This window comes from uncultured Helicobacter sp. (assembly GCF_949282165.1).
Lineage (GTDB): Bacteria > Campylobacterota > Campylobacteria > Campylobacterales > Helicobacteraceae > Helicobacter_F.
On record NZ_CASDOV010000001.1, the window covers coordinates 225,229 to 282,899 of the forward strand.

Consider the following 57,671-nt stretch of genomic DNA (forward strand, 5'->3'; position numbering starts at 1 on the left):
CGCGATATGGAATCGTCGCTATTAAGCCCTACGATGAGCATATCGCCAAGCGCGCGTGCCTGCTTAAGATACTGCGCGTGCCCTCTGTGCAGGATATCAAAACACCCATTTGTGAAAACTATGCGCGCCTTTGGATTGCTTTGGCGCAGAGATTGCACCATAGAGCGCATTTGCTCCTTATCTAAAACCTTGCCATTGTCTAGATTCTGTCTGTGTGCGTGGAGATAATGCTCTATCTCGATATGCGTAGCACTCGCGCTCCCCACCTTTGCCACGACTACTGCCGCCGCGCTATTGGCAAACTCACTTGCCCTATAAATATCTAACCCCGCACTTAGCGCAAAGCCTAGAGCTGCGATGACGGTATCCCCCGCGCCCGTTACATCATAGACTTCCTGCGCAAATGTGGGGATTTTCTTGCACACGCCATCATCGATAATCCCTATGCCATCTTCACTTAGCGTGATGAGTGAGATCTCTAGCGCGCACATCTCTTTTAGCCTCTCGCCAGCTTGGAGCAGGCTTGCCTCATTGTGAATCTCAATGCCTGTGGCGAGCGTGGCTTCTTTTTTATTAGGCGTGAGCAAAGTCGCGCCCTTATACTTGCTATAATCACTCCCCTTAGGATCGCATAGCACAAATTTACGCTCGCTACGCGCTAGGGCGATAATCTCCTGAGTAAAATCATAGCCCAAAAAGCCCTTATTGTAATCTGAAAGAATCACGCAATCCACCTGCGCTATGAGCGCGCTTAGATTCTCGCGCACATTTTGCAGCAGTAGAGAATCCACACTCGCCCTACTCTCTCTATCCACGCGCAGCACTTGCTGATTGGCAATCACCACACGACTTTTTTTGGTGCTAGGGCGCGCAGAATCCACAAAGATATGGCTAATATCCGCACCCAAATCCTGCAGCGCACCCACGAGCCACCTACCATCAGCATCATCGCCCACCACGCCACACACATACACTTGCGCGCCAAGGGCTAGCAGATTGTTTGCGACATTGCACGCGCCCCCTAGCCTATTGCTTTCATTTTTCACTTCCACGACTTGCACGGGGGCTTCGGGGGAGATTCTGTTACAATCCCCCCAAATGTAGTGATCGATCATCAAATCCCCAATAACAAGGACTTTGGGGGATTTTTGCTCCAAGCCAAACATCACTTACCTCGCACGCACTTGCGTCTCAAAAATCCGCACAATCTCTGGTATGTAGGATTCTATCCCCTGCTCTAGGCTAAAGCGCGGCGTGTAGGAGAGGAACTCCTCACTTAGGCTAATATCCGCTTGCGTGTGGTTTTGGTAGAACACATAAGGATTGTCAATATACTCCACTTCAAAATCCCCAAGGTGTTTTTTGAGTATCTCCACAATATCATTAAAGCTCCGCGCCACGCCCGCACCGACATTATACACGCCACTTGCACGCGCCTCTATGGCTTTGACATTTGCCTGAATCACATCTTTGATATACACAAAATCCCGCAGCTGCTCGCCGTGTTTGAACAATCGCACTTTTTTGTGCTCCAACGCCTGCAAGCCTAGCTGCAAAATCATTGAGGCGGTTTTGCCTTTATAAAACTCCCGCTCGCCATAGACATTAAAATACCGCAAGCCAATGAGGGGAGTTTGAGAATCTCGCTCTAGGATTTTGCGCGCAAAAACATCCATTTGGAGCTTAGAATACCCATAGATATTCTCTGGCACCTCGCCCACGCCTAGGCTATTGGGAGCTGGGGAATTGCCATAAGTCCCTGCCGATGAGGCATAAATGAGCATAGCACCCCTTTGCCTAGCTATCTCATAGAGATTCACAAATGCCTCGAAGTTTGTCTCTAACATAAGCTTTTGGTCCATCGCAGTGGTATCTGAGATAGCCGCCTGATGAAAGATATAGTCAAAATCTCGGTTTTTAATCTTATCAAGATCTTTTATGAGATCCCCCACGATCACTTCCCCGTGAAACTCAAGGAGATTCTTAAAATGCCCAAGGCTTGTGGGGTTGCCACTAGGGAAGTAGGTGTCATCGCGGAATTTATCAAACACGCAGACATTAGCCTGTGGGTGATGCTTTTGAAAATACAAGGCGAGATTGCTCCCGATAAATCCCGCTCCGCCTGTGATGAGGATATTTTTGTCCGCCAAATCGTCATAAATGTATTTCATACCTAAGCCCCCTTTTATTTAATGCAAATTTTGCGTGAGCAAAATTTGTGTATCGGGGCTTGAGGCAGAGCCCCCAGCCCCTCCGCTGCGCGAGCATACAGCAGATTTTTCAGAATCTAAAACCTTGTTTGGTGTCAGCGCGTCAGGAACGCCGCTTGGGCTCACACCTTTTGTATAAACCGAGCTAGAATCTATCATTTTATTGGAAGTTTCACTTTGTGAAACTTGTGTATCAGTAATGGGAGTAGAGCCCCCAGTCGCTGCACTGCGTGTTATACTCTGCTCTAACACACTCTGAATCTGCGCGAGGCTTTGCACCCTGCACACATTAGATATCGCCAAATCCTGTGGCAGCACCTCATCGCATTGGAGCAAAAATTTGCCCGCCACGCCAGCATTGTGCGCGCACTGCATATCAGTGATTTTATCGCCTATAAGCAGAGATTGTGCCAAATCTAGGGCAAAATCCTCGCAAGCTCGTGCGATCATACCGCTTTTTGGCTTGCGGCACGCGCACTGCTCTTGTGGTGCGTGCGGACAGAAGTAGATTCTATCAAAGCCAAATCCAAGCTGCTCCACTAGCCGCGCCTGCATAAAGCTATGTAAGGCTTGCATATCCCGCTGCGTGTAGTATCCGCGCGCAATCCCGGATTGATTGGTAACCACGATGAGCAAGAAATTATGGGATTTTAAAAACTCCAAAAGTGTGAAGATCCCATCATTAAAGACAAAATCCTCCTGCCTATACACATAGCCATAGTCGCGGTTTATCACGCCATCTCTATCAAAAAACGCGCATTTTCTAGGGCTTAGCATCAGCACTATCCTGCGGGATTTTGGTAATTTTTAGCTTTTTTATACGCGCATTATCCATTTGCAAGACTTCAAACTCGCATTTAGATTGTGAATCTGTGTAGGTATCCCCCACCTCGGGCAGCCTCCCCAAAAGCCCAAACACATACCCGCCGATAGTTACGTGATCGTTTGTCTCCTCAATGGCGATCCCTAGCATATCCTCAATCGTTTCAATATCGATTTTGCCATTGACTTCATAGACATTTTCGCTAATTTGCTGATAATCCACGATTTTTAAATCGTGCTCATCGGCTATATCGCCCATCACTTCTTCGATGATATCCTCCATCGTGAGCAGCCCCGCCGTCCCGCCGTATTCATCGACAACGAGCGCGGTATGCACTTGCTGCTTTTTCATCGTGATGAGGATCTCTGATATATGCGCGCTCTCTGGCACGATGATCATCTTTCGCACGAGCTTTAGCATATCCCTTTGGCTATTGCCCACTGCGTTTTTGAGCAAATCGCGGATATGCACCATACCGATGATATTGTCTTTAGAATCCTGATAATACGGATAGCGCGTGTGGTTAGTCTCTAGCACGATTTTCATATTCTCTTCATAGCTATCCTCGGCACACAGACATACCATATCTTTGCGCGGAGTCATTATCTCCTTTGCCACGATATCCGAGAAATCCACCGCATTTTTGATGATCTCGCCTTCTATAGAATCTATATAGCCCTCTTTGAGGCTCTCGCCCACGATGATTTTTAGCTCCTCATCAGAATGCGCTAGCTCGCTCTCCTTTGCCGGAGTGATCTTAATAAGCTTTAGGAAAAATGCCGCGAGTAAATCAAAAAGATGGATAAAGGGATAAAAGGTAAGCCAAAAATAATGCAGGGGCTTAGCCACTGCTAGCACCATAGTTTCGGTTTTAGCGATGGCTACTGACTTTGGCACCAGTTCGCCTAGCACCACGTGCAGGAGCGTTACCACGATAAAGGCGATTGTTACAGAGATGATGGAGATGAGTGCGTGCTGGTTGCCAAAAAGAGATTCAAAAGCAAACAAAATCAAGCTGCCCACGCCGTCTTTAGACACCCAACCAAGCGCGAGAGAAGCGAGTGTGATCCCAAGCTGTGTGGCACTCAAATATGTATCAAGGGATTGTGTGATTTTGAGTGCTAAATCCGCATTTTTCACACCATTTTTTGACAATTCTTCAAGTTTTGACCTTCTCACTTTGACAATCGCAAACTCACTCACTACAAAAAAGGCGTTTAAAAACACCAAAACTAACGCCAAAAGAAAAAGAAAACCCGAATGATAAGGATCCAAAAATGCTCCTTTTAGATTGTAAAATTAAGCTAATTGTAGCAGGGGTTGTTTAAAAACTCCTAAAGCTCAAAGCCTATCCACATAATCACAAAATACGATAATGCCCCAAGCAGCGCGGAGATAGGCACGGTAACAATCCACGAAGCCACGATGCGGTTTATCGCACTGCGTTTGACAAGCTCGCTCTTATAGGCTTTTTTGAGGCTTTTCTTTTCTTTCTTGCTAAAGTTGAGCGTGTTTTTGAGCTCATTGCGCTTGAGAGATTCTAAAATCTGTCCTTTGCGCTTCACGCTTGCTTTATGAAACTCACTAAGAAACCTCTCCACCTCGATAGAATCTTTGCCCCTATGGGCTTGGATAATCGTCTGCTGCATCTCATAATACCGCTTTTTGAGATACTCACGCAAAAACCCAACCCCAAAAATCGCACCTATGGTGACATGCGTCGAGCTCACAGGAAGCCCGAGCTGCGAAGCCACAAGCACGGTGATAGCCGCACTCATCGCCACACAAAACGCGCGGATTTTGTCCAAATCCGTGATTTCATTGCCCACGGTGCGGATAAGCCTAGGACCATACAGAGCCAAGCCTATGGAGATCCCAAGCCCGCCGATGAGCAAAATCCAAAACGGCACGCCAGCTTTATTGCTAAGCACCTCATCGCTCATACTCTCAAGCGTCTGATTGATAGCAGCGAGCGGACCTACGGCGTTTGAGACATCGTTTGCCCCGTGCGCAAAGCTTAGCATCGCCGCGGCAAAGATAAGCGGTATCGTAAAAAGCGTGCCTATATCCTCTTTGGTATTAGAGAGATTGTGTGCCTTGCGCACGATAAGCGGACGCGTCCCCAAAAATATCGCTAATGCAACGACAAGCGAGAGCACGCACGCTAGCCCAAAGTGCATAGGGAGCACGCGGCTTAAGCCCTTGATGATGAGATAGAGCCCAAACGCCCACGACATAAAAAACACCAAAAACGGCACGACTACCTTAGCCGCCTCGTTTTTGTTTTCTTTGTAAGTGATGGTGCGCTTGATAAGCACGAGGAATAGCACGGCAAAAATCCCACCCATCACGGGCGAGATTACCCAACTTGAGGCGATTTTAGCAAGCTCTGTCCATTTGACGACTTCCATACCACCTGCGATGATCCCAGCTCCCAGCACGCCGCCCACGAGGGAATGCGTCGTCGAGACAGGCGCACCCAAAAAGGTAGCCAAATGCAGCCATATCGCTGAAGAGAGCAACGCCCCGAGCATTACCGCCACAAAAACCTTAGAATCTCGCACACTCGCGGGATCGATAATGCCCGATTTTATCGTATCCACCACATCGGCTCCAGCGACAATCGCCCCAAATGCCTCAAAAAACGCCGCGATTCCAATCGCGCCCAAAAGCGTGATAGCCCTAGAACCCACGGCAGGACCGACATTATTTGCCACATCATTAGCTCCTATATTCATCGCCATATATGCCCCAATCACCGTGGCAAAGGCTAATAGCATAATATTGTGCGTCGCCCCAAAAACACTTGCGATAATGCACACGATGATAAAAAACACAAGCACGATAGCGATTTTTATGCTATCCCCGATATTGCCTTGCGCAGCCTTTTCTATGCGTTTTATGGTTCTTATATCCATAATGCTCCCTCGTATTAGTGTCTTTAGCTTGCAATCTGCACATTTTACAAAGTTTTTACATAAACTTTACTCATCCTCGCGCAGGATCATCAAAAGTAAAGCTAGAAGTAACTTTTTGTAATGTTATTTTTATTTCTCAAGTATTTTTATGCAAAAATTTAAAAAAGATTGCTATATAATTTGCCCACAAAGCTTAAGGTTTTGGCTTAAGGCTTTTGCAACAACAAATCACACCCCTCACAAAAGGATTGTCAATGAAAGCACAAATCGTCAGCGATGAATTGCTCCAAAAGGCACAGGCACGGCTTGAATATTTAGAATCCCTCCCCGCTCACAATGCAGAGAGAAACCTAGCCCAAGAATTAGAATCTAAGGGCTTTTCAAGGCGAGATTTTATGAAATGGGCAGGGAGTATGACTGCGGCACTCTCGCTCCCTGCGAGCTTCACACCCCTAGCAGCAAAGGCTGCAGAAGTGGCAAACAGAATCCCCGTCGTGTGGCTCCATATGGCAGAATGCACGGGCTGCAGTGAGAGCCTCCTAAGGAGCGATGCGCCGACCATAGATTCACTCATCTTCGATTACATCAGCCTTGATTACCACGAGACGGTAATGGCAGCAGCGGGCTATCAGGCGAGTAAATCGCTGCATGATGCCGTGCATAAAGGTGGCTATATCCTCATGGTAGAGGGCGGCATACCAGAGGGCAAGAGCGAGTTTTACCTTACTATCGGTGCGCATGGCACCACAGGCGCGCAAGAAGCTAGAGAAGCAGCCAAAAACGCGGCGGCGATTTTTGCCATCGGGACTTGCTCGAGCTTTGGTGGTGTGCAAGCTGCATATCCTAACCCCACAAACGCCCAACCACTCTCAAAAATCACTAATAAACCCGTGATAAATGTCCCGGGCTGCCCACCTAGCGAGAAAAACATCGTGGGCAATGTATTGCACTTCATCCTCTTTGGCACGCTCCCAAGCCTCGATGCGTATAATCGCCCCACTTGGGCTTATGGGCTCAGAATCCACGATTTGTGCGAGAGGCGCGGACGCTTTGATGCGGGACAATTTGTAGAATCCTTTGGCGATGAGGGCGCGCAAAAAGGCTACTGCCTTTATAAAATGGGCTGCAAAGGTCCCTATACTTTCAACAACTGCTCCAAACTTCGCTTTAACCAACACACAAGCTGGCCTATCCAAGCAGGGCACGGCTGCATAGGCTGCAGTGAGCCAAACTTTTGGGATACGATGCGCCCATTTGAAGAGCCAATTGGCAACAAACTCTATGCCACAAGCTTTGATGGTTTGGGAGCTGACAAAACCGCAAACAATGTCGGCAGCGTGATACTCGGCGCAGCAGCTGTGGGCATAGCCGCCCACGCAGTAATCAGTGCTATCAAAAAGAAACAAGACTAAATTTTAGGAGGGAATGATGACAAAGCGAATCGTAGTCGATCCAATCACAAGAATCGAAGGGCACCTAAGGATAGAAGTAATCGTTGATGAAAATAATGTGATAAAAGACGCATTTTCTAGCTCCACACTTTGGCGCGGGCTAGAAACCATCGTGCGCAACCGCGATCCACGCGATGCGGGCTTTTTGATGCAAAGAATCTGCGGGGTTTGCACCTTTTCACACTACAAAGCCGGGATTGTCGCAGTGGAGAAGGCTCTGGGTATCACTCCGCCTCTTAATGCAATCCTTACGCGAACACTGATGAATATCGCGCTCTTTTTGCACGATCACGCGGTGCATTTTTATACCCTGCACGGACTTGATTGGTGCGACATCACTTCAGCCCTCAATGCAAACGAAAAAAAAGCTTCCGAGCTTGCCTTTAAATACACAAAAAACCCGATCTACACGGGCGAGGATGAACTAAAAGCCGTCAAGGAGCGTGTGAGCAAATTTGTGCAGCAAGGCAGCCTAGGGCCATTTGCTAACGCCTATTGGGGGCACAAGACTTATCGATTCACCCCCGAGCAAAATCTCATCGTGCTTTCACACTATTTGCGACTCCTAGAATCTCAGCGCATAATGGCACAGATGATGGCCATTTTTGGTGCCAAAAACCCACACCCACAGAGCCTCACAGTTGGCGGGGTAACTTGCATTATGGATCTAAATGATCCTAGTAGGCTTGGCGAGTGGCTCACAAAGTATAAAGAAGTTGCAGATTTTGTCAATCGTGCGTATTGGGCGGATATCATTATGGCAGCAGAGATGTATAAAACCGAAGATTCTGTGCTCAAAGGCTGCGGACTCACGAATTTCCTTAGCTTCCAAGAGATTCAAGTGGGACCTGATGAGTGGCTACTAAGCAGCGGTATCGTCAAAAACGGCGATCTTAGCAAGGTTTATGAAGTCGATACCGACAAGATTACCGAGGACGCCACACACTCGTGGTATAAAGACAATGGGCCTCTACACCCATACGATGGCGAGACAAATCCCAACTATACGGGCTTTGTCGATGGTATATCTATCGGGATAGATGGCAAGGAAACCAAAACACCGCTCATCAACGAAAAGGGCAAATACTCATGGATCAAATCCCCTCGTTATGAAGATGAGCCTATGGAAGTAGGGCCTTTAGCAAGCGTGGTGGTGGGCTATGCAAAGAAAAATCCCTATATCACAGCCGTAGTCGATGAGTTTTTGACAAAGACAGGGCTCACTCCCGCGCACCTCTTTAGCACGCTAGGGCGCACCGCTGCAAGGGCGATTGAGTGCAAAGTCATCGCGGATTATGGTATCAAGGCCTTTAACGCTTTAGTTGAGAATCTAAAGACTGATAAGAATACCTGTGCACCCTATGTCATCGATAAAAACAAGAACTACAAAGGATATTTCATCGGTAATGTACCACGCGGTATGCTAAGCCACTGGGTGAGAATCGAAAATGGCGTGATTAAAAACTACCAAGCCGTTGTGCCAAGCACATGGAATGCTGGACCAATGGATAGGAATGGCAAAAAGGGGCCTTATGAGATGAGTCTCATCGGCACCAAAGTCCAAGATATCACGCAGCCGCTAGAGATTATACGCCATATCCATTCCTTTGATCCATGTATCGCGTGTTCTGTGCATGTGATGGACACTCGTGGCAATGAGCTTAGTAAGTATAAGGTGCAGCCCTCTGCTTCAGGATTGCGCTAGAAAGGAGAGAGTATGGCAAACACAATTCCTTTTGAAAAAAAAGAATTCCATGTCCATAAGGAATTTTCCGGATTGACAAGGATTTTTCATTGGATTCGGGCATTTAGTATATTTTTGCTCATCGCCACGGGATTTTATATCGCCTATCCGTTTTTGCACGCGCTAGGCTCGTATGAGGTGGTTACTATCGGCGATCCGCAGATAGCCTCACACGATGTGGGGGCGTTTGTGGGTTATCTCAATGCCTATATGCGCAGCTTTCATATCATTTTAGGATTCTGTCTCATTGCTGTTTCGTTTTTTCGGGTGTATTTGTTCTTTTTTGACAAAGATTCTAAGCCCGAGCGCGTGTCTTTCAAGCAAGCCATATCGCCAAAATGCTGGATAGAGCAGCTCAAAGTCTATCTTTTCATCGGCAAGCACCCCCATATCGATGGTGCTTACAATCCCTTGCAGTTTTTCACATATTTTTCACTCGCCATTCTCGTGTTGCTCATATCGCTTAGCGGGGTTGTGCTCTTTTACAACTCCTATGATGATGGCTTGGGCGCGGTGTGTAAGGTGCTCTTTACTTGGTTTGAAGTGATGTGCGGGGGCTTGGCAAATGTGCGCGATCTCCATCATATCCTTACTTGGGCATTTATGATTTTTATCCCTGTGCATATTTATATGGCAGTGTGGAATTCACTCAAATACCCAAATGGCGGTGTCGATGCGATCGTGAGCGGTATGCGCTACACTGATGAAGTCAAAGTGTGAGCCAACAATCCTAGATGAAAATCCTCATACTTGGCATTGGCAATATTTTGTTTGGAGATGAGGGCATTGGCGTGCATCTCTCCAACTATCTCAAGGTGAATTATTCTTTTGCCCCTAGCGATCCTGCTAATCCCGTAGAGGTGGAGATCGTCGATGGCGGGACGCTAGCGCAGATGCTTATCCCACTCATCACTTCTTATGACAGGGTGCTAATCCTTGATTGCGTGAGCGTCGATGACGCGCAGATTGGCGATGTGTATGCCTTTGACTTTGACAATATCCCTCATATCATCACTTGGGCGGGGAGTGCGCACGAGGTGGAAATGCTCCAAACACTACGCCTAGTGGAGATAAATGGCGACTTACCCCCCGTGCATATCATCGGCATCGTGCCTGAAGTCCTCGGCGAGGATACTGCCTTTAGCCTCAGTGAAAATGTCAAACAAGGCGCGAAACTTATGGAATCTCAAGCCATCGCCTACCTCGCGCAAAATGGCATAACCGCCACCAAAATCGCCAATCGCGATCTTCAAGAAATCGCCAACCTCTCTTTTCGCGGATTTTAGATTCTACCCTATAAGGCTCACACTATGGGACAATATTATGATTTTTCCTTTTCCTTGCAGCCCCCTGTGCTCTCCCCTGCCCAGCGATTTTTTGCCCAGATTCTATGCACACAAGCAGAGTCTATCGCCCACAATCTCACGCATACCACAGATTCTGTGCCCCACACCTCTTTAGATTCTCCATTAGATTCTCCACAAGTCCCTATAATCTTTGAATCTAACTTCTACACAAGCACAGATTTTGCGCGAGATTCTAAGCCCACTCTGCACTTTATCATACACACCAATCACGCGCCAGCCGTGCTAGAGTTTGCCGACTCTCTCTCCCAAATCCTGCCGCTTTCACTCAATTTTTGCTTCCTCACACTTAGTTTGCTCGATAGCCTAGAATCTCTCCAACCCCTCACACTCCCTGCCTACACGCCACACACGCACTTTTGCACCGCCACACAGACGAGGGACTTCCTCTCTAGTGAGCATTTTGGGGATTTTGGTCTTTTTAGTTTTGCCAAGCCCCTTGCGCACACAGAGGGGATTATCGCTTATCTTACCTCCATACTCCAATCCCTCAAATCCCAGCAGCACGCACTCATCGACACCGCTAGAGGATTTAAAGAATGCTCCCTCACGCCCCCCAAAGATTCTGATAGCACCTCGTCTCTGTGCGTAATGTGCGACATCTCTAGTCTCAAAACCTTTTTTAGGATTCACAACGCACAGATTGATATTCTCGCCTCGTTTGAAAAACCCTCCGTGCGCCTCGCTCCCAAGGAGGTTTTTGCCGATAGGTTTTGGCGAGATTCACACGGGCTTGTGCTCACTTGCCTCCCCTATGATCCCATTCTCCAGCTCCTTAGCGCGCTGCTTTTGCGCGAGGAAATTACGCATTTTTTCTTACGCCCTACCCACCACACGCCACAGAGGATTTTTGAGCACACGCCCACGCATTCACACACATTATGCGTGAGTGAGAGCGGATTGTTCCTTGATACCGCACGGGCACATTGCGATTTTAGGACGCTTTTGCATACCAATCTCGCTCATCACACAAGCGCGCAAAGCACGCAAAAAAGCCAATCTAGCGTGATTTTCTACCTGAGCTCCAAGCACCCTAGCGCGATTTTGCTCCAAAAGGGAGGGGAGTTTGGGCAAATCCTAGATACGAGCTTTGAGGCAAACCCAAAGCGACTTATAGAATCTATCCGCACCAACTACACAAGCGGTGCCGAGCTAGTGGGCAACTTCGCACGCAAGCAAGATATCACACTTTTTGAAAATCTCGCAGACACCCCCATACGCACGGATAATCTCACCCATATCTTTGGTATCGCCGCGCTGCTCCTAGGTATGCACCCAAGCACTAATTTGCGCGAGGACACACTCCTAGACACCCTGCCCCAAGCCTACGATTCGCTCCTTGCGTGTGCCAATGAGTTTTTGCGCCCCAAGGGACCTCGGATTGACTACATTCTCCTGCGCGATGAGCATAGCTCCCTCACGCTTGATTATCCTCGCATTTTTCGCTCCTCTATGAGCTTTAAATGCGCGGATATGGACAATGTGATTTTAGCCTATGGCTTTATCGATAGTTTTTGTGAGTTTCTCGCCACGCTCGTGCGCGATATACAGACTAACCACGCGTTTGGGGATAGCCTAGAAGTCCTGCTATGTGGCGATGTGTTTGGGCAGCATATCTTTTTGGAACGACTCCTAGGCTTTTTGCCCAAAAATATCACGCTCACCCTCCCAAAAGATGGGTTTTTGGATTACCACTAAGGTTTTAGTATCCCTTCCCACAGGGGAATGATGGCTTGCTTGCTAAAGCACTCCACCACACGCTCCTTAGCCTGCCTGCCTAGATTCTCTCTCAGAGCTTTATCGCTCATCAGCTCCACGAGCTTGCCCGCATACGCCTCCAAGTCCTCATCTGCCACCAAATAGCCCGTGTGTGAATCTAGGATAATATCACTCGGTCCCGTGTCAAAGGCGATAGCGGGCAGCCCATAGGAGGCGGATTCTATGAGCACCATTGGCAGGCCTTCAGAATGACTTGCCATAGCATAGACACTCGCACCCAAATACTCTTGCGCAATATTGGCAGTAAAGGGCTTTAGGAGTATAGAATCTTGCAAGCCTTTAGATTCTATTCTAGCTTGGATCTCCTCTCTCATCGCGCCATCGCCCACGATATGGAGCTGCCAACCAAAAACACCATCTCGCAACGACAAATCAAAAGATTTAGAGGAATTTTCCACGCCAATCGCGGCTGTGGATTCTCTACCTTTAGAATCTTGTGTGTTTTCTAATAAGGGGGGGGGGCAATAGGACAGAGCAAGGGCTCTCATCTCTTTGGCGTGCAGATTTTCACTCTCATCACACTCACCCAAACGCCTCGCACTCAAGGTTTGGAGTTTTTTTACCACCATTTCCCAGATGTCAATGAGGCGCACAAAGCCCTTCTCCTCGCTCAATCGCCCCACACTCAGCACCACCCTTTGGGCATAGTCAGTGGTTTGGGTGGGTATTTGAGGGAGGAAGTTTGGGATTACGCGCACGCGATTGTGATAGGGCGTGTAGCGCGCTATCTCTGCAGATGAAAGCAGCACAAGCGTGCCAAAGTGATTATAACGCTTACGATACCCCATAAATCTTGAGTGAAAAACCTTGATATATCTCGTGTGCCTAGTCTTAAAAAATGGCACATAAATATGCTCACTAACTATCACGCAATCCACATTTTTGTATCGTGCTCTAATCTGCCAACTTAGCACAAACTTATAAAAATGTTTGTAAAAGATTTTTGCCACACCTCTTTGCGGTTTTGCCGCTTCCTCCAAACTTTTATAAAAAACACTCACGCTCACGCGCTCATTAAGCACATAGGGGATTTTCTCATAGCGTTGGAAAAAGCTCAAAATCTCCACTTCATAGCCCATTTGCACAAACACATTAGCGAGATTGCTCACCACACGCTCCGTCCCGCCGACAACGCTAATATCCGTGATAGTTAATAAAATCCTCATATCTACAAAAACTTCTTTAGTCTTGGGAAGTGGTAAAAGAGGCGGTATTTGCCCCTGATATATGGCAGATAGGGCTTTAGGGCGTCTTTGGGAGTGTTTTGGCTATAGCCATACTCGCTTAAGAGCTCAAAGATTCGCTTCACACATCGGCGCAAGCTCGCCGCATAGAATCTACGCAGTAGCGCGCTCTGGCTACTAGCTTCCGCGCCATCATACGCTCTGTTTGCCTCCTCATAGCGCGCGATAAAAAACTCCAAAATCACAATCCAGCTTTCAAAAGACTTGCGTATTTTACGCGCGCTCATCGCCCCACGCATCGTAGAGGTGGGCGAGAGGAAGTAATAATACCAAGGTGTGAGGCTGACATACACGCTTTTTGCGCGCAAAAAACTCTGTGTGCAAAAGGGCACATCCTCATACAAAATCCCATCGATAAAACGCAGCTCCTGCCCAAACAAAAACGAGGCTTTATACACAAACATACACGCAGTGGTGATGAAATTGCTCGGATCGGATTCTATAAGCGTTAGCGGTGCATAGACTTTGGCTTCCTGGACTTTGGGGAAAATCCGATAGCTTGAAAGCTGCGCACCCCCCGCCGCCGCGCGCTCATCTACTACATAGTGGGTGTTGTAGATGCATATATCCACATCATTAGCCCCAAAATCCGCAGTGATAGTCTCTAAGGCATTAGCAGCGATATAATCATCAGAATCCACAAACATCACATAATCCACTACCGGGATAGTAGAGAGCTGCGTGTGTATCTGCACACCCTCTATCATACCCTGTAGTGCCTCTATACGCTCCTTGCCTCGCCCTAAGATTCTAAGCGCTTTGTTTCGAACGCTGGCCAAGCCAGCGTTCGAATCGGCGTCCATAAAAATCACCCTTTTTTCGCGGAGTTGGTATTTTAGACATATCTCGCGGCTAGAATCCGTGCTCGCGTCATTGATAAGCACGATGACAAAGTCCTCATAACTCTGAGCTAAGAGTGAATCTAAGCAGCGCGCGACATAATTCTCGACATTATATACCGGCACGACGATACCGATACAGGCATTTTTTTGCACACACACTTTGTGCCTCTTTTTTGTTTGTAAAATCTCCTCCCACAAGGGCATAATAGCCTTTTTGCTAAACTCCCTTGCTACACGCTCCTTAGCCTGCTTGCCTAGATTCTCTCTCAATGCTTTATCACTCATCAGCTCCACGAGCTTGCCCGCATACGCCTCCAAGTCCTCATCTGCCACCAAATAGCCCGTGTGTGAATCTAGGATAATATCACTCGGTCCCGTGTGGCGATGTCAAAGGCGATAGCGGGCAGCCCATAGGAGGCAGATTCTATAAGCACCATACCAAAGCCCTCATAGTGACTACTCATCACATACACGCTTGCGCTTAAATACTCCTGCGCGATATTTGTGGTAAAGGGCTTTAGGAGTATAGAATCTTGCAAGCCTTTAGATTCTATTCTAGCTTGGATCTCCTCTCTCATCACGCCATCGCCTACGATATGCAGCTGCCAAGCACTCTGTGAATCTAGCTCCCTCACTACTATCTCCCAAATGTCTATAAGGCGCAAAAAGCCCTTTTGATCGCCGCTATCCATACGCCCTATGCTTAGGGCAACTTTTTGCGTATAGTCAGTGCTTTGCGTGGGGAGTGTGGGGAGGAAGTTTGGGATTACGCGCACGCGATTGTGATAGGGCGTGTAGCGCGCTATCTCTGCAGATGAGAGGAGCACGAGCGTGTCAAAATAATCATTGCGCCTGTTGTATCGGCTAAAATTTAAATGCAAAAGCTTCACATACTGCGTGCCCTTGTGCTTTAAAAATGGCGTATAAGTCCAGTCATTATCTATCACACAATCCACCCGATACGCCCGCCACACGCGCAAATTCACAAAGAATTTAAAAAGATTTTTGGTATAGAATCTTTTTAGCACTCCGCCTCGCGCCCTTAGGCTCTCCTCGCCCTGCGTGTGCATAAACGCGATCTCTACACGCTCATCAAGCGCATAAGGCAGGCTATCATTTGCCCTAAAAAAGCTTAGAATCTGCACGCTATGCCCATTTTGCACAAACGCATTGGCGAGGTTAGCCACCACGCGTTCTGCCCCGCCAGTAATGCTCATATCGCCGATTGTGAGGAGGATTTTCACAGCACTACCTCTCTAGAGCTACCATATCGCATACAACACAAACCCATCACACCACCTAGAAAAACAAAAAGTGTCTCTAAAATATTTGGATAAATCACATCAAGCACGCTCTGTGCGCATATCCCTACAAGGCACACAAAAGCCCATAGCGATATCAAGGCTTTAGCCCTATCCTCTGTATTGTGGGTAAATTGCCAATAAGTCCTATAAAGCACAAATCCCAAAAAGCCCAAAATCGCCACAAAACCTATAATCCCATAACAAAACAACAAATTTATCACAAAATTATGAGGGCTATTGTAGCCATTGTGCTTGGGATTATCCATAGAGACATACATTCTGTTTTGCTGCTTGTGTGGGTGGCTCTCATAATACTGCCACAGATACGCCCCCGTTTGGAACACCCCTACAAGGCGCGGAGTGAATGGCGCGTCCAAAAACGCTTTAAAAGTGGATTTGCTCATCGCTAGGCGCGCGAGCGAGGAATGCTCCCAAAAAAACTTCGCCTTGCCATCTTTAGTGCTCTGCGCATTGCATTGCATCCACCCAAAGCAGGTTTTGTCGTATTTGCCCATCGCCGCCACGGGCGTGTGTATCACTTCCCAAAAGTTATCCACCATATGCGCGAAGTTATACCGCTCTGGCAGGGATTTAGTCTGCACATAGAGTGCGCTTAGGGCTATGGGAAGCGCGAAAACCACTACAAAGCCCAAGATCCGCGCCTTGTAGCGATAATGCCACACAAAAAATGGCACAAACACCATCACAAAGGCAGCGACTAAAAAGCTCCGCTCGCCATTGGCAAACATCGCTACGATTGTGAGCCCCGCCCCAAGAGCACACAGAGCCTTTAGCACTAGATGCCTACACACCACCGCGCCGCTGATACATAGTGCCATAGGCGCGATAAGCCAAATATTATAAGTGTAAATCGCATTAAAATAAAAGGGCAGATTTGACTTTCCAGCATTGTGCTTGAAGCCGTGCTGCCAAAACTCTAGCAGTGTCCCACCGACATTGAGTGCACACATTAGCCCAAAAAATCCTAGCAAAATCAGCGCATAAGCGCGCCTAGTGTGGCGCACATACAAAAACACCACGACAAACAACACAAGGTATTTGATGATATGCGTATTTACCGAGCCCCACACCTTGCCAAAACTTTGGGGCATCACATCATCAAAATATGTCAAAAGCCCTAAGACTATCACCACGCCAAAGCTTATGAGCGGCACGCGCAATGCGTGCAAATCCTCCCTGCCAAAACGCTTGTAAGCAAAGAGGATAAAGAGCAGCCCACCGATTTGCAAAAAGCCCTGTGCGCGAAAATGCGTGCTAAACCCACTCAAACCTAGCCCATAGAGCGCAATCCCCACACAAAAGAGCACAAGCGCAATCTCCTCATAATAGCGCGCCAAAAACGCACGCCCCACGCGAGCCATATCGCGCAAAATCCAGCCCATCACAGCCTGCACTCTCACTCCTTGCGCTGCCCTAGAGACTGCCGCTTAAGGCGCATAAAGGGCGTAATTTGTGCGGCATTATAGCAAAATTGGGCGAAATGCTATAGCCAAAGAGCACATAAAGAGGCGCGAAAATGTGCTACAATACCTGCATTTTGCTCTAAAGACTTTATCTATAAGGAGTGGTAATGCGAGATTCTATGCGATATGCTCTAGTATGTGTGTTGTGCGCTCTTGCGTGTGGTGGTGTGCTTAATGCCCAAAGTGCCACACAAGATTCACAAAAGAGCCCTTATGATGATGGCACTGGGTTTTTTCTCTCACTAGGTGCGGCAAAAATCGGCACCGCCACTGCAAGTAACCTATGGTATCAAGCCCCGTGGGAATCTAACCCCATAGACTTCCAAACTGGATTTAGTGTCGGAGCGAAAATCACGGTTTTTAACACCAAAAATACTCTAGGCTTGGAGCTTAAGGGCTTTCTCCTAACATCAGGTAGCAGACAAAGCGATCAAAGCGATCTTAAAATGCTAAATTATGGCGGTGGGCTTGATGGCGTGTGGCAGCCGTTCAAATACCTCGGTGTGTATGCGGGTGGTGGCTATGAGCAGTCGCGCTATGCAGATTCACTAGATCTGCGCGCCACTCCCCAAGGCGGCTATGCCAATGCGGGGTTTCGCATAGGCTATCAGGGGTTATATCTCGATTTGTATTACAAATACAGCCTGTATCAGACCCACATCGCAGGACTCCCCTCATTTTCACAATCCATCGCTGGGCTTAGTGTCGTATTCCCATTGTTTGAGACGCTTTCAGCACTACTCACACCAAGCGGTGGCTATCGCCCAAACTATGGTGGCAGGGGCTATGAATACTATCAGGGCTATTATGATGGCAGGCGCGAGGGCAGGCGGGAATCTCGCTTCCACTTCTAATTTTTGCGATTATGCACTCTCTTTGCTCACTCACAAGCCTTTGTAGATTCACTAGATTTGGCGCGCTCCTCTGCGCGGCGTTTGTGCTAAGCGCGTGCGTGACTCCCTCCACACCGCGCTTAGCCACCACCCACGACTTAGATTCACAAACTCCACAAACCTCACGAGATTCCCGCGCTACCACCATTACCATAAGCTTTGTGGGGGATTGCGTGCTAGGGGACTACAAGGGGGCGAGCGGCGCGACTTTTAACGCGAAGTTTAAAGAGGTGGGCGGGGATTACGACTACTTTAGCAAAGTGGTGCGCGAAGTGCTAGAAAAGGACGATTTGAGCGTGGGGAATCTCGAGGGCGTGCTCACAGACAAAGATCTCAAAAACGCCTTTATCAAGCCCTTTAGCTTCAAAGGACCAAGTATCTACACCAATATCCTAAAGCGCGCGAGTATCGAGAGTGTCAATATCGCCAATAACCACACGCGCGATTATGGCGCGCAAGGATTTAAAGACACGCTAGCTATCCTCACGCAGGCTAATATCGCGCATTTTGGCGAGGGGATACTCGATGTGCGTGAGATAAAGGGCAGGAAATTTGGCTTTGCGGGGCATCGCGGGTGGAATCCCGCTATCAAGCACACTGCAAAAAAAGAGATAGAATCTCTGCGCGCTCAAGGGGCGGAGATCGTCATATTTGTGTTTCATTGGGGCGAGGAGCGCGAGCATATCGCTAATAAGATTCAGCGCGAGATTGCGCATTTTGTGATTGATAGCGGCGCGGATCTAATCATCGGACACCATCCACATGTGTTGCAGGGCATCGAGGAGTATAAGGGCAAAAAGATTGTCTATAGCCTAGGGAACTTCATCTATGGCGGGGCGAAAAACCCCAAGGACAAGGATACGATGATCTACCAAGTGGAGTTTAGATTCTATGATAATGAGACAGAATCTAGGGCGGACTTTGAGAAGCTCATAAGAGATCCTAGCCTCGCGGCGCGCTATGTCCCAAACCTCACGCCGCTTGATAGATGGGAGGAGTTAAACACCCTCCTCCTCCACCGCATTATCCCCGCAAACATCTCTAGCCAAAACGCCTATAACGACTATAGCCCCAGAATCTATGAGGAGGGCGGCGAGGAGTATCAGCGCGTATTAGAGCGCGTGCGTGCGTATAGTGAGGCGTTGAAGGAGGAGTGAGCATTCAAGAGGGCTAAATTTGGCCTGTGTGTCAGAAAATGGCTCTTTTGGCTTACCTGCATTTGCTTAGAGCAAAGCAGATAGTCATTGCGCCACACTAGGCCAAGAGCAAACCACGCACAGAGCGCAAAAACGCAGAATCTAGCACGGATTTAGAATCTAGGAGAGAATCTAGCTTCAAAACTTTAAAGTTAGATTCAGCCACAAAATCCAACGCATTTACAGAATCTAGCCCAATAGATTCACAAACAAGCACACAATCCAAGCAATCTAGAATCTAGGGCGGATTCAGAATCTAGATTTGGCGATTTAGACTTAGAATCCAAAACAGATTCACAATCTCATCAAAGCCCAGAATCTAGCCTCTTAGATTCACAAAATCTCGTGTTTGCGCAAAAGAAAAGGGGTTTATTCCCTCCCTGTTTCCCTTTAGCCCACAAAAAGATAAAGCTCCGCGTTTTTGCTGTGGCTTGGCTTGCAAGCCTTTGGCACGGCAAACAAGGGGGGCCTCGCTATCTCCTTGTCTAGGCAAAGCGTAAGCTTCTTTAGAAAATGAAGTTTCTTTAGAAAAATGCTAAAAATGCACTCCTGCATTTTTTAACGCATTTTTTCCACCACGACAAGGGCGAGGGGCGGTTGGTGCTTGCGCACTACATATCTTATTTGATTTTTGCGCTGCATTAATGGCGCAATATTGCAATTGCGCTTAGGCCTCGTGCTACGCGCCCATTATTTGAATCAGGCAAAGCCTTGATGAGGTTTTTTGAAGTGGGGAGATTGTGTAATTGTTTTAGATTCTATGCGAGGTGGATTCTGATTTTCCAAATTTAGATTCTGAATTTGAATCTGAAGTGCTAAAACTAGATTTTATGTTTTTCTTAGATTGTGAATCTATCGACTTAGATTCTAAATCCGCTTGGGATTGCGCGCGTGGCTTGCCTCGCCTTGTGTGGATTGTGTAGGCTTACCATGCACACAAGCCGAGTTTCTACAATCCGCACCCCTACACTACAACACCTATCCCCACACCTCCACAGCCCTTAGTTCCACCTTCTCGCCATTGACACTCACGATCTCGCACTCTATCTCGCTCACCTCGCCTAGGATCTCGCCCATTTTCTTGCTCTTATCGCTTGTGAGCTTGCTGATATGCAGTAGCCCATCGCCGCCATTTGGCAGCTCCACAAATGCGCCAAAATCAAGCACTTTTTTCACCCTACCACAAAAGCGCATACCCCGCTCATAGCTCCCAAAATCCACTTCCCGCACAAGCTCCAAAATATACGCCCTCGCGCCCTCTAGCTCCTCTTTGGTGTTGGCGTGGATTTGCACGCTGCCCTGCTCTCTGTCTAGATCGATACTCACATTAAATCGCTCGATGATTCCCTTTATCGTCTTGCCGCCCTGCCCTATGATATCCACCATTTTATGCACGCTCACGGGGAAGCTCGCCACCTTTGGTAGCACCTCATAGTTTGGCTCCACACCCTCAAGTGCCGCACGCATAATGCCCAAAATATGCACCCTCGCCTCTTTAGCCTGCGCGAGGGCGTTTTTTAGAATCTCACTCGAAACCCCACCGAGCTTGATATCCATCTGCAGCGCGCTAATCCCCTCTTCATCGCCCGCGACTTTAAAATCCATATCGCCATCGTGATCCTCCAAGCCCGTGATGTCAGTTAGCACCGCGTATCGCTCGCCCTGCGTGATGAGCCCCATCGCCACACCCGCGATGAGCGTGCGCATCTGCACCCCACACGCGCGCAGTGCCAAGCTCCCACCACACACGCTTGCCATCGAGCTTGAGCCATTGGATTCTAAGATTTCAGAGACGAGGCGGATGGTGCTTTGAAAATCTAGCACGCTAGAGCGCAGGGCTTTGCGCGCGAGATTACCATGCCCCAGCTCCCTGCGCCCCACAGAGCCTATCATATCCGCCTCCCCCACGCTAAAACTCGGGAAGTTGTAGTGAAAGAGGAATTTGTCCTTTTGCGCCGCCTCCCCGAGTGGCTCGATACTCTGGGCGTCATTCTCGCCCCCAAGCGTGCAAACCACCAATGCCTGCGTCTGCCCCCGCGTAAAGAGCACGCTGCTATGCGCGCACGGCAGGGGATTGATCACGATATTGATAGGGCGCACTTCATCAAGCGCGCGCCCATCGGCACGCTTGCGATCTCGCAATACCATCTCGCGCATTAACGATTTTTTATATATACCAAGCGAGCGTTTGGCGTCCTCCTCATCATAGCCCTGCGCCACTAGGTGCGCGATAATCTCATCAAAGGCATCGGCGCGCTCACTCTTAGAAGCGCGCACGATAGTCTGCCCCACCCACTCGCGGCACTCTCGCTCCAAAAACGCTAACGCCCTGCACTCTTGCTCTTTGAGCCTTAGCTCAAGCGAGGGCTTGACAAAGGGTGCAAACGCCTCCCTAAAGCTCGCGCAATCCCTCGCAATGCTCTGCTTAGCGAGCTCTAGCGCCTCTATCACGAGAGATTCTGCTAGCACACTCACGCCCGCACCGGTGTTCATCTCTATCATTAGTAGCTCATCATCTTTGCCACTCACAAACAAATCAAGCTCGCTTTTGGCGCGCTGCTCTTTGGTGGGATTGATTATAAACTCCCCATTGATACGCCCGATACGCACGGCACTCACGCACATTTTGGGCATATCTTTGATCCCGACATTTGAGACATACAGCGCGCTTGCTGCCGCACGCAGCGCACCTAGTGCCAAATCGCTCTTGCCATCATAGCTTAGCACCATCACCACGATATGCGTCACATACCCAAAACCTTTAGGGAAAAGCGGGCGCAAACTCCTATCAATAAGGCGCGAGATGAGAATCTCAGAATCGTTTGGCTTGCCCTCGCGCTTGATAAAGCCCGATGGGAATTTGCCGCACGCATAGGCTTTTTGGATATATTGCACGCTTAGGGGGACAAAGTCTCCCTCGATTGGCTTATTGCTCTGCACGCACACGCTCGCTAAGATTCTCGTGCCCCCACTCCCATAGAGCACCGCTCCATTGCTCGCTTGCGCTATGCTGGTGAAGTCATACGACTCGCTAAGATTATTGAGGGTAAGTTCTATATTATTCATCTGTTGTGTCCTTTCCTTTGTAGCTTAAATGTTTGTCCAAAATCTCTTCTATCATCTTGCCTTCAAGCGGTTTTAGCTCTTTGTAATAATGCTCGATATTCACAAAATGTTCCACACTCTGCACATAGAGCACCTCATCGCACACTTTATCGAGCGACTCTAGCACGCTTGTGGGCAAAATCGGCGTCGCCACCCTGATACTTCTAGCACCGAGATTCACACAAGTTTTGATAGCACACATCGCCGTGAGCGCGGTGTCTATCCCCTGATCGACGATGAGCACATCTCGCCCTTGTAACGATGAGAGTAGCTCGCCCTTGCGGTATTGGTAGCGCGTGGGGATAATGCTCTCCTCATATTGCCGCTTCGCCTCGCCATACACATAGTCTATGCTAATCCCAAAGGCATCGATGAGATTTTCGTGTATCACGATATCTAGCTCCTCGCTCACGATGGCGATTTGGCACTCTGGATTGAGCGGGGCGCAGAGGGTTTGGGTAAAAAGATACTCTAGTGGGGTTTTTAGAATCTTTGCAAGCTCATCGGCAAAATACGCCCCATCAAAGCTTGTAGCCAAAAGCACGCTTTGGCTAAAGTCTAGGTTGCGCACTGCTAAGACATCGACAAGCTTTTGGAGTGCCTCCTGCCTGTTGGCAAATTGTGAAAATTTCATTAAGAGTCCTTTTATTTAATGCAAGTTTTTGCTAAAGCAAAAACTTGGTATCGCTTGTGGGGAGTAAATCCCCGCTGCGCGAGCATACACTGCATTTTTTAGAATCCAAATCGCGTCTTGGTGCCGCCACCTCATCAACGCGACTTGGGTTAGCGCGTTTTCTATAAACCAAACTAGATTCTATCATTTCATGCAAGTTTTTGCTAAAGCAAAAACTTGGTATCGCTTGTGGGGAGTAAATCCCCACTGCGCTCCGCTGCGCGAACATACACTGCATTTTTTAGCAAGTTTATAGAATCTCTTAGTGTAGCCGCGTCATTAACGCCGTTTGGGCTAGCACCTTTTCTATAAACCCTCATCATTGGTTTTGCAGCCTTTGGGTAAATCCAACGCCCGCGAGTGGGACAAATCTAAATTCCACCTTAATGTATTGGTTGGCAATCGTCTCGATATTGTTTCTCGTGAGGATTGGGCGCACATCGGCAGCGAATTTGAGCGCGATCCCAAAGCAGCGGATATCGCGCGAGAGTATCACGCCCCAATCCTTAAAATAGTAGTTTTGTGTGTCATAGCCAAGATTCCCACTAAATTGAAAATACCCAAAATCGTATCTCAAGCTACCGCGCAAAAACCCACTGCGACTAGCCGCGTCGTTGTATGTGCCTGCCTGCAGTGCTCTAGAATCTATGCGGAAAAAATAATTGAGCGTAGATTGCACGCCAAATTTATTAAAACTCGCGGTTACGGAGGCTTCATTGAAAGTCTTAGCAATGTAGGAGTAAAAAATATTGGCCGTGATATTGAGCCCATCAAAGAGCGTAGTGCCCACCTCTTGGCGCAGGGATTGGTTTTGGGTAAGGATTTGATCTTGGGTGTAGATTCTCTGATACACGCGATAAAAAAACAATTCCTGCCCCTGTGTGTTGTAAAAGTAGTTAGAAAACTTCAAATCCACCTTTGGCTGAGCGGAGCTAAAATCCATAATCTCATTTGGATTCCAATACGCTTCAAGTGCTGCTGAACTCATACTTCCAGCTAGCTCACTATAAGCTTGATAGACTTGATCACTCATCGCGTCAGAAGTGTAGCGATAGGCAGGGGTGTTAAAGAGGGCTTCAAGGTGCATTGTGTGAAAAAAATATTTATAGGCTTTTGCCACATCAGAGTTTATCCCTAGCTCATAGTTGGCATACGCATACTGCATGCTGCGCTCCACACGCTCCCTACTTAGAGGATCTAGCGTATCTTGGGCATTGCCAAGCGAGACATTGCTCGCATACAAATCCACTTTTCCATTGACATTTATGTAGTCTTTAAGGAGCGAGAAATTAAGCCCAATAGGCACATTGATGGAGTTTTGCCAATAAGTATAGCCCGTGTGGCGCGTGATATTTTTGCTCTGCACATCGAGGGAGTAATACAAGTGGTTGGTAAAAATCGTATCTAAGAAACGATGGTATTGCAGGTTTGGCATCGTTTGGAATGTGTTGTTGTTGTTGGCTTGGGCGAGGTTGGAGAAGTATTTAAAATACATACCAACATAGTGATTATCGCTCTGTCCGTAGTAATTAATCCGTGAAGTGTGCAGGCGCGTGCTATAACGCCCATTGAGCTTTTGGAGTCGCTTGTATTCTAAGTCGTTCATATACATAATGGAGGTGTAAAAATGATCTTTGTAATTTGTAAAAAGCGGCTCGAGCAGCCCGGCGCGAGAATACTCAAACTCAAAGCCAAAAATCTCTTTGTTTAAGAGATTAAAATCCTTCATATACTCGTGGTATTGGCGAAAATAGCCGACATTAAAGCGCGCTATGTTGTTTTTTTCATCAGCGAGACGAAACTCCGCATTGATTCCGCGGCCGCGATCGACACGGATTTGTGGCAGCAGCGTGATATCCCATTGCTTAAATGGCGCGATATACAGAGGCTGGATATACACAAAGCCCTCCCTACTCGTGCTTCCAAGCTCTGGAGTTAATAGCCCGCTTTTGCGCTCTGTGGAGGTGGGGAAGCTAAAATATGGCAGATAAAACACGGGCAGAGAGCCAAAATACAGCCGAGAATTCCAAGTGCTTATGTATTCTTTTTGTGAGTTGTAATGGCCAGAGGTGGATTTGAGATGCCAAATGGGAAATTGCACATCGCAGCTTGAGATGATGGCTTTTTTGAAAGTATAGATCTTATCGCTATCTTGAACTTCTCGCCCTGAAAACCACATACCATTTTCATTTTGGAAATACGCTGGCTGCAGGATCATGTGCTTGGTTTTGAGATTCATCTCCACCCTTGCGGCATCGACAAAGAGACTTCCACCGCGATAGATTCTGACATTACCCTCTAGCAGCGCGCTCTCCTCCTCGCGATTGTAAGTGATTTTGTCCGCATACATATACACATCTTCACTAAGCATAAAGGCATTATCCTGCGCGACTACGACGCTACCGCGCGAGGTTACATTGTTTGCCGAGAGCTCAAAAATCTTTTTTTTGTCCCCCTGTGGCGTCTGCGCGGAGGCTATGGCGCATACAAAGAGGGAGATGAGGAGGAGGGCGCGCATTTAGTTATTTATCACGAGAGTTTTTGGGATTTTATCGTGCAGAGCGCGCCTAAAAACATCATCAAACGCCGGTAGATAGCTGAGATACAAAATATTGCTCCCTATGTATTTAAGCAATGCGCGAGAGAGGGAGCGCAAAAAGGAGGGCTTATCGACAAAATCAATGCTAATAATGCGGATTTTCATCACCACCTTGCCTAGTGTCGCCCCATAGAGCATACTAAAGAGCACCTCATACACCATACAAAACACAAACACCCACCACACAAGCTCTATCATCATATCCTTTGGCAGCTTGCTAGAATCTAGCGCAATCTGCAGTGTGAGAAATTCCTCCCAAAAGATAAAAGACAGAGCAAAGCTAAGGATACAAATATCTAGCACATAGGCTAAGACTCTCGCCTGAAGTGGCGCGAGTGTCAATCCCTCGCGATCTAAAAGCTGCTCAATCTTGCTATCCATACACTCGCCTTGTGTAGCCCTCTAGCGTGCTTGTGAATCTTGTGAATCTAAAAACCCAATCCCGCGCATTGCGATATCCCTGCGGTATTGCACACCCTCAAAATGGACAGAGCGCGCAATCGTGTAAGCATTCTCACGCGCTTGCGCTAGGCTCGCTCCTATGCCCACACACACGAGCACTCGCCCGCCACTTGCTAGCAACGCGCCATCTTTTATCGCTTCAAAGCTTAGGAGAGAATCTCGGCTAGATTTTGCGCTAGATTCTATATGAGATTTTGCGCTAGATTCTGTATGAGATTCTACCTTGGCACAATCCCCGTTAAGCTCCACGCCCGCAAAGGCGATATGCCCCAACTCACTCGCAAAATCTTTGATAAAAATAGGCTTAGGCGCAGTTTTGCCATAAGGGTAATGTTGCGAGGCAAGCACCACGCCCACGCTATAAGTGGGCTTAAAGCTCACATTAAGCGCGCCCAAATCCTCCGCAAGGAGCAAATCAAGTAGCGGCGTCTCCAATGAAGGCAGCAGCACCTCGCATTCTGGATCGCCAAAGCGCACATTAAACTCTAGCAGATAGGGCACGAGCCTCCCCTCTCTACGCACCACCATAATCCCCCCAAAGAGCACTCCACAAAATGGCATACCATCGCGCGCCATACCATCGATTGCGCGCTGCATAATGCTAGTCCTAATCTCCTCAAAAAGCGCGCTATCACACATCGGTGTGGGCGTGTAAGCCCCCATACCACCGGTATTTGGACCCTCGTCGTTATCTAGGAGTCGCTTGTGATCTTGTGCGGGATTTAGCATAAGGCAGGATTTGCCATCACTAAGCGCAAAGACAGAGAGCTCAAAGCCATCTAAATACTCCTCCACCACAAGCACTCTCCCCGCCTCGCCAAAGAGCTCGCCACTAAGCATTTTGCGCGCACTCTCTAATGCCTGCTCTGAATCTTGAGCGATGATCACGCCCTTGCCCGCACACAAACCATCGGCTTTTAGCACAATAGGCGGCGTGAGCGAGGCGATAAACGCTCTAATCTCCTCAAAATCACTGCTTTTGATATAGCGCGCAGTGGGGATTTGGTGGCGTGTGGCGAAGTCTTTCATAAATGCCTTAGAGCCCTCAAGCTGCGCAGCCCTAGCACTAGGACCAAAGACTCTAATGCCACTCTCGCGCAGCACATCGCTCACGCCATTTGTCAGCGGCTCCTCGGGACCCACCACCACAAGCGTGATCCCTAGCTGCTTACAGAGGCGCGCAAGCTCGTGATTGTCATTATAAGTAATGTTTTTGCCAAGTAGCCAAGTCGCCCCATTACCGGGCGCGAAATACAGCTCCTCCACGCGCAAATCCTGCGAGAGGCTTAAAGCCAGCGCATACTCCCTGCCACCATTACCAAGAATGAGAATCTTTTGTGCTTGCATTGCTTGCCTTTTTGGTTTTATAAATCCCTAAATAGCCCAGATAAGCGTTACTCTAAATGTAGCAAAGCCTAAAAAAGTAAAAATCTAGGGATAAGAGATCGTAATTAGGGGCAGATTCTCACCTTTAGGGCTCCAAGCGAAAATGCCAGCACACATACGACACTACATACCCCAACAAGCTTTTTTAGTAACAGACTTGCGGTTATTTATGCGAGAAAGGCGCGTTATCTAGGTGGCGCGAATTATAGGGCATATAGATTTAAAATCTCATAAAGTGCGCCTAGAGCACCCCTTCAAGCCGCAGCAAATACTGCTTTGTCTCCAGCCCAAACGCATAGCCACCCAACGCCTTTGGGCTAAACCCTAGCGTATGGTAGCTATGGCTTAGCACGCGATGACAAGGCACGATAATCATCAAGGGATTTTTGTTATTGGCATTGCCCACTGCCCTGCTCGCTTTTGCATTGCCCACAGCACACGCAATCTCTTGATAGCTTCGCACCTCGCCATAGGGGATCGCACACAGCTCCCGCCACACAGCCTTTTGAAACGCACTCCCAGAGGGATTTAGCGGGAGGCTAAAAGTGCGCAGCTTCTTGCTAAAATACGCCTCTAGCTGCCTAGCCGCCTCGCACAAAAGCGGATGATTGCTCGCCTCATCGCCCTCTAGCCTACTCATATCTAATGCCACAATTTGCTCATTTTCTGCACCCACATACAGCTTGCCAATGGGCGTAAGCACGCATTTTACTAGCACCATATACCTCCTAAATCATTTAATGCAAGTTTTGCTAGGGCAAAACTTGTTGCCGCTCGCGGAGAGTGAATCTCCGCTCGCTCTGGCTTACGCGAGCATACACGGCGTTTTTTAGCAAGTTTAGAGAATCTCTTGGTGTCAGCGCGTCAGGAACGCGATTTGGGCTAGCACCTTTTCTATAAACCGAGCTAGATTCTATCAGAATGCACTATAGAATCTAGAAAAAACATAGAATCTAAAAAGATTCTAAAAAATGAGCAAATACAGAATCTAAGCCCAAAAGAATCTACACAATCTACGACACAGATTCTAAATAATTATAGAATCCATACAATCCCCACAGATTCACAAACACAAAATTTTGCTTTAAACAAAGCAGATTTTAAAACGCACAGAATCTAGCGCGGACTTAAAGACAATCGCAGAATCGATAAAAGAAAATCCAAAAAGCGTAGATTCTATAAATCCGTCTAGATTCTACTTGTTACCCTTTGTGTGTGCATCGAGGATTTTGAGCTCAGATTCTAAAAACTTGCCCGTATAACTGCCGGTTTTTTTATGATTTTTCACAAGCATTTTTGGCGTGCCACAATCCACGATCCTCCCGCCATTATCGCCGCCCTCTGGTCCTATGTCGATGATATAATCCGCGTTTTTGATCAAATCCAAATTGTGCTCAATGACAATCACGCTATTGCCAAGCTCCACAAAATGGTGCAAAACCTTTGTCAGCCTATCCACATCAGCAAAATGCAAGCCCGTAGTGGGCTCATCGAGGATATAGAGCGTTTTGCCCGTGTCCTTGCGGCTAAGCTCCTTGGCGAGCTTGACGCGCTGGGCTTCCCCACCGCTTAGGGTTAGGGCGTTTTGCCCTAGCGTGATATAGCCTAGTCCCACGGCTTGCAGAGTGGCGAGCTGCGAGGCGATTTTTGGCATTTTGGCAAAAAACTCCAACGCCTCATCGACATTCATCGCTAGCACATCGGCGATATTCTTGCCCCTATAAGTGATCTCAAGCGTTTGGGGGTTGTATTTTTTGCCATTGCACGCATCGCATTTGACCATCACATCGGGCAGGAAGTGCATTTCGATTTTTATCTCCCCCTCGCCTTGGCACTTCTCGCATCGCCCGCCCTTGACATTAAAGCTAAATCGTCCCACGCTATAGCCGCGCAGCTTAGATTCCTTTACCTCGCTAAAAAGTGCTCTGATATGATCCATCACGCCGGTATAAGTCGCGGGATTACTCCTTGGGGTGCGCCCTATAGGGGTTTGATCGAGATAGATGACTTTATCGAGCTGCTCTAGTCCGCGTATCTCCACGCCATCACATTTGTGAATCTTTTTGGCATTGTTGAGTATCTCTTGGGCAGTTGGCAGGAGGGTTTGGAGGATAAGCGAGCTTTTGCCACTCCCGCTCACGCCCGTTACGCACACAAAATTTGATAGGGGGATTTTGAGGCTTAAATCCTTAATGTTGTTGATATTGACATTTTTGATCTCAAGCCACTTTTCTTGGATTCTGTGATGGCGATGATCGATGAGTATGTCGCCGTTGAGATAGCACGCCGTGAGGGTTTTAGCCTTTAAAAGTGCGCGTGTATCGCCGCTAAAGACGACTTCGCCACCCTGCACGCCCGCACCCGGCCCGATATCCACGATATAATCCGCATTTAAAATCGTCTCTTTATCGTGCTCCACCACAATCACGCTATTGCCCTTTTCTTGCAGTGAGCGCAGCGTTTTGATAAGACGCAGTGTGTCGCGCTCGTGCAGTCCGATACTGGGCTCATCGAGCACATACATCACGCCGGTAAGCCCGCTGCCGATTTGGCTTGCTATGCGTATGCGCTGGGATTCTCCACCGCTTATGGTGCGCGCATCACGCCCTAGTGAGAGATACCCAAGCCCCACATCATCGAGAAAATACAATCGCTCGATGATTTCTTTGAGTATAGGCGCGGCGATGAGCTGCTGCTGGGCGTTGAAGTAGGAAAAATTCTTAGGCGTGTTAAAAAATCGATAGCTTTGCTCTATGGGCATATCGATAATCTCCCCTATCCCAAGCCCCGCGACTTTCACGCTTAGTGAGGGGAGGTTTAGGCGGTGTCCCTTGCAAGTGGGGCAGGTTTTTTCAGTCGTGTAATCCGCTAGCTCACGCTCGTCTTTAAACATATCATAAGCAATCTGCACGATGCCCCTCCACGGGCGCTCTAGCTTGCTACCCTTCCACGCAAAGCTAATGGGCGTGGGGCAGCCATAGAGGAGAAAGTTTTGCGCTTGTGAATCGAGCTCCTCAAAGCTATGGTTAGGATTGATACCATACGCCTCACAAAACCCGCTAAAAAGCTCGGCATAATAGCTACGATTGTAGCCAAAAATCGCCTTGATACCGCCCTTTTTGAGCGGCTGGGATCTATCAAGGATTTTTTTGAGATCGATGGTGTATTTCACGCCTAGCCCTAAGCATTCTGGGCACGCACCCTTGGGGGAATTAAAGCTAAAGCTTAAGGGTTCTAGCTCCTCAAAGCTCACCTTGCACCTAAAGCACGCAAAATGCTCGCTGTAATGGATATGCGTGAGCTTCTCATCACTATGCTGCTCGATCTCCACTTCGCCATAGGATTCTTTGAGTGCGCGCTCTATGGCTTGGGCGATACGCGTGTGGTTTTTTTCCTCCAATCTCGCGCGATCGATTACGACTTTTATGGTGTGCTTTTTGTGCTTAGCAAGCTCGATTTCCTCATCTAGGCGCACCATCACACCATCAATCTGTGCGCGGACATAGCCCTTTTGGCGTAGAGATTCTATCTTGTCCGCAAAGCTTCCCTTTTTTTCCTTAATGATGGGGGCGAGGATTGTGAGTTGTGAATCTTGGCTTAAATTAAGGACTTGTGCGATGATATCTGTCTGGCTCATATGCGAGATTGGCTCGCCACAGAGGTGGCAGTGCTGCCTGCCCACGCGCGCATACAAAAGGCGCAGATAGTCATAAATCTCGGTAATCGTCCCCACGGTGGAACGCGGATTTTTGGAAGTGGTTTTTTGATCTATGGCAATGGCGGGCGTTAGCCCCTCTATCTTATCGACATTTGGCTTGCCCACTTTGTCGAGGAATTGCCGCGCGTAGCTTGAGAGCGATTCTATATAGCGTCTCTGCCCCTCGGCATAGAGCGTATCAAAGGCGAGCGTGGATTTGCCACTGCCGCTTAAGCCTGTGAAGACGACTAGCTGATTTTTGGGGACATTGAGATGGATATTTTTGAGGTTGTTTTCTCTCGCTCCTTGAATCTGTATGAAGTTTTTGCTGTCGTTTGTGCTGCCCATTGTGTATCCTAAAGCGAAATTTTGGCGGCATTATAGCATTTGCGCATTGAAAATAGGGCGCAAATCACGATAGTCTTGGCAAAAGAGGTGTATTAGGCGTGTGAGATTCTGTGTGGGTGAGTGTAGATATTGCACCGCTTATCGCGCGCAAAGCCCACAAGCGTGATACCTAGGAGTTGGGCGGATTTGATACCAAGCTCGGTGGTGGCGGATTTGGAGATAACAATGGCGATATCGTGCATTGCCGCTTTGATAACCATCTCCATAGAGAGCCGCCCGCTCACAAGCAGTATGGCATAAGTCGTATCGAGATTCTGAAGCTTTGCCCTGCCCACGACTTTATCGATGGCATTATGCCTCCCCACATCTTGGCTTGTGATTTCATAGCCATTTTCAAAAACCAAACTCGCCTTATGCACGCACCCTGTCTTATCAAACAAATCCGTGGGCGATGAAAATCTTTCAACAAGGCTCCATAGCCTCTGGGCAGAGAGGCTAAGCGGCGTGGAGATAAATCTCTCCACAATCTTACCTTCAAAATTCGCGCTCACGCCCACACAGCAGCCAGAAGTGAGCGTTTTTTCATTAAAAAGGTTATTGAGACTATCCTCATTGATACGCGATTGCACATAGACATTGAGCCCATCATCTGAGACTGCAATACTCGTAATATCCTGCAAACTCTCTATCACACCCTCACTCATCAAAAACCCCACAGCATACGCGTCCTGATCTTGAGGCAGGGACATCGTGGAGATGAGTTTATGTCCATTCAGATACAAGGCTACGCGCTTTTCTTGGATAACACAATCCTCTCTTTGCTCCTGCTTGCCGTCTTTATAAAGGCTTATGATAGGGATTTGTTTTACAAACTCACTCACATTTTACTCCAAACATTCTCCGTGATTTGCTTACATTACAGAATCTGCTGCTTTAAAATCTAGCCCATCATTCAAAATAGCTAAACACCTCATAGCCACCATCTTTGAGATATTTGTCCTTTTGCATTAGCTTGAGATCGCTTCGCATCATATCCGCCACCAACGCCTTCAAGTCGTATTCTGGCACCCATCCTAGCTTCTGGCGCGCCTTGCTCGCATCGCCGATGAGCAAATCCACTTCGGTAGGGCGGAAATACCGCGCATCCACGCTCACCACTTCCCTACCAATCTCTAGCTTAAACTCCCCTCTGCACGCCTTGATATAGCCCCTCTCCTCTACGCCCTCGCCGCGGAATTCTATCTCTATGCCTAGCTCATTAAATGCCATTTTGACAAACTCACGCACCTCTGTAGTAACACCTGTGGCGATAACCCAATCTTCTGGCTTAGGGGCTTGTAGGATTAGCCACATCATACGCACATAGTCTTTAGCGTGCCCCCAATCGCGCTTAGCACTAAGATTGCCTAGATAGAGCTTATCCTGCAGTCCAAGGGCGATTTTTGCCACTGCGCGCGTGATTTTGCGCGTTACAAATGTCTCGCCGCGTATGGGGCTCTCGTGGTTAAAGAGGATTCCATTGCTTGCAAAGATATTATACGCCTCGCGGTAATTTACCGTGATCCAATACGCATAGAGCTTCGCGCACGCATATGGTGAGCGCGGATAAAATGGCGTCTTTTCACTCTGTGGGATCTCCTGCACAAGCCCATAGAGCTCGCTTGTGGAGGCTTGGTAAATCTTGCTTTTTTCTATCAGTCCTAATAGACGCACCGCCTCTAAGATTCTAAGCGTGCCGATACCATCGGCATTAGCGGTGTATTCTGGTGTCTCAAAGCTCACTGCCACGTGACTCATCGCCGCGAGATTATAAATCTCATCGGGCTTAGTTTCTTGGATAATGCGTGTGAGATTGAGTGAATCTGTCAAATCCCCATAGTGCAGGAAAAAATTGCGATTATCCACGTGGGGATCTTGGTAGAGATGATCGATTCTATCGGTGTTAAAAAGCGAGCTTCTGCGCTTGATGCCATGCACCTCATAGCCTTTTTTGAGCAAAAACTCCGCGAGATACGCGCCATCTTGTCCGGTGATACCTGTGATGAGTGCGGTTTTCATAACAAATCCTTTAGGGTAAATTTATTGCAATAGCCCACAATGCCTAATTGAGATATTCACAACACAAAAGCCGCCCATTATACGCTAAAATTACTTAAAGAATTTACCAAAACCCCAAAGGAGAGCTATGGACACGCGCGCCCTAAAAGAGCAGTTTTGTATAAAAGAGCTTGATGAAAGCCATCTGGAGCAGTTTAACAAACTCCTGCGCTATGCCTTTCAGGTGACTGAACGCGATTTGCTCAATGTGGGCTGGAGCAGCGAGGAGATAAAACTCGCCAAATCCCCTGTATTGCGCAATGCACGCGTGTTTGGGTGGTTTGATGAGCACAATCTCATCTCACAAATCGCCCTCTACCCTATGCAGATAAATATCTACAATGTCATCTACAAAATGGGCGGGATTACCGGCGTGGCGACTTATCCTGAGTATTCTGGCATAGGATTAATGAATGACTTAATCAAAAAGGTGCTAGGCATTATGCGCGAATGTGGGCAGAGCATATCGTGCCTCTACCCCTACTCGATCCCCTACTACCGCTCTAAGGGCTGGGAAATCGTGAGCGATAAGATCACCTTTGCGATTAAAGATTCTCAAGTGCCCAAAGTCCCTAAAGTCGGGGGGATCGTGCGTAGAGTGAGCGCGGATAATAAGGATTTTTTGAATCTCTACCACACCTTTGCGCTTGGCACACACGGCGCGCTACTGCGAGATTCTCTAAGCTGGGAGGAATACTGGCGATGGGAAGTGGAGGATATCTCTATCGCGCTGTATTACGACGCGCAGGGGCGCGCTAGTGGCTATATCGTGTATTTGCTCGATAATGATGTGTTTAAGATTAAAGAGATGATTTGGCTAAACCAAGAGGCGCGCTATGGAATCTGGCATTTTATCAACGCCCACCAATCGATGTTTGACAAGATAGAGGGCGCGAATTATAGCAACGAAAGCCTTGCGTTTTTGCTCGAAGATGGGCATATTAGTGAATCTATCCAGCCCTACATTATGGCGCGTATCGTCGATGTGGAGCAGTTTTTGCGCCAATACCCATTTGATCGTATCACTTTTGATACGGAGTTTTGCCTCATCGTGCGCGATGAAATCCTAGAGTGGAACAACAAAGCCTTTGTGCTAAAGTTTGTGGATAATACTATGAATCTAAGGGTGCTAGATTCTGTGGATATAGCACAAGATTCTCATCTAGATTCTATCCGCACGCCCTACCGCGCCACGCTCTCTATACAGACGCTCGCGACGATGCTCCTTGGCTACAAACGCCCCTCATACCTCCGAGCGATCGAGCGACTAGATGCCGATGAGACGAGTATCGATATACTAGAGGATATTATCCCCGAGGGCAAGGCGTATTTTAGCGACTACTTCTAAAAGCTCCCCACGATGGAGCGGATCTCATCGACATTGAGCTTGGTCTCTGGGTGGGGGGTTTCATTAGTCTCTGGATTCTCAAAACGCGTGAATCGCTTCCTAAACTGAATCCTAATCGTCTTTGTCTCGCCATTGCGGTTTTTGGCTACGATGATCTCTGCGGGCTCCACATCGCGCTCCTCATACTCGGGCTTGAAATCCCCTCCCTTGCCCTCTTTTTCTAATCGCGCCTTGCGCTCTTTATCGGCGCGTTTTTTATACACATCATCGCGATAGAGAAACAAAATCATATCCGCATCCTGCTCTATCGCGCCCGAATCGCGCAAATCTGAGAGGATGGGGCGTTTGTCATCGCGCTTTTCTAGCTCGCGATTGAGTTGAGAAAGGGCGATGATAGGCATTTGGAGCTCGCGCGCTAGCGTTTTGAGCCCACGAGAAATATCGCTAATCTCAATTTGCTTGCCCTGATTCCTATCGCCCACCATCAGCTGGAGATAGTCAATCATCGCAATACCCACATTTGGGTGCTGGCGCTTTAATTTGCGGAGTTTGGAGCGCAGTTGGGAGATATTGAGCACACTGCCATCATCGATGAAAAGCTCCTTTTTCTCCATCGCGTCTGTGCAGATACTGAGCTGCTCGAGCTCGGCGTCGTTGAGATTGCCACGGCGGAGGTTTTGCATAGAAATGGAGCTAAGGGAGCTAAGCAAGCGTATCATCAGCTGCAGTGCGGGCATCTCGAGGCTAAAGATCGCCACGCCCACATTAGCATTTAGGATACTTTGTGCGATACTTAGCATAAATGCCGTCTTACCCATTGATGGGCGCGCCCCGATGATGACTAAATCGCCGTTATTAAAACCTGTGGTGATGTCGTTTAGCTCATAAAATCCCGTGGTAACGCCCGTTAGAATCTCATTGCCACGATTTTTTAGCTCGAGCAAATAGCTCATCGTATCTGCTACAAGCGTGGGCGCGTCGATGAAGTCTTTGCCATTGCTATTGCCTAGTGCGATATCACTCACGCGCTTTTCCACAATCTCCATAATATCCTGCGAGCTCGTGTGTGAATCTAGAGACTTCTCACGCAACAAATTAGCGAGCTCTTGGAGCTCTCTTTTTAGCGCGGCTTCTTTGATCTCTTTGGCATAAGCCTCGATATTGGCAATAGGGCTCGCGCTTGCTATCTCTACGATCTCTTCTTCGCGCACCTTGCCCTGTGCGCGCTGCAGGATAATCTGCTCATCAAGCGGGAGATTGAGCGCATCGCACTCGCGCATTACTTCAAAGACATTTTTATGCGTGGGGTATAAAAAATCCCTAGGGCTTAGCAGTGCTGCGACTTCTTCATAATTGCTTGGCGCGTATAAAATCGCTGAAAGCACCGCGCGTTCGATATTGATGATTGTCTCCATAATTGCGCTCCACACAGAATCTAAAGCCGCCAATTATAGCCAAAAGCCCCATAAAAATATTATAATGCCACTCACGCAAGACTTACACAAAGGATACAAATGCCACCAAAATCCCCTAACCCAAAACCCAAAAAAGCCACCAAAGCCCAAATAGCGGAAATAAAAGCCCTCTTTTTGCAGCATTATGCCAACGCCAAAACAGAATTGCGCTATAACAATCTCTATGAGCTCCTCGTGTGCGTAATGCTCTCTGCCCAATGCACCGATAAGCGCGTCAATCTCGTAACACCCGCGCTTTTTGCGCGATTCCCAAATGTCGCTAGCCTCGCAGGTGCCCCGATAGAAGAGATTAAAGAGCTGATTAAATCCATCTCGTTTTTTAACAACAAAGCCACAAACCTCAAAAAAATGGCGTCCCAAGTCCTGCAAGAACACAGCGGGGAGATCCCCACCACGCAAGAGGCACTAAAAAGTCTCGCTGGCGTGGGACAAAAGACAGCTAATGTCGTTTTGATAGAGTTTTTTGAAGCCAACTTTATGGCGGTGGATACGCATGTGTTTCGCACTTCGCACCGATTGGGGCTCAGCAATGCCACAACAGCCCTGCAGACAGAATCTGAACTCACAAAAGCCTTTAGGGACAATCTCTCCACACTTCATCAAGCCTTTGTGCTCTTTGGACGCTACATCTGCAAGGCACAAAAGCCGCTATGTGAGGAATGCTTCGTGCGGCATTTGTGCAAGAGCACGCAAAACTTTAAGCCAAGATAAGCAAAAAATACCTATAATTTGTAAATCCCAAAGACGCAAAGGGTTGCTAATGGATACCAATCATCAAAGTTTTGAGATTATCGCTCAAAGTTTTTTAGAAGTGCTACAAGAGAGTATCAACAAAACCCCCAAAGATTCTATCCTACCGATAAAAAAGGGTTATCTCGCAAAAATCAGTATGCTAAAAGGCAATGTAGCGGATAAAGAGGTGTTTTTGCTCTTTGATAAGGCGTTTTTGACAATCATCACCAAAGCACTGCTAGAGGAGGAGAGCCCGGATAAAGCCACCTTAGAGGATATGGCAAAGGAGCTCGCAAATCTCATCGTCGGACACGCCAAAGTCCTAGCCAAAGGCGATAGGAGCTTTAACATCTCCGTGCCTAGTTATCTGGGCTACAAACTCATCAAAGACTATGATAGTGGCTTGCATTTTAAGCTCGGCAGAGGGCACTGCGGAATCTACATAAGAAAGGCGTGAGATGAAACCCACAGGCGACATTATAGAATCTAGCAAATCTAAGCGGGCAGATTCTGTGATTGTATGCGCGTGTAAGCCGGAGCAAGTGGGGGCGCAAGCTCGCATTGCCCATACCAATTTACCAAGGGCAAATTGCATAAAATAATAAGGAGTGCGTAATGGGCGGAGAATCTATCCTCGATAAACAAAGAATCCACACACCAAAAGAGATTGAGCTAGCCACATATCTCGAGGATATGATGCAAAACTACAATGGAGTGCTTGATATGGAAGTGCTCTTTGAAGCCGAGCTGGGCTCGACAAAACTCCCCCTAAATGAGATTCTAAAATTTGAAAAAGGCTCTATCATCGATTTGGGCAAGCCTGCGGGCGAGAGTATCGAGACATTTGTCAATGGGCGCGTGATAGGCAAAGGCGAGGTAATGGTGTATGAGAAAAACCTCGCCATTCGTATCAATGAGATCTTAGATTCTAATGCGATTGTGTATTATCTCACGCGTGAGAAAGTCTAGGCTATGCGACACCTCATCATCTGGCTCTGTGGAGTAGCACTAGCCCTCGCCACGCAAGCACAAAAGATAGAGATAAACACTGCCAAAGACAAGAGTGAAATCCTCCTCTATCTGGATACCACCTACGATCTCACGCCACAAATCACGACTAAAGAAGAATACAAAGGCGTGATTTTCAAAAACATCACTGCACAGCCACAAAACAAGCGCGTGAGCGGATCGCTGCTGAATGAAATACAAGTCTTTAACATCAATAGCGATTTGTATGTGCTAGGCGTGGGCGATCCGACGCAGCTTCACATCGAGGTGGGCAAGGCGGGGCAGACGCTCAAGATAAGCTTTCTCAAAGCCCAACCCTCGCACTTAGATATGCTAATGCATAAATCCCTCACGCTCCCTGTGAATCCGCCGCTAGATTCTGAAATCTCTAGCGAGATAGCCTCATTGCCCAAGCCCGATAGCGCGAGCTTCACGAGCACCGCCCAATCCCTAGCAATGCAGAGTAGCACACAGACAGAGCAAAACACACGAGCAAACACACAAGAAAACGCGCAGAGCAAAGCCGCGCAAGAGGGCGCGCAACCCCTCGCGCTACTCACACAAAATGGGGATTTGGATTTGTGGCGTTATGCCGCGCTTATTGGGGTTATGGTATTGCTCATTGCGATTTTGCTATGGACGCGCAACTTTTTGCGCAAAAACACCAAGCCCTTTGCCTCCTACCTCACACCCACTTCCTCTAGCAGTGCGCATTTTGAGCTAAATTCCTTCGATCCTAGTATCAAAGTCATCGCCCAAAAGCGCGTGGATTCTAAAAACAAAATCCTAACTATTGAGACTAATGGCTATCGCTATGTCGTGCTAGTGGGCAACTCCAACACCCTGCTTGATCGCTACCCCATCACTAGCCCCAATAAAGCCCAAAGCCCGCACAATAGCCTTGTGATTGAGGATTCACAATTTAGCACGCTTTTGGAGCAAAAGGCACAGCGATTGCAACGACTAAAAAATGACCAAAACATTTAACATCACCCAAAAAGAGCGATTGCGCTTCTCCCTCCTGTGCTCGCTTGTTATCCACCTTGTGATTGTGGGGATTGTGCTAGGCTTACTCTTTACACGCCAAGAGCTTAGATTCAAAAAAGGCACGGCAGAAGTGCCAAATAAGATAAAAATCTCGGGCTTTATCCCCCAGCAGCTCCCTCCACAGCCTAGCTCCGCACCACAAGCCAAGCCAAGCCCACCACAGAGCTCTAGCGCGCCACAGAATCAAAAAAAAGATTCTAAACAACCCCAAACAAGCGCGATAAAGCGCGATAGCGATGCCTCCCAACCTCGCCCAAAGCCCCAAGATTCAAATCCTGCTAAAGATTCACAAACCCTAGCCCAAAGCCCACAGAGAGCAGATTCACACCAAGAGGGCACAGAGGATATCGATCTGCGCTCCCTTACGCTAAACTCCAATCCCTCCCCTAGAGATTCACACCCAAACAACACCAAACAATCCCCCTCACTAGCTGCGATATTTTCCCAATACCAAAGGCTTGATAGCATCACAAAGCGCGATGTGAGTGATCTCTATGGCGAGGAATTTGGGGATTATGGGCTTGTGGAGCAGGATTTTATCATCAACAACCTCCGCGATATAGGGCGTATCACAGGCAGGTATCTCAAATACCCCCCCGATGCGATCCGCCTAGGGCAGCAGGGCGTGAATATCGTGCAGTTTTATCTCCACCCAAATGGCGATATCAGCGACTTGCGCCTTATCAAATCATCGGGCTATGTGATATTAGATAGAAACTCCGAGCGCACCATAGAAATCGCTTACAAAGACTACCCCCACCCCACAAGCAAGGTGCTTATCAGAATCCGCGTGAGTATGGAGCTATATTACTATTAGCCTCTATAGGGCTAAGCTTCTCAATGATTTTTTAGCATTGCTTTGCTACAATGCGCGGGCTTAATCCCACACAAGGTTTGTGCAGTATGCAGCAACATATCCGAAATTTTTCTATCATCGCGCACATTGATCATGGCAAATCCACGCTTGCTGATCGCCTCATACAAGAATGCGGCGCGGTAACCCAAAGAGAGATGGTGAGCCAGATTATGGACACGATGGATATCGAAAAGGAGCGCGGTATCACGATAAAAGCCCAATCCGTGCGCCTAGAATACACCCACAACAACCAAACCTATATCCTAAACCTCATCGACACGCCCGGGCACGTGGATTTTAGCTATGAAGTCTCGCGCTCTCTTAGCTCGTGTGAGGGCGCGCTGCTCGTGGTGGATGCCTCACAGGGCGTGGAAGCCCAAACCATCGCCAATGTCTATATCGCACTTGATAACAATCTCGAAATTATCCCCGTGATTAACAAAATCGACTTACCCGCCGCAGACGCCCCAAAAGTCAAAGACGAGATAGAATCTACCATCGGGCTAGAATGCGATAATGCCCTAGAAGTGAGCGCAAAAAGCGGGCTAGGCATACACGAGCTTTTAGAATCTATCATCACGCGTATCCCCCCACCAAGCGGCGATGAAAGTGCTCCTACCAAAGCGCTGATTTATGATTCTTGGTTTGATAACTACCTAGGTGCCCTAGCACTCGTGCGGCTTAAAGATGGCGATATATCCGTGGGGCAGGAGATTCTCATAATGAGCAGTGGCAAGCGATATGAGGTGCTAGGGCTCTATTATCCCCACCCAGTGCAAAAAATCCCCACGCAAAAAATCGCTTGTGGAGAGATAGGCATCGTGTCCTTGGGGCTAAAGTCCCTCACAGAGCTTGCTGTGGGCGATACCATCACAGATTCTAAACACCCTACAATTAAGCCCATAGAGGGATTCAAACCCGCCAAGCCCTTTGTCTTTGCCGGGCTCTATCCGATTGAGACTGATAGATTTGAGGATCTGCGCGAAGCACTCAATAAACTCAAACTCAACGACTCCGCCCTGCAGTTTGAGCCAGAGACTTCTATCGCGCTTGGTTTTGGATTCCGCGTGGGCTTCCTAGGGCTTTTGCATATGGAAGTGGTAAAAGAACGCCTAGAGCGTGAGTTTAACCTCCAGCTCATCGCCACCGCACCCACGGTGATCTATGAAGTCTATGGGACTGATGGCTCACTCACTCTTGTGCAAAACCCCAGCCAGCTCCCCGAAGTGCAAAAAATCGCAAGTATCAAAGAGCCCTATGTGCGTGCGCATATCATCACACCAAGCGAATATCTAGGCAATATCATCACGCTGCTTTCCAACAAACGCGGCGTGCAGGAAAAAATGGAATACCTCACACCCGAGCGCGTAATGCTCGAATACGCCCTGCCAAGTAATGAAATCGTGATGGATTTTTATGACAAACTCAAATCCTGCACCAAGGGCTATGCGAGCTTTGACTATGAGCCTATCGAATACAGAGAGGGCAAGCTCGTGAAACTTGATGTGCGCGTGGCAGGCGAAGTAGTCGATGCGCTCTCTATCATCGTGGATAACTCCAAAGCCTATGAGAAAGGCAGAGCCCTAGTGGAAGCGATGAAAGAACTCATACCACGCCAACTCTTTGAAGTCGCGATACAAGCGAGTATCGGCAACAAAATCATCGCACGCGAAACCATCAAATCTATGGGCAAAAATGTAACCGCAAAGTGCTATGGCGGGGACATAACGCGCAAACGCAAGCTACTAGAAAAGCAAAAAGAGGGCAAAAAACGCCTCAAGGCTATTGGCAAAGTGGAACTGCCACAAGAGGCATTTTTGGCAGTGCTCAAAGTGGATTAGGCTTGCCAAATCTACAAGGAGGGGATATGCTAGAGTTTAATGATGAAGTGATGAAACGCTACTCGCGGCATTTTGTGCTACAAAATGTCGGCGTAGAGGGGCAGAAAAAACTCGCACAAGCACAGGTTTTCATCGCGGGGGCTGGTGGGCTTGGCTCGCCTATCGCGCTCTATCTCGCAGCCGCGGGGGTGGGGCGGATTGGGATCATCGATGATGATGTGATCGATCTTAGCAATCTGCAGCGACAAATCCTCCACACCACGCCCGAGGTGGGCACGCCAAAGGTGCAAAGCGCACAAAAAAAGCTCCACGCGCTAAACCCCAATGTGCAGATAGATACCTACCAAGAGCGATTAAACGCCCAAAATATCGCAAAACTTATAGAATCTTATGACATCATCGTCGATGGCACGGATAATTTTGGCACCAAATTCCTCATAAACGACGCGTGCATAATGCTCAAGAAGCCCTATTCCTATGGCGGGATTTTGCGCTTTAGCGGGCAGAGTATGAGTGTGAGCCCCGGGGAGAGCGCGTGCTATGCGTGCGTGTTTCACTCCCCTCCACCCCCAGATTCTGTGCCTACTTGCTCAAGTGCGGGGATACTTGGTTCAATCGCAGGAATGCTTGGGAGTATCCAAGCCACCGAGGTGCTTAAGATGATTTTAGGCATAGGCAAGCCACTCTACAATACGATACTAAGCTTTGATGCGCTAAGTATGGAGTTTCGCAAGATACGCGTGAGCAAAAACCCACACTGCCGCGTCTGCGCTAATGGTGCTCCCAAAACTTTAAGCGACTACGAGCAAGCCTCCTGCTGGGAATTGTGATTTTTAAAAGGATAGATATGTCTTATAACACTCATATAATGCCCCCCCCCCGTATAGCCCTCTAGCTTCTATTTTGGCTTTTGTGCCATGGTGCATTCTGCCATTTAGCCCGATAGCCGCCCTACTTGTTGCCCTTAGCTTTTTGTATCTCCTCACCTTTCTTACTCCCAATGCATTTTTGCGCATTACCATAACGCTTGCCATCATCATAAGCGGAGCCATCACTTATGCTAACAACACACCATGTTATTCTGACGCACTGAGTTATTACACGACTTATTACGACATTGCTAGAGGAGACTTTAGCCAAATCTTTGCTTATGGGAGCGGCGTTGAGTTTCTTATGCCTCTTTATTGGTGTGTTATCTCTTTCTTTTTTGATTCTCTGCGATGCGTGGATTTTTTAATCCTTAATAGCATTTGCGCTGGCATCCTCACTCTTATCTGGCTAGAAAAATACGCACTCAAAGATACACAGGCGCGCTATGCCACACTTTGTGTGTTTTTTGTCTTTTGCCTCTTTAGCTTTTGGACACCCACCTTTTTGACGCGACAGCTTTTTGCCTGCATTTTTATTCTTTTTGCTCTCTACCAAACCTCAAAATACAAAACCCTTATCTTTGTATTACTTGGATTTTTTTGCCACACAACAGCCATTGTATTCTACATACTCTTTTATTGCTTTAGGAGATTTTTCAAACTCTCTCTCATCATTACCATCGTGGGATCTCTTGCAATCGCGTCATCTGAATTCTTTCCGACACTGATCTCCTATATGGATTTTATCCCGGATTTTTTATCCCACAAACTTTTTTACTACGATAGGGTGATGGATGACGCCGGGAAAATTGTGTTTAGAGATTCTGTATTTGCCTACGCACTCATACTTTTAACTTTGTATTTTTATAAAAATATCGATCCAAAATGGCGCAATATCATTATTTTTTATGGAATCTTCTTTCTTGTCTCACCCATTGCTTCGTGGAATTTTTCCATACGCGTAGGCTTGTTTTACCACATCATCTTTGGCTTTTTGTTTTTTAAAGTCCTAGAGCACAGGCTTTGGTATTTGTATGGCTTAGGATTTATTTTCCTCATAGACAAATTCCGAACTGCCATAAAAATGACTATTATCAAAGAGGGCTTTTATGATCTTAGTGGAGGTTGGTTTTATTATCTGCTAAACTAAACTTTTGCTTCACCTCCTCTAACGCAAACACCCCGTTTTTTGCCCGTGCATTGAGTGAGCCAAAAATCTCCTCTATCATTACAGAATCTAGCCCATAATCCCTAGGATTTGTGCTCACTTTAAGCGCGACAAAAAGCTCCTTTATCGCCCCGCTTAAAGGCGATAGAATCTCGCGCGCCTCACACTTTGGCAGACACTCTAGCAATAGCGGGATACTAAAGCTACACGCTAGCCCGTGCGGCACGCCAAAGCGCATCGTGATAGGGTAACTTATGGCGTGTGCGAGGGCGGTTTGGGTATTAGAAAACGCTAGGGCAGCTTGCATACTCGCGCGCATCATATCTTCACGCAGTCCAAGCTCGCCCAAATCCTCTGTGAGCGCGGGCAGCGTGCGCACGATGAGAGCTATAGAATCTAGCGCGTAATGCGTGGAGATGGGATTGGCGTTTTTGTTCCATATCGACTCACACGCGTGCGAGAGCGCATCAAGCCCCGTGGCTATGGTGGTTTCGCGGCTTAAAGTGCGCGTGAGATTCACATCATATATCGCGGTGTGCGGATAGAGGCTCTCACTCTGCAGAGAATACTTCACTCCCGCCTTGCTATCCCAAATCGTCGCCCACTTTGTGAGCTCACTCCCCGTGCCCGCAGTCGTGGGGATAGCAAATATCGCACGCGCTAGGGATTCACTCCCACTCGCGCCACGCCCCACGCCCTCTATGTGCAATCCCCCATCGCGCGCCACCACATCGCCCCGAGTGCTCAAAAACTTCGCGCTATCAAGCACGCTCCCCCCACCGATAGCAAGCAGGGAATCAAAATCTAGATTCTGTAATGTGGCTTTTAGTGCCACAAGCTCGCTTAGCTCCGGATTTGGCGTGATAGAATCCACCACGCCCACCACACGCTTGCCTAGCACCTCCCGCACCTTGGCAGTGAGCCCGCGCGCGCTAAAGCCCCGTGAGGTGACAAGCAGGATTTTATCAGATTCTAACTCCCTGCAGGCTTGTAGCAAATCTGCGCCAAATACTATTCGCACCGGATTGTGATAGCAAAACTTCATCGCTTCTCCTTTTCTCTTATCCTTGCGCACCCTGCACATTTTGCGCACTAGTCTCACGCGTGAGAAACGCACTCAGGCGCGCTGCCACTTGCCTTGGCGTGATTTTGGGGCGACCTAGGGGCTCCTTGCTCCCCTTAGCTATCCGCAGATACACAAACCACGCGCCCCCGCGCTCACACTCCACAAATGCGCGCAATGCTTCATTTAGCTCGCCCACATCACGCACCTCGCACACGCGCTCATACCCACACGCCCGCGCAATTGCGCAAAAATCCACAAACGGCGAGAGATTAAACTGCCCGCCGGTGCTATCGTGACTCTCATTGTCTAGCAAAATATGGCAGAAGTTCCCCCTATCGCGCATTTTGGCATAATACGCATTGGTGCTAAGCGCGCCAAGCCGCATAAGCAGCGCAGAATCCCCATCGACTGCCATTATCTTTTTTTCACTCTTAAGCGCGATCCCAAGCCCCAAAGCCCCCACGCAGCCCATAGAGCCAACCATATAGAGCTGATTGGGCGTATCGCCCAGCTCATAGAGCTCGCGCCCGCATTTGCCCGTGGTGGCGAGCAGCACGCTTTGGGAATCTAGCGCAATAGTGTGGAGTGTCGTGAGGGCTTGCAAACGCGTAGGTAACGTTTCTCTAGCTTCTTTGGATAAATTCGCCTCTTGCGCGCCTTTAGGAGATTTCTGCGTTCGCGTTTGGTCACTACCGCCTAGGTAGCTCCCTGCACGCTCACTTGAAAAACTCCTAAAATCATCGCAAGATGCTAGAATTTCGTGTGCTTCTTTGTGTGCAAGCTCGGATTTTTGGGACGCTATGCAAGATTCTATAGAGCTAGATTCTGAATCTGAAGTATCAAACATAGAATCTAAGCCCGCATTAGATTCTGAATTTGTCTCTAAACCTTGTGCGTGGCTTGCCTCGGAAATTCTAGTATCTTGCGTAAGATTTGAGTGTTGCACAAGGGGCGACGCAGGGATTTTACTAGATGTAAATGAGCAAGTCGCCCCGCCGTGCTCACTCAAAGATTGCGTAAGAGACGAATTTCTAAAATCTTTTAACAAAGCAACTTTGCTAAATGTCTTATCCCTCACTATAAAGAAAAAACTCCTGCGCGATTCCAAAACCTCTCGCGCGCGATGCACCTGTTTTCTCGCCTCATCAAAATCTGGGCTCAAAAACGCATATTCTACCTCACACACTGCTAGCAGTTTATCGGTGATCACGCCTAGGAGCTCGTGCTGTGGCTCATCGGTGTTGCGCCCTTGTCCATCGCGCTCCCCGCGCAGCGACACAAAGCCAAGGATTGGGATACCAAAGGTGTGGTTGAGGCTTGTGAGAGGCGAGAGGGCGTTGCTAAGTCCGCTGTTTTGCATAAGCACCACGCCATATTCCGTGCTAGACTTGTCTTTCGCGCGCTTTTGCTTGATTGCATCACTCGGACTTCGGTCACTACCGCCTAAGGTAGCTCCCTCGTCCTCACTCGCAAAACAAGCAAAATCATCGCAAAATACTTCGCCTCTCTCTGAATCCCGCGCACCAACTTTCCGCGACAAATGTAGGCTTGCGTTATCGCGCATATTATTTAAATTAGGCAAAGCCTCGCTAGGATTTTTTGGCGTTAGGGATTCTGCGATTGTTCTAGATTCTGAATCTAAGCTGCTAAATATAGAATCTAAACTTTCTTTCAGATTCTATATTTTCTTTACATTCCTCGCTTGGCTTGCCCGAGCATTCTAAGATTTGAGATGAGAAATCGGGGTTGTGCAGTCGCGAACGAGGAGATAAGACTGGAGCGTCTATCGACGAAGTGAGCGACAAACTCCCCGATTTATCGCTCAAAGCTGAATGCTTACCTAGAGCTGAATTTGCAAGACTAACCCCGCTCGCTATCGCCACCGCCTCCCCCTCATTATTCGCCATCACAAACCGCCCCTCATTAATCGCATAATTAATAAGCGGTGCGAGGTAGCTGCAGGGCACCCCGCTAAAATCCCTAAACCCACTCTCCCCCAAAAGCTCCCCAAACGCGTAAGTATCTAGCATAACGCTCCTTTATTTTGGTTAGTTGTCATTAGAGGCATTCTAAGGATTGAGATGAGAAAAGTGGGTTATCAAGCGAGGATTGAGGGAGCTTACTAGGCGTAAGTGACCGAAAATCCGAGTGAAGATTCCCACTTTTATCGCTCAATACTGAATGCCACTTTTTATATCGTCCCCGGGATCAGCGAGAGTATCTCCCCCACACTCATACACCGCCCCTCAATCTCTGCGCTCCTATCGTGTCGCAAAATCCCCTCTGCCACCTCTTTCATCGCCACAAACGACGCCCTTAGCAAGTGGTTGGCATAGATGATGATATTTGCTCCCGCCTCGCCCAGCTCGTGTGCGGTGATTGTATTAAAGCTCGTGGGCACAACCACGATAGGCGTGTGCGCATCACGCGCACGGAATCTCTCCAAAAACTCCAGCACCTCATTAGGAGATTTTTGGCGCGAGTGGATCATTATCCCATCAGCCCCCGCCTGCACATACGCGTGCGCACGCCTTAGCGCGTCCTCTTGCCCCTTTTCTAGGATAAGAGATTCTATACGCGCGATAATCATAAAATCCTGCGTTATCTGCGCGCGCTTGCCCGCCGTGATTTTGTCGCAAAAATCCTCGATAGAATCTTGGGTTTGCGCCACCTCATTGCCAAGCAGAGAATTTTTCTTTAGCCCCGTCTTATCCTCGATGATCACCGCGCTCACTCCCGTGCGCTCGAGACTGCGCACGCTAAAGACAAAATGCTCGATTTTCCCGCCCGTATCGGCATCGTAGATGAGCGGCTTGCTTGTTACTTCAAAAATCTCATTAATCGTATTTAGGCGGCTTGTGAGTTCCACTGCCTCGATATCGGGCTTGCCCCGCGAGGTAGAATCTGTGAGGCTCGAGCTCCAAAATCCATCAAACTCCAGCCGCACGCCCTCTTTTTGCACAAAGACATTTTGGGCGATGAGCGCGGAGATTGCCGAGTGCGTCTCGAGGATTCTTAAGGGCTTTTTAGCCGCGATGAGACGGCGCAGGGTGGAGAGCCTCGCGTTGGTTGAGATCCCGATAGCACGCGCATCGGCGTTGAGCTGTGTGGAGCTAATCCCCTCAGTATAGCTTGGCTCCACAAGCTCGCCGCAGCCTAGCTCGCTCAAAGTATCAAGGACATTTTGGCGCGTTTTGGCTTGCGCGCCGACTTTCCAATCATCGCCATGCACGACATAGCGGGGCTTGAGCGCGCGGATATTTGCCTCATAGCTTAGGGTGGTTTGGGGGATCACGCGATCAATCAGGCTAAGGCTCTCCATCACGGCTTTGCGCTGCTCATAGCTCATATACGGCACGCGCTTGTATGAAGCGATAGCAGAATCCGTAAGCAGCCCCAAAACCACTTCGCCCGAGATCTTATCCGCATACTCGCGCGCGATTTTTAGGATATTGATATGCCCGGGGTGGAGGAGATCCGCGCTCATAGCGACATAGACGATGGGCGTTGCAGTAGTTGTTCTGATACTGTAGTCCATTTAGTGCTCCTTAGATTCTGAAATTGTGGCAGCTTGAGACTGTGTAGATTCTGTGCTGGTAATGTCTGTCCAGTTGTTTAAATCAAAAATGCTATTTTTCACTTTGTATTGCAAAATAACATCAAATTTTGTGTTCGTCTGTCGCCCGCTACCACCATCTACAAATGTAAAGATAAGCTCGCGATTTGGCATTGGATTTTTGAGAAAACTTGGAGGAATCTTGGGGCATTTTGAATCTATCTCATCACACGCCACCGCCATAGCATCGCTATTGCTCACAAAAGTCGTGGTATCGACTTTGAGCTTACCTTTAGCGTTAAAATCCTTTACCATAAAGAATATATGAGAGTTTCGTAATTCTCGACGTGGCAAATCTATAAGTGGCGCGCCCTGTCCGCCGTTGCCATGATCACTCACGATAATAATTTTGGTATTGTCATAGATTCCAGAATCTTTAAACCACTTCAGCCATAAGCCAAGATTTTTCACATAACAAATATGATTAGAATACGCTAGCCCTGCTTTGTCTGTCATCAATTTTGAGCGATAAAGGCTTGTATCTGTGATATGTTGGCACGCATTATCTTTGTCAAGAAGCCAAGGAAAATGCTCGGTATTTTCGTGAAAAAGCTTAAATGTAGGTTTGGGAGATTGTGTGTTAGAAAGCACGGCAAAACTCGCTATTTTTGAGGCGTTATTGACTGAATATCTAAAATGGTTTGCCAAAAGTGAATCGCCAAAAAGCCAACCCTCTGCTTGATACAGCCTTGCTCTAAAGATATATGGACTAGCTCGGAAAAGCCCAAGAGAAATAAGCTCGCCAAAGGGAATACTAGAATCTAACTTTGGTTCTTGTATGCGATAGTGTTGCTTATAAAATCCTGCCCACGCACTATGATCAGTATTTGGGATAAGCAAAACATCTTTTTTCAAATTTGGGCGTATATAAACTTCATCTCCGGGAAAAATAGTCCCAAAACTTACCGCATACCCCGCATTTGAAAAGCTATTTGCCACACTAACGATTGCCTTTGAGTTTTCCTCTACAAGCGTATGTTTGAGGTTTCTTTTATTGACATTATGGGGTGCATAATACTCTCCTCCAATGATTGCAGGAAATGAGGCAAAGGTAATGCTTGAAGCCGAAAGAGTATTTGTATAGTAGGTAAAGCCCTCAAAAACATCATAAAGCTCTGGATAATCCTTGAGTGCCTGCGTGAAATTATCACTTTGCACCGTATCAGACATAAGCACTATAATATTTGGCTTATCTTTTGAAAAGCCTAAATAAACATTTGCATAATCTGGTATCGTGGAATTATTGGTAGCATTATGAGAACTTTTTGTGGGTGCTTCTAACTTCACATATTTACTATGCTCGATAACCACACTCCCAAAATCTAATACACTTGACAAAGAGAGAATACCAAACATAAATAGCAGCGCAATACGCATTGCATTTTTAAGCTTATAGAGCAAAAAGATGGCAGCAAACATAAGAAAAACGCCATAACCTATGTCAAAATATTTTGCAAATGCGTGTGAGATATTTGCCCCACCATCTTTAAAGAGTAGTCCATCTAGGGGCGCATAAGGGCGACCATTGAAAATATTGCCTGTGAAAAAAAACACATAACTTATCGCAATCAACACAAGCACTATACACGCAAAAACTCCGAGTTTTAGCAATCGTGTTTTGTAAAAAAAGCTTGTGGTATAAATCCCTAAAAAACTAAAGAGTAAGAAAAAGCCAAAAAGTCCGCCAAGTGTCTGGAAAGTTTGGCTTGGATCAAATTGACTAACATCCGAGCTATACACCGCAAAGGGCGAAAATACAAAGATGAGAAAAAAGATATTTAAGAGCGCAAAGATAGAGATATTGCGGTAAGTGAGGTAGGTTTTAGAATCTAAATCCTTGTGGGGTGTGAAAATGGCGTGTAAAACATTCTTAAATCTTGAAAGTAAATTCGCCTCTTGCGCGCTTTTGCGGGAATCTACGCTCGGTGCTTGGTCACTACCGCTTAGGTAGCTCCCTGCACCCCTCGCTTGATAACCCACAAAATCATCGCAAGATGCTAGAATTTCGTGTGGCTCTGTGTGTGCAAACTCTGAATTTGTGTGCGATTTTGCAAAATTAGATTCTGCTCGACTTGCGCTACTGCGCCCATTATTATTGATATTTGGCAAAGCCTCGTTAAGGGTTTTTGAAGTGGTGGATTGTGTAATTATTTTAGATTCTGAATCTGTTAGACTAGATTCTATACTTTGCTTTTGTGAATCTTTAGAATCTGTGGGGCTAGATTCTAAACCTACACTAGATTCTGAACTTGCTTTACATTCCACGCTTGGCTTGCCGTCTTGGCATTCTAAGATTTTGGATGAGAAATCGTTGTTTTCAAGTGAGGGGTGCAGGGAGCTACCTAAGCGGTAGTGACCAAACCCCGAGCGCAGAATCAACGATTTATCACCAAAACGAAGTTTCTTTAGAAAAGCTGAATGCCTCAATCCAAGCAAAGTTCGCAGGAGCGAAAACCCCATACTCACACTCCAATATACTACCAGCCCACTTGGCATCACATACAACAGCACGAGAAAAATAAGCGCGATGAGGCTGCCCTGCACGCGCGCACCGCGCTCTTTGCTACTCACAAAGACATTAATGAGGCTCAAAACACTCATCACAAAAGGCAAAAGTGCGTAGCCAAAAAGCAAAGTATCGGGCTTGCTCAAATCCTCTATCACGCCAAATCGCGCGCCCTGCAAGCCCTCAAAGTCTTGGAGTAAAAAGAGCACGCCAAGAAAAAAGGGAATCTGCAGTGCCAAGCCACTAAGTGAAAAGAGATTATAAATAGGGTGGTAGTGCTTTTGTTTAAAAAGAATCTGCGTGTAGGCGTGCAGCTCCGCGCCCCTAAAGACTTTTTTAAACTCCGCTATTTTCTTATCACACGCGCTTTTTAGCGCGCTCACTGCGCGGGCTTTGGATTCTGAAAGGTGCGTGAGCTTGAGCAAAAAGACATTGACACAAAGACTTAAAAGCACGATAGCCAAGCCATAGCTGTGCGTGATGGCATAGAGCCACTCAAACACCGCACCAAGGAGGGTTTGCATAGGGTAGATGAAGGTGTAGTAAAGCACTTCTGTAATCATTGTAGGTATCCTTTGTGTTGGCTTGTCTTTTTCGCGCTTTTACTTGATTGCTGCATTCGCGTTTGGTCATTACCCTCTAGGTAACTCCCTGCACGCTCATTTGCAAAACAAGTAAAATCATCGAAAAATACCGCGCCATTCTCTAACTCTTGCACATTAATTTTCTGCCACAAATGCGGGAACGGCGTTTTATATGCTTCTTTGTGTGCAAATTCTGAATCTGTGTGCGATTGTGTAAATTTAGATTCTAAGCCTGCATTAGATTCTAAATCAGCTTGAGACTCCGCACTTGGCTTGCCAGAAATTCTAGTATCTTGCGTAAGATTTGAGTGTTGCACAAGGGGCGACGCAGGGATTTTACTAGATGTAAATGAGCAAGCAGCCCCGCCGTGCTCGCTCAAAGATTGCGTAAGAGACGAATTTCCTTTATCGCTAAGAGCTGAATGCCTTTCATCTAAATGCCTCATCGCACACCCTCTAGCATCGCATCTATCTCGCGAATCCTGCGCACTTGCGGCATATAGGCTTTAAGGCTTTGCTCTAGTAGCTCACGCTCGATTTTTAGAATCTCTTGCACGGCTTTCAGTCCGGCGTGGTGTGGGTATCGCCAAAGCTCCTCTTTGCATTTTTGGGCTTCTTTTGTCTTATTAGATTCTAAAATCTGTGCGATCACACTAGTAATGTCGCCAAAATCTCGCTCCTCTAGCTTCCCGCCTATGCGCTTTAGCGTCTCAAAGGTATAAAAATGCTCCATATCAATATCGCTCAAATCATAGCCAGCAGGATCGAAGGCAAAGTCTAGTGTGAGCACGGGCTTGCCCTCGAGGCAGACAAAGTCAAAAATCACGGAGCTAAAATCTGAAATCATCATATCGGCTTTGGCAAAGGCATAGACATTGGGCGTGCCGATATCCCACGCTACATTTGCGTATTGTTGCAGGGCTTCTTGCAGGTGGGCGATGTTTTTAGATTCTGCCTCGCCGATGAGGCTTTGGGGGTGTGGGCGTATGATGAGACTAAAGCCTGCTTGGGCGAGGGGCTCTAGGAGGGTTAGTCCGTATTTGGTGAGCAAGGTTTCCTTACCCCACGAGGGAGAGATGAGAATTGTTGGCATAGATTGTGGTGCGTTGTCTTTTAGTGATAAATCGGGGAGTTTGTCGCTCACTTCGTCGATAGACGCTCTAGTCTTATCTCCTCGCTCGCGACTGCACAACCCCGATTTTTCATCTAAAATACTGCCGCCTAGCCCTTGTGCTTTTCCTTGGCTTGTCTTTTGTGTGCTTTTGCCCTCTGAGATTTGCCCCCTTTGGTCACGCATAAGAGAATCTACGCGCTCAGCTTCGGGCACTACCGCTAAGGTAGCTTCCTCGCTTCGCGCTCCAAAACCACGATTTTTCATCTCAAATCCTAGAATTTCGTGCTGCTCTTTGTGTGCAAACTCTGAATTTGTGTGCGATTTTGCAAAATTAGATTCTGCTAGGCTTGCGTTATCGCGCGCATTATTGATATTTGGCAAAGCCTCGTTAAGGTTTTTTAGCGTTGTGGATTCTGTAATTGTTTTAGATTCTGAATTTGCCTTACATTCTGCGCTTGGCTTGCCCTCTTGGCATTCTAAGGATTGAGATGAGAAAGTGGGGTTGTGCAGATTGGAGGCAAGAGAGCTACCTAAGCGGTAGTGACCGCCGCCGACAATCAAACTCCCCGCTTTATCGCTCAATACTGAATGCCTTAACACGGAAAGTTCATCAAGGTATGTGCTCCCCACCACCCCTATATACTTCCGCTTTACCCCGTGCGCCTCCTCCACCTCGCGCACAAAATCCCTCTGTATCTCGTTTGCCACCAGCACGGAGTCAAAATAATCCAGCCCAAACGCCCGATAAGTCATCGGCGTGAGCGAATGCACAATATGGCAGTAGTGGCGCACCCCGCGACTGCGCTTAATTTGTAAAACATCTAAGCCCGGCGTGGTGAGCACGCAAATATCAGCCCTAAGCGTGTTTAGTCTCACATAGGCTTTATTGCCCGCGCCAATATACTCAAAGGTGCCAAAAGACTGCGCCTCTCCACGCAAAAGCGCGGGATCGTCGTCTCCAGAAGTAAGATAAATATAAGGGTGCTTAAGTGAATCTAGTGCATCTAAGATGGGTTTAAAAGTGTGGTAGTATTGTTTGCCTTCAGAGTAGAATACAAGATGGCTGTTTAGGGTAGAATTCCCCCCCCCCCCGAGGGCTAAATCCGGAGCTAAATCCGCCACTTAGGAAGGTGCTTGGGGAAGTGAGTTTGTAAAAGAGGTTTTTAAAGAAAAACACGACAGAGGCAAACACCGCGACAATCGATGAAAGCAGAAGCGAACCACTGCCCGGATCCAAATACGCAAACGCCGGGACACACGACAAACAAAGCAATGCCAAAACTCTCCACATCATTCAAATACCTTGCAAAGTTTAATTATTAAAATTCTCTTAAAGCGCGTAGCAAAGTCGGCATTGTAATGCACGCAAGCCTAGAATAAACTTAAAGCAAACAAACCAAATCCATAGCCCCGCATTAATTTTTCGTGTTATATAATTGATTAAAATTTTTCACACACCCCCGGTTTGTTAGGAGCTTATTTATGAATCACCAAAAATATCAGCGAGGCTACTTTATGCCTCCTACGCAGTGTTTGGAATGGGCGAGCAAGGAATACATAGACAAAGCCCCGATTTGGTGTAGCGTGGATTTGCGCGATGGCAACCAAGCACTCATCACACCTATGAGCCTCGAGGAAAAAATCGAGTTTTTTAAGCTCCTTGTCAAAGTCGGATTTAAAGAGATTGAGGTGGGATTCCCCGCTGCGAGTCAGACAGAATATGAGTTTTTGCGCACACTCATCGAGGAGGAGCTAATCCCTGATGATGTGTGTATCCAAGTGCTAACCCAAGCGCGCGAGCATATCATCAAAAAAACCTTTGAAAGCCTAAGCGGGTGCAAAAACGCCATCGTGCATGTGTATAACTCGACTTCCTTTGCCCAACGCCAACAGGTGTTTAAAAAATCCAAAGAGCAAGTCAAGCAAATCGCCATCGATGGGGCAAACTACCTCAAGCAAATGGCGGCACAGACTAAGGGGAATTTTCGCTTTGAATACTCGCCCGAGAGCTTTAGCGGCACAGAGGTGGATTACGCGCTTGAGGTGTGCAATGCCGTGATAGAAGTCTTTAACCCCACGCCAGAGAACAAACTCATCTTAAACCTCCCCGTAACCGTAGAGATGAGCCTGCCACATATCTATGCAAGCCAAGTGGAATATATCTCCAAAAATCTCAACAAGCGCGAGAGCGTGCTCATCTCGCTCCACCCGCACAACGATAGAGGCTGTGGGATCGCTGATGCGGAGCTAGGACTACTCGCAGGAGCAGATAGGATCGAGGGCACTCTCTTTGGCAATGGCGAGCGCACCGGCAATGTCGATATCATCACGCTTGCGATGAATATGTATTCCCACGGGGTGGATTCTAAGCTTGATTTTAGCAATATCCCTGCGATTTGTGATTTGTATGAGAAGGTTACCAAAATGTCCGTGTATGAGCGGCAGCCCTACTCTGGCAAGCTCGTGTTTGCGGCGTTTTCAGGCAGCCATCAAGACGCCATCGCTAAGGGTATGGCATACCACAAAGAGCACAATCTCAGCACTTGGAGCGTGCCATATCTCCCTATCGATCCTCAAGACATCGGGCGCGTGTATGAAAGCGATGTGATACGCATAAACTCCCAAAGCGGCAAGGGCGGAATCGCGTATGTGCTCTATAGCCAATTTGGCATTGACTTACCCGCACTCTTTAGGGAGGATTTTTCCTACTATGTCAAGGATATTTCTGACAAAGCCCACAAAGAGCTCTCGCCACAAGATATTTGCGATATTTTCCAAAACGATTTTGTGAATCTAAAAAGCCCCTTGAGCCTCAAGGACTATCATTTCACACGCACTGATGAAGTGCTAAGCGTGAATCTCAAAGTGGAGTTTGAGGACAAAAGCTATGAGATAAGCGGCAGTGGCAATGGGCGACTAGATGCAGTGGCAAACGCACTGCGTGAGAATCTAAGCCTAGATTTTGATATTATGGATTATAGCGAGCACGCGCTCAAGGAGGGCTCCTCCTCGCAAGCCATCTCGTATGTGCAGATTCAAAACGCCAAGGGCAAATACTTTGGCGTAGGCATTGATACCGATATCATCGCGGCGAGTATTTATGGTTTGATAAGTGCGATTAATCGTGCCTCGCGCTAGATTCACAACACAAAAGGAGTAAATATGAGTATGACAATGTCCCAAAAAATCCTCGCCCACAAGGCGGGCTTAGAATCTGTCAAGCCCGGCGATTTGATAATGGCAAAGCTCGATATGGTGCTAGGTAATGATATCACCACACCCGTGGCGATCAATGCCTTCAAACAAGCCAAATTCACAGAGGTTTTTGACAAAGATAAAATCTCGCTAGTAATGGATCACTTCGCGCCCAATAAAGATATCAAAGCCGCTACCCAAAGCCAGCAGTGCCGCTGCTTTGCCAAAGATTTTGATATCTCGCATTACTACGATGTGGGCAATATGGGCGTGGAACACGCACTCCTGCCCGAGCAAGGCATCGTAACTATCGGCGATCTCATCATCGGTGCGGATTCACACACCTGCACTTATGGGGCGTTGGGAGCGTTTTCTACCGGTGTGGGCTCTACGGATATGGCAGTGGGTATGGCGACAGGCGAGGCGTGGTTTAAAGTCCCTCACGCAATGCGCTTTAACCTTAAAGGCAAGCTACGCCCCTATGTGAGCGGCAAAGATGTGATTTTGCATATCATTGGCAAAATTGGCGTTGATGGCGCGCTGTATAAGAGTATGGAGTTTGGCGGCGAGGGGCTTAAGAATCTCACTATTGACGATAGGCTCTGCATCGCCAATATGGCGATTGAGGCGGGGGCAAAAAATGGAATCTTTGAAGTCGATGAGATCACCATAGAATACGCCAAGGCACGCACAAGCAAGCAGTTCCAAATCTACGCACCGGATAAAGACGCGTATTATGAGCAGGTTTTTGATATTAATCTAAGCGAGATCGATCACACCGTGGCATTCCCTCATTTGCCAGAAAACACCAAAGAGCGCGATGAGTGGGGTGAAGTCAAGATCGATCAAGTCGTTATCGGCTCCTGCACCAATGGACGCCTTAGCGATATGGCAATCGCCGCGCAGATTCTAAAAGATAAGAGAATCGCCAAAAACACGCGCTGTATTGTCATACCCGCGACTCAAAATATCTACCTAGAGTGCATCGCAAGGGGCTATCTCGAGACTTTTATCAAAGCTGGCTGCGTCGTCTCTACTCCTACTTGTGGTCCTTGTCTGGGCGGGCATATGGGGATTTTGGCAGCAAATGAAAAATGTGTCTCCACGACAAACCGCAACTTCGTGGGGCGTATGGGGCACGTGAGTAGCGAGGTGTATCTCGCCTCCCCTGAAGTGGCGGCAGCAAGCGCGATCACTGGTGTGCTTAGCGCGCCTGAAGCGGTGCTGTAGATTCTATAAGCTTAGATACAAGGAGAGATTATGAAAGCTCAAGGTTTTGTCCATAGATATGGCGATAATGTCGATACCGATGTGATTATCCCCGCGCGCTACCTCAACACCGCTGATCACAAGGAGCTTGCCGCACATTGTATGGAGGATATAGACAAGGACTTCGTGCATAAAGTAAAAGAGGGCGATATTATGGTGGGTGGCTGGAACTTTGGCTGTGGCTCAAGCCGCGAGCACGCCCCCATCGCGATTAAAGCAAGTGGTATCTCGTGTATCATCGCCAAGAGCTTTGCGCGCATTTTCTATCGCAATGCCATAAATATCGGACTAGCGATTATAGAATCTCCTGAGATAGCAGATTCTATCGCGCAGGGCGAGGAAGTGGCAATCGACTTTG

General features: G+C 47.8%; 51 protein-coding genes (2 of these 51 only partly in view). 21 read left to right on the top strand and 30 right to left on the bottom strand.

Annotated elements, in window-relative coordinates; all coding sequences use genetic code 11:
- The 5 genes in view from rfaE1 to ACH2BK_RS01205 are tightly spaced (at most 59 nt apart) and all read right to left on the bottom strand, a layout consistent with a single transcriptional unit that may run on beyond the window.
- On the bottom strand, positions 1 to 1,166 hold the 5' portion of the coding sequence (rfaE1, locus tag ACH2BK_RS01185) for a D-glycero-beta-D-manno-heptose-7-phosphate kinase (RefSeq protein ID WP_394994483.1). It extends 271 nt beyond the left edge of the window; 1,166 of the gene's 1,437 nt are visible here — the first part of the coding sequence; it begins with the start codon at positions 1,164 to 1,166; the stop codon falls past the left edge of the window.
- A gap of 3 nt (positions 1,167 to 1,169) precedes the next feature.
- Positions 1,170 to 2,171: an ADP-glyceromanno-heptose 6-epimerase gene (gene rfaD, locus ACH2BK_RS01190; RefSeq protein WP_395001771.1), complete on the bottom strand. Its 1,002-nt coding sequence runs from the start codon at positions 2,169 to 2,171 to the stop codon at positions 1,170 to 1,172.
- 18 nt (positions 2,172 to 2,189) lie between these two features.
- Complete coding sequence (locus ACH2BK_RS01195; RefSeq protein WP_395001772.1) at positions 2,190 to 2,987, bottom strand: D-glycero-alpha-D-manno-heptose-1,7-bisphosphate 7-phosphatase; 798 nt, start codon at positions 2,985 to 2,987, stop codon at positions 2,190 to 2,192.
- A complete protein-coding gene (locus ACH2BK_RS01200) occupies positions 2,974 to 4,308 on the bottom strand; it encodes a hemolysin family protein (protein ID WP_394994475.1) in 1,335 nt (444 codons plus the stop codon). The genes ACH2BK_RS01195 and ACH2BK_RS01200 overlap by 14 nt, the downstream gene beginning before the upstream one ends.
- A gap of 59 nt (positions 4,309 to 4,367) precedes the next feature.
- Positions 4,368 to 5,951, bottom strand: a complete 1,584-nt coding sequence (locus tag ACH2BK_RS01205) for an inorganic phosphate transporter (protein ID WP_395001773.1) — start codon at positions 5,949 to 5,951, stop codon at positions 4,368 to 4,370.
- Positions 5,952 to 6,205: 254 nt separating this feature from the next.
- On the opposite strand from ACH2BK_RS01205, the gene ACH2BK_RS01210 reads away from it, so the two are divergent.
- From ACH2BK_RS01210 to ACH2BK_RS01230, 5 genes are read left to right on the top strand one after another with little or no spacing between them, the layout of a single operon-like run.
- Positions 6,206 to 7,363: a hydrogenase small subunit gene (locus ACH2BK_RS01210; protein WP_394994470.1), complete on the top strand. Its 1,158-nt coding sequence runs from the start codon at positions 6,206 to 6,208 to the stop codon at positions 7,361 to 7,363.
- A gap of 16 nt (positions 7,364 to 7,379) precedes the next feature.
- Positions 7,380 to 9,107 carry a nickel-dependent hydrogenase large subunit gene (locus ACH2BK_RS01215; RefSeq protein ID WP_394994704.1) on the top strand — a complete coding sequence of 576 codons (1,728 nt, stop codon included), beginning with the start codon at positions 7,380 to 7,382 and terminating at the stop codon, positions 9,105 to 9,107.
- 12 nt (positions 9,108 to 9,119) lie between these two features.
- Positions 9,120 to 9,866 (top strand): Ni/Fe-hydrogenase, b-type cytochrome subunit, encoded by a 747-nt coding sequence (gene cybH, locus ACH2BK_RS01220; RefSeq protein WP_395001774.1) that lies wholly within the window; start codon positions 9,120 to 9,122, stop codon positions 9,864 to 9,866.
- 14 nt (positions 9,867 to 9,880) lie between these two features.
- Positions 9,881 to 10,432: a HyaD/HybD family hydrogenase maturation endopeptidase gene (locus tag ACH2BK_RS01225; protein ID WP_395001775.1), complete on the top strand. Its 552-nt coding sequence runs from the start codon at positions 9,881 to 9,883 to the stop codon at positions 10,430 to 10,432.
- A gap of 24 nt (positions 10,433 to 10,456) precedes the next feature.
- Positions 10,457 to 12,208: a hypothetical protein gene (locus ACH2BK_RS01230; protein WP_395001776.1), complete on the top strand. Its 1,752-nt coding sequence runs from the start codon at positions 10,457 to 10,459 to the stop codon at positions 12,206 to 12,208.
- On the opposite strand, the gene ACH2BK_RS01235 is transcribed toward ACH2BK_RS01230, so the two are convergent.
- Genes ACH2BK_RS01235 through ACH2BK_RS01250 form a run of 4 tightly spaced genes read right to left on the bottom strand, consistent with a single transcriptional unit; the run spans position 12,205 to position 17,094 of the window.
- A complete protein-coding gene (locus ACH2BK_RS01235; RefSeq protein ID WP_395001777.1) occupies positions 12,205 to 13,455 on the bottom strand; it encodes a glycosyltransferase in 1,251 nt (416 codons plus the stop codon). The genes ACH2BK_RS01230 and ACH2BK_RS01235 overlap by 4 nt on opposite strands.
- 2 nt (positions 13,456 to 13,457) lie before the next feature.
- On the bottom strand, positions 13,458 to 14,708 hold the full coding sequence (locus tag ACH2BK_RS01240) for a glycosyltransferase (protein ID WP_395001778.1): 1,251 nt from the start codon (positions 14,706 to 14,708) through the stop codon (positions 13,458 to 13,460).
- A gap of 20 nt (positions 14,709 to 14,728) precedes the next feature.
- The gene (locus ACH2BK_RS01245) at positions 14,729 to 15,619 is read right to left on the bottom strand and encodes a glycosyltransferase (RefSeq protein WP_395001779.1); all 891 of its coding nucleotides are present in this window, start codon (positions 15,617 to 15,619) and stop codon (positions 14,729 to 14,731) included.
- Complete coding sequence (locus ACH2BK_RS01250; RefSeq protein ID WP_395001780.1) at positions 15,616 to 17,094, bottom strand: O-antigen ligase family protein; 1,479 nt, start codon at positions 17,092 to 17,094, stop codon at positions 15,616 to 15,618. The genes ACH2BK_RS01245 and ACH2BK_RS01250 overlap by 4 nt, the downstream gene beginning before the upstream one ends.
- 176 nt (positions 17,095 to 17,270) lie before the next feature.
- Here ACH2BK_RS01250 and ACH2BK_RS01255 point away from each other — a divergent pair, with 176 nt between their 5' ends.
- A complete protein-coding gene (locus tag ACH2BK_RS01255; protein WP_395001781.1) occupies positions 17,271 to 18,017 on the top strand; it encodes a hypothetical protein in 747 nt (248 codons plus the stop codon).
- Between the two features lie 11 nt (positions 18,018 to 18,028).
- The gene (locus tag ACH2BK_RS01260; RefSeq protein WP_395001782.1) at positions 18,029 to 19,213 is read left to right on the top strand and encodes a CapA family protein; all 1,185 of its coding nucleotides are present in this window, start codon (positions 18,029 to 18,031) and stop codon (positions 19,211 to 19,213) included.
- A 97-nt stretch (positions 19,214 to 19,310) separates the two neighbouring features.
- Here the strand turns inward: ACH2BK_RS01260 and ACH2BK_RS01265 are convergent, their stop codons facing one another.
- On the bottom strand, positions 19,311 to 19,469 hold the full coding sequence (locus ACH2BK_RS01265) for a hypothetical protein (RefSeq protein ID WP_395001783.1): 159 nt from the start codon (positions 19,467 to 19,469) through the stop codon (positions 19,311 to 19,313).
- Between the two features lie 550 nt (positions 19,470 to 20,019).
- Between ACH2BK_RS01265 and ACH2BK_RS01270 the strand changes: the two genes are divergently transcribed.
- Positions 20,020 to 20,175, top strand: coding sequence for a hypothetical protein (locus ACH2BK_RS01270; protein WP_394994445.1), 156 nt, complete (start codon positions 20,020 to 20,022; stop codon positions 20,173 to 20,175).
- A gap of 55 nt (positions 20,176 to 20,230) precedes the next feature.
- Here ACH2BK_RS01270 and ACH2BK_RS01275 read toward each other — a convergent pair whose 3' ends face one another.
- The 11 genes from ACH2BK_RS01275 to gmd form a co-directional block, all read right to left on the bottom strand.
- A complete protein-coding gene (locus ACH2BK_RS01275; protein WP_395001784.1) occupies positions 20,231 to 22,318 on the bottom strand; it encodes a polyribonucleotide nucleotidyltransferase in 2,088 nt (695 codons plus the stop codon).
- On the bottom strand, positions 22,311 to 22,991 hold the full coding sequence (locus ACH2BK_RS01280) for a phosphoribosyltransferase (protein WP_394994439.1): 681 nt from the start codon (positions 22,989 to 22,991) through the stop codon (positions 22,311 to 22,313). Before ACH2BK_RS01280 ends, ACH2BK_RS01275 begins: the two co-directional genes overlap by 8 nt.
- A gap of 31 nt (positions 22,992 to 23,022) precedes the next feature.
- Complete coding sequence (locus tag ACH2BK_RS01285; RefSeq protein WP_395001785.1) at positions 23,023 to 23,259, bottom strand: hypothetical protein; 237 nt, start codon at positions 23,257 to 23,259, stop codon at positions 23,023 to 23,025.
- Entirely contained in the window at positions 23,195 to 23,353 is a 159-nt protein-coding gene (locus ACH2BK_RS01290) for a hypothetical protein (protein ID WP_395001786.1), read from the bottom strand. The genes ACH2BK_RS01285 and ACH2BK_RS01290 overlap by 65 nt, the downstream gene beginning before the upstream one ends.
- Complete coding sequence (locus ACH2BK_RS01295) at positions 23,350 to 25,548, bottom strand: LPS-assembly protein LptD (RefSeq protein WP_395001787.1); 2,199 nt, start codon at positions 25,546 to 25,548, stop codon at positions 23,350 to 23,352. Before ACH2BK_RS01295 ends, ACH2BK_RS01290 begins: the two co-directional genes overlap by 4 nt.
- Positions 25,549 to 26,010 (bottom strand): RDD family protein, encoded by a 462-nt coding sequence (locus ACH2BK_RS01300; protein ID WP_394994430.1) that lies wholly within the window; start codon positions 26,008 to 26,010, stop codon positions 25,549 to 25,551.
- Between the two features lie 21 nt (positions 26,011 to 26,031).
- Positions 26,032 to 27,438, bottom strand: a complete 1,407-nt coding sequence (gene purD, locus ACH2BK_RS01305; protein WP_395001788.1) for a phosphoribosylamine--glycine ligase — start codon at positions 27,436 to 27,438, stop codon at positions 26,032 to 26,034.
- A 280-nt stretch (positions 27,439 to 27,718) separates the two neighbouring features.
- Positions 27,719 to 28,198, bottom strand: a complete 480-nt coding sequence (locus ACH2BK_RS01310) for a methylated-DNA--[protein]-cysteine S-methyltransferase (RefSeq protein WP_395001789.1) — start codon at positions 28,196 to 28,198, stop codon at positions 27,719 to 27,721.
- Between the two features lie 474 nt (positions 28,199 to 28,672).
- Complete coding sequence (gene uvrA / locus ACH2BK_RS01315; protein ID WP_395001790.1) at positions 28,673 to 31,522, bottom strand: excinuclease ABC subunit UvrA; 2,850 nt, start codon at positions 31,520 to 31,522, stop codon at positions 28,673 to 28,675.
- A gap of 92 nt (positions 31,523 to 31,614) precedes the next feature.
- Complete coding sequence (gene fdhD / locus ACH2BK_RS01320) at positions 31,615 to 32,403, bottom strand: formate dehydrogenase accessory sulfurtransferase FdhD (protein ID WP_395001791.1); 789 nt, start codon at positions 32,401 to 32,403, stop codon at positions 31,615 to 31,617.
- Positions 32,404 to 32,470: 67 nt separating this feature from the next.
- Entirely contained in the window at positions 32,471 to 33,580 is a 1,110-nt protein-coding gene (gene gmd / locus ACH2BK_RS01325) for a GDP-mannose 4,6-dehydratase (protein WP_394994415.1), read from the bottom strand.
- A gap of 127 nt (positions 33,581 to 33,707) precedes the next feature.
- Here gmd and eis point away from each other — a divergent pair, with 127 nt between their 5' ends.
- Positions 33,708 to 34,967: an enhanced intracellular survival protein Eis gene (gene eis / locus ACH2BK_RS01330; RefSeq protein ID WP_395001792.1), complete on the top strand. Its 1,260-nt coding sequence runs from the start codon at positions 33,708 to 33,710 to the stop codon at positions 34,965 to 34,967.
- On the opposite strand, the gene ACH2BK_RS01335 is transcribed toward eis, so the two are convergent.
- Positions 34,964 to 36,382, bottom strand: a complete 1,419-nt coding sequence (locus tag ACH2BK_RS01335; protein WP_394994410.1) for a replicative DNA helicase — start codon at positions 36,380 to 36,382, stop codon at positions 34,964 to 34,966. The genes eis and ACH2BK_RS01335 overlap by 4 nt on opposite strands.
- Positions 36,383 to 36,481: 99 nt before the next feature.
- On the opposite strand from ACH2BK_RS01335, the gene nth reads away from it, so the two are divergent.
- From nth to ACH2BK_RS01380, 9 genes are all read left to right on the top strand, one after another.
- Positions 36,482 to 37,153, top strand: coding sequence for an endonuclease III (gene nth / locus ACH2BK_RS01340; RefSeq protein ID WP_394994407.1), 672 nt, complete (start codon positions 36,482 to 36,484; stop codon positions 37,151 to 37,153).
- Between the two features lie 49 nt (positions 37,154 to 37,202).
- On the top strand, positions 37,203 to 37,631 hold the full coding sequence (locus ACH2BK_RS01345; protein ID WP_394994404.1) for a chemotaxis protein CheX: 429 nt from the start codon (positions 37,203 to 37,205) through the stop codon (positions 37,629 to 37,631).
- A gap of 1 nt (position 37,632) precedes the next feature.
- On the top strand, positions 37,633 to 37,776 hold the full coding sequence (locus ACH2BK_RS01350; protein WP_394994401.1) for a hypothetical protein: 144 nt from the start codon (positions 37,633 to 37,635) through the stop codon (positions 37,774 to 37,776).
- Positions 37,777 to 37,789: 13 nt separating this feature from the next.
- Complete coding sequence (gene fliN, locus ACH2BK_RS01355) at positions 37,790 to 38,143, top strand: flagellar motor switch protein FliN (protein ID WP_394994399.1); 354 nt, start codon at positions 37,790 to 37,792, stop codon at positions 38,141 to 38,143.
- Between the two features lie 3 nt (positions 38,144 to 38,146).
- Complete coding sequence (locus ACH2BK_RS01360) at positions 38,147 to 39,169, top strand: hypothetical protein (RefSeq protein ID WP_394994397.1); 1,023 nt, start codon at positions 38,147 to 38,149, stop codon at positions 39,167 to 39,169.
- The gene (locus tag ACH2BK_RS01365) at positions 39,153 to 40,046 is read left to right on the top strand and encodes an energy transducer TonB (RefSeq protein WP_394994394.1); all 894 of its coding nucleotides are present in this window, start codon (positions 39,153 to 39,155) and stop codon (positions 40,044 to 40,046) included. The genes ACH2BK_RS01360 and ACH2BK_RS01365 overlap by 17 nt, the downstream gene beginning before the upstream one ends.
- Positions 40,047 to 40,132: 86 nt before the next feature.
- Positions 40,133 to 41,926, top strand: a complete 1,794-nt coding sequence (lepA, locus tag ACH2BK_RS01370) for a translation elongation factor 4 (RefSeq protein WP_395001793.1) — start codon at positions 40,133 to 40,135, stop codon at positions 41,924 to 41,926.
- 26 nt (positions 41,927 to 41,952) lie between these two features.
- Positions 41,953 to 42,756, top strand: a complete 804-nt coding sequence (locus ACH2BK_RS01375; RefSeq protein WP_395001794.1) for a HesA/MoeB/ThiF family protein — start codon at positions 41,953 to 41,955, stop codon at positions 42,754 to 42,756.
- An 82-nt stretch (positions 42,757 to 42,838) separates the two neighbouring features.
- Positions 42,839 to 43,945: an EpsG family protein gene (locus tag ACH2BK_RS01380; RefSeq protein WP_395001795.1), complete on the top strand. Its 1,107-nt coding sequence runs from the start codon at positions 42,839 to 42,841 to the stop codon at positions 43,943 to 43,945.
- Here ACH2BK_RS01380 and ACH2BK_RS01385 read toward each other — a convergent pair.
- The 8 genes from ACH2BK_RS01385 to ACH2BK_RS01420 all read right to left on the bottom strand — a co-directional run bounded on the left by ACH2BK_RS01385 (position 43,911) and on the right by ACH2BK_RS01420 (position 54,143).
- On the bottom strand, positions 43,911 to 45,008 hold the full coding sequence (locus ACH2BK_RS01385) for a phosphonoacetaldehyde reductase (RefSeq protein WP_395001796.1): 1,098 nt from the start codon (positions 45,006 to 45,008) through the stop codon (positions 43,911 to 43,913). The two genes, ACH2BK_RS01380 and ACH2BK_RS01385, sit on opposite strands and share 35 nt — an antisense overlap.
- Before the next feature lie 16 nt (positions 45,009 to 45,024).
- The gene (locus ACH2BK_RS01390) at positions 45,025 to 46,569 is read right to left on the bottom strand and encodes a thiamine pyrophosphate-dependent enzyme (RefSeq protein WP_395001797.1); all 1,545 of its coding nucleotides are present in this window, start codon (positions 46,567 to 46,569) and stop codon (positions 45,025 to 45,027) included.
- 106 nt (positions 46,570 to 46,675) lie between these two features.
- The gene (locus tag ACH2BK_RS01395) at positions 46,676 to 47,059 is read right to left on the bottom strand and encodes a hypothetical protein (RefSeq protein WP_395001798.1); all 384 of its coding nucleotides are present in this window, start codon (positions 47,057 to 47,059) and stop codon (positions 46,676 to 46,678) included.
- Positions 47,060 to 47,220: 161 nt separating this feature from the next.
- Positions 47,221 to 48,567, bottom strand: a complete 1,347-nt coding sequence (gene aepX, locus ACH2BK_RS01400) for a phosphoenolpyruvate mutase (protein WP_395001799.1) — start codon at positions 48,565 to 48,567, stop codon at positions 47,221 to 47,223.
- Positions 48,568 to 51,714, bottom strand: coding sequence for a YidC/Oxa1 family membrane protein insertase (locus tag ACH2BK_RS01405; RefSeq protein ID WP_395001800.1), 3,147 nt, complete (start codon positions 51,712 to 51,714; stop codon positions 48,568 to 48,570).
- Positions 51,711 to 52,181 (bottom strand): hypothetical protein, encoded by a 471-nt coding sequence (locus tag ACH2BK_RS01410; RefSeq protein ID WP_395001801.1) that lies wholly within the window; start codon positions 52,179 to 52,181, stop codon positions 51,711 to 51,713. Before ACH2BK_RS01410 ends, ACH2BK_RS01405 begins: the two co-directional genes overlap by 4 nt.
- A complete protein-coding gene (locus tag ACH2BK_RS01415; protein WP_395001802.1) occupies positions 52,178 to 53,971 on the bottom strand; it encodes a CDP-glycerol glycerophosphotransferase family protein in 1,794 nt (597 codons plus the stop codon). Before ACH2BK_RS01415 ends, ACH2BK_RS01410 begins: the two co-directional genes overlap by 4 nt.
- Positions 53,892 to 54,143 carry a hypothetical protein gene (locus ACH2BK_RS01420; RefSeq protein ID WP_395001803.1) on the bottom strand — a complete coding sequence of 84 codons (252 nt, stop codon included), beginning with the start codon at positions 54,141 to 54,143 and terminating at the stop codon, positions 53,892 to 53,894. The genes ACH2BK_RS01415 and ACH2BK_RS01420 overlap by 80 nt, the downstream gene beginning before the upstream one ends.
- A 188-nt stretch (positions 54,144 to 54,331) precedes the next feature.
- Here ACH2BK_RS01420 and leuA point away from each other — a divergent pair, with 188 nt between their 5' ends.
- The 3 genes in view from leuA to leuD are tightly spaced (at most 30 nt apart) and all read left to right on the top strand, a layout consistent with a single transcriptional unit that may run on beyond the window.
- Complete coding sequence (leuA, locus tag ACH2BK_RS01425; protein WP_395001804.1) at positions 54,332 to 55,987, top strand: 2-isopropylmalate synthase; 1,656 nt, start codon at positions 54,332 to 54,334, stop codon at positions 55,985 to 55,987.
- Positions 55,988 to 56,011: 24 nt separating this feature from the next.
- Positions 56,012 to 57,274: a 3-isopropylmalate dehydratase large subunit gene (gene leuC, locus ACH2BK_RS01430; protein ID WP_394994362.1), complete on the top strand. Its 1,263-nt coding sequence runs from the start codon at positions 56,012 to 56,014 to the stop codon at positions 57,272 to 57,274.
- A gap of 30 nt (positions 57,275 to 57,304) precedes the next feature.
- A protein-coding gene (gene leuD, locus ACH2BK_RS01435) for a 3-isopropylmalate dehydratase small subunit (protein ID WP_395001805.1) crosses the window boundary here: on the top strand, positions 57,305 to 57,671 show its 5' portion. The gene runs 128 nt beyond the window's last position; only the first 367 of its 495 coding nucleotides appear in the window; its start codon is at positions 57,305 to 57,307; its stop codon lies off the right edge, out of view.

Bases quoted from the DNA above. Each gene is read 5' to 3' on its own strand.
- ACH2BK_RS01385 (WP_395001796.1), bottom strand. From the start codon at position 45,008: ATGAAGTTTTGCTATCACAATCCGGTGCGAATAGTATTTGGCGCAGAT.
- ACH2BK_RS01210 (WP_394994470.1), top strand. From the start codon at position 6,206: ATGAAAGCACAAATCGTCAGCGATGAATTGCTCCAAAAGGCACAGGCA.
- ACH2BK_RS01230 (WP_395001776.1), top strand. From the start codon at position 10,457: ATGGGACAATATTATGATTTTTCCTTTTCCTTGCAGCCCCCTGTGCTC.
- ACH2BK_RS01365 (WP_394994394.1), top strand. From the start codon at position 39,153: ATGACCAAAACATTTAACATCACCCAAAAAGAGCGATTGCGCTTCTCC.
- lepA (WP_395001793.1), top strand. From the start codon at position 40,133: ATGCAGCAACATATCCGAAATTTTTCTATCATCGCGCACATTGATCAT.
- purD (WP_395001788.1), bottom strand. From the start codon at position 27,438: ATGCAAGCACAAAAGATTCTCATTCTTGGTAATGGTGGCAGGGAGTAT.
- ACH2BK_RS01205 (WP_395001773.1), bottom strand. From the start codon at position 5,951: ATGGATATAAGAACCATAAAACGCATAGAAAAGGCTGCGCAAGGCAAT.
- ACH2BK_RS01360 (WP_394994397.1), top strand. From the start codon at position 38,147: ATGCGACACCTCATCATCTGGCTCTGTGGAGTAGCACTAGCCCTCGCC.
- nth (WP_394994407.1), top strand. From the start codon at position 36,482: ATGCCACCAAAATCCCCTAACCCAAAACCCAAAAAAGCCACCAAAGCC.
- ACH2BK_RS01420 (WP_395001803.1), bottom strand. From the start codon at position 54,143: ATGATGTGGAGAGTTTTGGCATTGCTTTGTTTGTCGTGTGTCCCGGCG.
- aepX (WP_395001799.1), bottom strand. From the start codon at position 48,567: ATGGACTACAGTATCAGAACAACTACTGCAACGCCCATCGTCTATGTC.
- ACH2BK_RS01410 (WP_395001801.1), bottom strand. From the start codon at position 52,181: ATGAGGCATTTAGATGAAAGGCATTCAGCTCTTAGCGATAAAGGAAAT.
- ACH2BK_RS01295 (WP_395001787.1), bottom strand. From the start codon at position 25,548: ATGCGCGCCCTCCTCCTCATCTCCCTCTTTGTATGCGCCATAGCCTCC.
- ACH2BK_RS01345 (WP_394994404.1), top strand. From the start codon at position 37,203: ATGGATACCAATCATCAAAGTTTTGAGATTATCGCTCAAAGTTTTTTA.
- ACH2BK_RS01235 (WP_395001777.1), bottom strand. From the start codon at position 13,455: ATGAGGATTTTATTAACTATCACGGATATTAGCGTTGTCGGCGGGACG.
- ACH2BK_RS01195 (WP_395001772.1), bottom strand. From the start codon at position 2,987: ATGCTAAGCCCTAGAAAATGCGCGTTTTTTGATAGAGATGGCGTGATA.
- uvrA (WP_395001790.1), bottom strand. From the start codon at position 31,522: ATGGGCAGCACAAACGACAGCAAAAACTTCATACAGATTCAAGGAGCG.
- rfaD (WP_395001771.1), bottom strand. From the start codon at position 2,171: ATGAAATACATTTATGACGATTTGGCGGACAAAAATATCCTCATCACA.
- leuA (WP_395001804.1), top strand. From the start codon at position 54,332: ATGAATCACCAAAAATATCAGCGAGGCTACTTTATGCCTCCTACGCAG.
- leuC (WP_394994362.1), top strand. From the start codon at position 56,012: ATGAGTATGACAATGTCCCAAAAAATCCTCGCCCACAAGGCGGGCTTA.
- ACH2BK_RS01225 (WP_395001775.1), top strand. From the start codon at position 9,881: ATGAAAATCCTCATACTTGGCATTGGCAATATTTTGTTTGGAGATGAG.
- gmd (WP_394994415.1), bottom strand. From the start codon at position 33,580: ATGAAAACCGCACTCATCACAGGTATCACCGGACAAGATGGCGCGTAT.
- fliN (WP_394994399.1), top strand. From the start codon at position 37,790: ATGGGCGGAGAATCTATCCTCGATAAACAAAGAATCCACACACCAAAA.
- ACH2BK_RS01350 (WP_394994401.1), top strand. From the start codon at position 37,633: ATGAAACCCACAGGCGACATTATAGAATCTAGCAAATCTAAGCGGGCA.
- ACH2BK_RS01215 (WP_394994704.1), top strand. From the start codon at position 7,380: ATGACAAAGCGAATCGTAGTCGATCCAATCACAAGAATCGAAGGGCAC.
- ACH2BK_RS01255 (WP_395001781.1), top strand. From the start codon at position 17,271: ATGCGAGATTCTATGCGATATGCTCTAGTATGTGTGTTGTGCGCTCTT.
- cybH (WP_395001774.1), top strand. From the start codon at position 9,120: ATGGCAAACACAATTCCTTTTGAAAAAAAAGAATTCCATGTCCATAAG.
- ACH2BK_RS01300 (WP_394994430.1), bottom strand. From the start codon at position 26,010: ATGGATAGCAAGATTGAGCAGCTTTTAGATCGCGAGGGATTGACACTC.
- ACH2BK_RS01285 (WP_395001785.1), bottom strand. From the start codon at position 23,259: ATGTTCGCGCAGCGGAGCGCAGTGGGGATTTACTCCCCACAAGCGATA.
- ACH2BK_RS01280 (WP_394994439.1), bottom strand. From the start codon at position 22,991: ATGAAATTTTCACAATTTGCCAACAGGCAGGAGGCACTCCAAAAGCTT.
- ACH2BK_RS01260 (WP_395001782.1), top strand. From the start codon at position 18,029: ATGCACTCTCTTTGCTCACTCACAAGCCTTTGTAGATTCACTAGATTT.
- ACH2BK_RS01335 (WP_394994410.1), bottom strand. From the start codon at position 36,382: ATGGAGACAATCATCAATATCGAACGCGCGGTGCTTTCAGCGATTTTA.
- ACH2BK_RS01395 (WP_395001798.1), bottom strand. From the start codon at position 47,059: ATGCTAGATACTTACGCGTTTGGGGAGCTTTTGGGGGAGAGTGGGTTT.
- eis (WP_395001792.1), top strand. From the start codon at position 33,708: ATGGACACGCGCGCCCTAAAAGAGCAGTTTTGTATAAAAGAGCTTGAT.
- ACH2BK_RS01405 (WP_395001800.1), bottom strand. From the start codon at position 51,714: ATGATTACAGAAGTGCTTTACTACACCTTCATCTACCCTATGCAAACC.
- ACH2BK_RS01310 (WP_395001789.1), bottom strand. From the start codon at position 28,198: ATGGTGCTAGTAAAATGCGTGCTTACGCCCATTGGCAAGCTGTATGTG.
- ACH2BK_RS01275 (WP_395001784.1), bottom strand. From the start codon at position 22,318: ATGAATAATATAGAACTTACCCTCAATAATCTTAGCGAGTCGTATGAC.
- ACH2BK_RS01375 (WP_395001794.1), top strand. From the start codon at position 41,953: ATGCTAGAGTTTAATGATGAAGTGATGAAACGCTACTCGCGGCATTTT.
- ACH2BK_RS01290 (WP_395001786.1), bottom strand. From the start codon at position 23,353: ATGATGAGGGTTTATAGAAAAGGTGCTAGCCCAAACGGCGTTAATGAC.